50 protein-coding genes and 2 tRNA genes are annotated in these 54,924 nt (G+C 47.4%); 37 read left to right on the top strand and 15 right to left on the bottom strand.

What is annotated here, in order from left to right:
- The first annotated feature begins 546 nt into the window (after nt 1-546).
- Entirely contained in the window at nt 547-939 is a 393-nt protein-coding gene (locus F459_RS0118865; protein WP_154651741.1) for a hypothetical protein, read from the top strand.
- A 99-nt stretch (nt 940-1,038) separates the two neighbouring features.
- Here the strand turns inward: F459_RS0118865 and F459_RS0118870 are convergent, their stop codons facing one another.
- The 4 genes from F459_RS0118870 to F459_RS0118890 all read right to left on the bottom strand — a co-directional run bounded on the left by F459_RS0118870 (nt 1,039) and on the right by F459_RS0118890 (nt 4,349).
- On the bottom strand, nt 1,039-2,226 hold the full coding sequence (locus tag F459_RS0118870) for a tyrosine-type recombinase/integrase (protein ID WP_020614267.1): 1,188 nt from the start codon (nt 2,224-2,226) through the stop codon (nt 1,039-1,041).
- A gap of 136 nt (nt 2,227-2,362) precedes the next feature.
- Nucleotides 2,363-2,435: transfer RNA gene (locus F459_RS0118875), tRNA-Pro, on the bottom strand.
- A 77-nt stretch (nt 2,436-2,512) separates the two neighbouring features.
- Nucleotides 2,513-2,586: transfer RNA gene (locus F459_RS0118880), tRNA-Asp, on the bottom strand.
- A gap of 422 nt (nt 2,587-3,008) precedes the next feature.
- Nucleotides 3,009-4,349, bottom strand: a complete 1,341-nt coding sequence (locus F459_RS0118890) for an acetate kinase (RefSeq protein ID WP_020614269.1) — start codon at nt 4,347-4,349, stop codon at nt 3,009-3,011.
- A 116-nt stretch (nt 4,350-4,465) separates the two neighbouring features.
- Between F459_RS0118890 and F459_RS0118895 the strand changes: the two genes are divergently transcribed.
- Nucleotides 4,466-5,830: a hypothetical protein gene (locus tag F459_RS0118895; protein WP_245540229.1), complete on the top strand. Its 1,365-nt coding sequence runs from the start codon at nt 4,466-4,468 to the stop codon at nt 5,828-5,830.
- A gap of 25 nt (nt 5,831-5,855) precedes the next feature.
- On the opposite strand, the gene mgtE is transcribed toward F459_RS0118895, so the two are convergent.
- Both mgtE and murB read right to left on the bottom strand, forming a co-directional pair.
- Nucleotides 5,856-7,202 (bottom strand): magnesium transporter, encoded by a 1,347-nt coding sequence (gene mgtE / locus F459_RS0118900; RefSeq protein WP_020614271.1) that lies wholly within the window; start codon nt 7,200-7,202, stop codon nt 5,856-5,858.
- On the bottom strand, nt 7,199-8,158 hold the full coding sequence (murB, locus tag F459_RS0118905; RefSeq protein WP_026295113.1) for a UDP-N-acetylmuramate dehydrogenase: 960 nt from the start codon (nt 8,156-8,158) through the stop codon (nt 7,199-7,201). The genes mgtE and murB overlap by 4 nt, the downstream gene beginning before the upstream one ends.
- 56 nt (nt 8,159-8,214) lie before the next feature.
- Between murB and F459_RS0118910 the strand changes: the two genes are divergently transcribed.
- The 6 genes from F459_RS0118910 to F459_RS0118935 all read left to right on the top strand — a co-directional run bounded on the left by F459_RS0118910 (nt 8,215) and on the right by F459_RS0118935 (nt 14,252).
- Nucleotides 8,215-9,639 (top strand): cysteine--tRNA ligase, encoded by a 1,425-nt coding sequence (locus F459_RS0118910; RefSeq protein ID WP_020614274.1) that lies wholly within the window; start codon nt 8,215-8,217, stop codon nt 9,637-9,639.
- Nucleotides 9,640-9,667: 28 nt separating this feature from the next.
- Entirely contained in the window at nt 9,668-10,195 is a 528-nt protein-coding gene (locus F459_RS0118915) for an RNA polymerase sigma factor (RefSeq protein WP_013254737.1), read from the top strand.
- Entirely contained in the window at nt 10,185-10,778 is a 594-nt protein-coding gene (locus F459_RS0118920) for an anti-sigma factor family protein (protein WP_020614275.1), read from the top strand. Before F459_RS0118915 ends, F459_RS0118920 begins: the two co-directional genes overlap by 11 nt.
- Nucleotides 10,778-11,281 carry a hypothetical protein gene (locus F459_RS0118925; protein WP_020614276.1) on the top strand — a complete coding sequence of 168 codons (504 nt, stop codon included), beginning with the start codon at nt 10,778-10,780 and terminating at the stop codon, nt 11,279-11,281. The genes F459_RS0118920 and F459_RS0118925 overlap by 1 nt, the downstream gene beginning before the upstream one ends.
- Complete coding sequence (locus F459_RS0118930; RefSeq protein WP_020614277.1) at nt 11,278-12,939, top strand: transglutaminase domain-containing protein; 1,662 nt, start codon at nt 11,278-11,280, stop codon at nt 12,937-12,939. Before F459_RS0118925 ends, F459_RS0118930 begins: the two co-directional genes overlap by 4 nt.
- A gap of 77 nt (nt 12,940-13,016) precedes the next feature.
- Entirely contained in the window at nt 13,017-14,252 is a 1,236-nt protein-coding gene (locus F459_RS0118935) for a Crp/Fnr family transcriptional regulator (RefSeq protein WP_020614278.1), read from the top strand.
- A gap of 6 nt (nt 14,253-14,258) precedes the next feature.
- Here F459_RS0118935 and F459_RS0118940 read toward each other — a convergent pair whose 3' ends face one another.
- Nucleotides 14,259-14,996 (bottom strand): protein-L-isoaspartate O-methyltransferase family protein, encoded by a 738-nt coding sequence (locus F459_RS0118940; protein WP_020614279.1) that lies wholly within the window; start codon nt 14,994-14,996, stop codon nt 14,259-14,261.
- Between the two features lie 107 nt (nt 14,997-15,103).
- Between F459_RS0118940 and F459_RS0118945 the strand changes: the two genes are divergently transcribed.
- Together F459_RS0118945 and F459_RS0118955 are read left to right on the top strand one after the other, a co-directional pair.
- Nucleotides 15,104-17,749, top strand: coding sequence for a valine--tRNA ligase (locus tag F459_RS0118945; RefSeq protein ID WP_020614280.1), 2,646 nt, complete (start codon nt 15,104-15,106; stop codon nt 17,747-17,749).
- A gap of 215 nt (nt 17,750-17,964) precedes the next feature.
- The gene (locus F459_RS0118955; protein WP_020614282.1) at nt 17,965-19,482 is read left to right on the top strand and encodes a glycine hydroxymethyltransferase; all 1,518 of its coding nucleotides are present in this window, start codon (nt 17,965-17,967) and stop codon (nt 19,480-19,482) included.
- A gap of 73 nt (nt 19,483-19,555) precedes the next feature.
- Here F459_RS0118955 and F459_RS0118960 read toward each other — a convergent pair whose 3' ends face one another.
- Together F459_RS0118960 and lon are read right to left on the bottom strand one after the other, a co-directional pair.
- Nucleotides 19,556-20,770, bottom strand: coding sequence for a peptidase U32 family protein (locus F459_RS0118960; RefSeq protein WP_033302104.1), 1,215 nt, complete (start codon nt 20,768-20,770; stop codon nt 19,556-19,558).
- 8 nt (nt 20,771-20,778) lie between these two features.
- Nucleotides 20,779-23,121, bottom strand: coding sequence for an endopeptidase La (gene lon / locus F459_RS0118965; RefSeq protein WP_020614284.1), 2,343 nt, complete (start codon nt 23,119-23,121; stop codon nt 20,779-20,781).
- 153 nt (nt 23,122-23,274) lie between these two features.
- Here lon and recO point away from each other — a divergent pair, with 153 nt between their 5' ends.
- The 15 genes from recO to F459_RS0119040 all read left to right on the top strand — a co-directional run bounded on the left by recO (nt 23,275) and on the right by F459_RS0119040 (nt 36,910).
- Nucleotides 23,275-24,018 carry a DNA repair protein RecO gene (recO, locus tag F459_RS0118970; RefSeq protein WP_245540230.1) on the top strand — a complete coding sequence of 248 codons (744 nt, stop codon included), beginning with the start codon at nt 23,275-23,277 and terminating at the stop codon, nt 24,016-24,018.
- Entirely contained in the window at nt 24,015-24,590 is a 576-nt protein-coding gene (gene thpR / locus F459_RS0118975) for an RNA 2',3'-cyclic phosphodiesterase (protein ID WP_020614286.1), read from the top strand. The genes recO and thpR overlap by 4 nt, the downstream gene beginning before the upstream one ends.
- A complete protein-coding gene (recJ, locus tag F459_RS0118980) occupies nt 24,571-26,691 on the top strand; it encodes a single-stranded-DNA-specific exonuclease RecJ (protein ID WP_020614287.1) in 2,121 nt (706 codons plus the stop codon). Before thpR ends, recJ begins: the two co-directional genes overlap by 20 nt.
- A complete protein-coding gene (locus F459_RS0118985; protein ID WP_020614288.1) occupies nt 26,688-27,611 on the top strand; it encodes a M23 family metallopeptidase in 924 nt (307 codons plus the stop codon). The genes recJ and F459_RS0118985 overlap by 4 nt, the downstream gene beginning before the upstream one ends.
- Before the next feature lie 31 nt (nt 27,612-27,642).
- Nucleotides 27,643-27,852 carry a 30S ribosomal protein S21 gene (gene rpsU / locus F459_RS0118990; RefSeq protein WP_026295115.1) on the top strand — a complete coding sequence of 70 codons (210 nt, stop codon included), beginning with the start codon at nt 27,643-27,645 and terminating at the stop codon, nt 27,850-27,852.
- A gap of 183 nt (nt 27,853-28,035) precedes the next feature.
- Entirely contained in the window at nt 28,036-28,923 is an 888-nt protein-coding gene (locus F459_RS0118995) for an NAD(P)-dependent oxidoreductase (protein WP_020614289.1), read from the top strand.
- Nucleotides 28,920-30,005, top strand: coding sequence for a 3-phosphoserine/phosphohydroxythreonine transaminase (gene serC / locus F459_RS0119000; protein ID WP_020614290.1), 1,086 nt, complete (start codon nt 28,920-28,922; stop codon nt 30,003-30,005). Before F459_RS0118995 ends, serC begins: the two co-directional genes overlap by 4 nt.
- A 6-nt stretch (nt 30,006-30,011) precedes the next feature.
- A complete protein-coding gene (locus F459_RS0119005; protein ID WP_020614291.1) occupies nt 30,012-30,461 on the top strand; it encodes an Lrp/AsnC family transcriptional regulator in 450 nt (149 codons plus the stop codon).
- Between the two features lie 11 nt (nt 30,462-30,472).
- A complete protein-coding gene (gene gcvT / locus F459_RS0119010; protein WP_020614292.1) occupies nt 30,473-31,600 on the top strand; it encodes a glycine cleavage system aminomethyltransferase GcvT in 1,128 nt (375 codons plus the stop codon).
- A 22-nt stretch (nt 31,601-31,622) separates the two neighbouring features.
- Nucleotides 31,623-32,006 (top strand): glycine cleavage system protein GcvH, encoded by a 384-nt coding sequence (gene gcvH / locus F459_RS0119015; protein ID WP_020614293.1) that lies wholly within the window; start codon nt 31,623-31,625, stop codon nt 32,004-32,006.
- Nucleotides 32,007-32,013: 7 nt separating this feature from the next.
- Nucleotides 32,014-33,357, top strand: a complete 1,344-nt coding sequence (gene gcvPA / locus F459_RS0119020) for an aminomethyl-transferring glycine dehydrogenase subunit GcvPA (RefSeq protein ID WP_020614294.1) — start codon at nt 32,014-32,016, stop codon at nt 33,355-33,357.
- Complete coding sequence (gene gcvPB / locus F459_RS0119025) at nt 33,357-34,817, top strand: aminomethyl-transferring glycine dehydrogenase subunit GcvPB (RefSeq protein WP_020614295.1); 1,461 nt, start codon at nt 33,357-33,359, stop codon at nt 34,815-34,817. The genes gcvPA and gcvPB overlap by 1 nt, the downstream gene beginning before the upstream one ends.
- Before the next feature lie 138 nt (nt 34,818-34,955).
- Nucleotides 34,956-35,939: a dihydroorotate dehydrogenase-like protein gene (locus F459_RS0119030; RefSeq protein WP_020614296.1), complete on the top strand. Its 984-nt coding sequence runs from the start codon at nt 34,956-34,958 to the stop codon at nt 35,937-35,939.
- A gap of 13 nt (nt 35,940-35,952) precedes the next feature.
- Complete coding sequence (locus F459_RS0119035) at nt 35,953-36,522, top strand: LOG family protein (RefSeq protein ID WP_020614297.1); 570 nt, start codon at nt 35,953-35,955, stop codon at nt 36,520-36,522.
- 55 nt (nt 36,523-36,577) lie between these two features.
- On the top strand, nt 36,578-36,910 hold the full coding sequence (locus tag F459_RS0119040) for a hypothetical protein (RefSeq protein WP_013254713.1): 333 nt from the start codon (nt 36,578-36,580) through the stop codon (nt 36,908-36,910).
- Here F459_RS0119040 and F459_RS0119045 read toward each other — a convergent pair.
- Genes F459_RS0119045 through F459_RS0119055 form a run of 3 tightly spaced genes read right to left on the bottom strand, consistent with a single transcriptional unit; the run spans nt 36,894 to nt 39,399 of the window.
- Entirely contained in the window at nt 36,894-37,733 is an 840-nt protein-coding gene (locus F459_RS0119045) for a hypothetical protein (RefSeq protein ID WP_020614298.1), read from the bottom strand. The two genes, F459_RS0119040 and F459_RS0119045, sit on opposite strands and share 17 nt — an antisense overlap.
- Before the next feature lie 6 nt (nt 37,734-37,739).
- Nucleotides 37,740-38,720, bottom strand: a complete 981-nt coding sequence (locus tag F459_RS0119050) for a Gfo/Idh/MocA family protein (RefSeq protein ID WP_245540231.1) — start codon at nt 38,718-38,720, stop codon at nt 37,740-37,742.
- A gap of 4 nt (nt 38,721-38,724) precedes the next feature.
- Nucleotides 38,725-39,399 (bottom strand): DUF434 domain-containing protein, encoded by a 675-nt coding sequence (locus tag F459_RS0119055; RefSeq protein ID WP_020614300.1) that lies wholly within the window; start codon nt 39,397-39,399, stop codon nt 38,725-38,727.
- A gap of 76 nt (nt 39,400-39,475) precedes the next feature.
- Between F459_RS0119055 and F459_RS0119060 the strand changes: the two genes are divergently transcribed.
- From F459_RS0119060 to F459_RS0119090, 7 genes are all read left to right on the top strand, one after another.
- Nucleotides 39,476-40,078, top strand: coding sequence for a DNA-J related domain-containing protein (locus F459_RS0119060; RefSeq protein ID WP_020614301.1), 603 nt, complete (start codon nt 39,476-39,478; stop codon nt 40,076-40,078).
- Between the two features lie 115 nt (nt 40,079-40,193).
- Nucleotides 40,194-41,318, top strand: coding sequence for an ROK family transcriptional regulator (locus F459_RS0119065; protein WP_245540232.1), 1,125 nt, complete (start codon nt 40,194-40,196; stop codon nt 41,316-41,318).
- 54 nt (nt 41,319-41,372) lie between these two features.
- Entirely contained in the window at nt 41,373-42,692 is a 1,320-nt protein-coding gene (locus F459_RS0119070) for an ABC transporter substrate-binding protein (protein ID WP_020614303.1), read from the top strand.
- 60 nt (nt 42,693-42,752) lie between these two features.
- Entirely contained in the window at nt 42,753-43,640 is an 888-nt protein-coding gene (locus F459_RS0119075; protein WP_020614304.1) for a carbohydrate ABC transporter permease, read from the top strand.
- A 12-nt stretch (nt 43,641-43,652) separates the two neighbouring features.
- On the top strand, nt 43,653-44,483 hold the full coding sequence (locus F459_RS0119080; protein WP_020614305.1) for a carbohydrate ABC transporter permease: 831 nt from the start codon (nt 43,653-43,655) through the stop codon (nt 44,481-44,483).
- A gap of 12 nt (nt 44,484-44,495) precedes the next feature.
- Nucleotides 44,496-46,061, top strand: coding sequence for a beta-N-acetylhexosaminidase (locus tag F459_RS0119085; RefSeq protein WP_020614306.1), 1,566 nt, complete (start codon nt 44,496-44,498; stop codon nt 46,059-46,061).
- Between the two features lie 117 nt (nt 46,062-46,178).
- Nucleotides 46,179-48,059 (top strand): methyl-accepting chemotaxis protein, encoded by a 1,881-nt coding sequence (locus tag F459_RS0119090; protein ID WP_020614307.1) that lies wholly within the window; start codon nt 46,179-46,181, stop codon nt 48,057-48,059.
- A gap of 151 nt (nt 48,060-48,210) precedes the next feature.
- On the opposite strand, the gene F459_RS0119095 is transcribed toward F459_RS0119090, so the two are convergent.
- A complete protein-coding gene (locus F459_RS0119095; protein ID WP_020614308.1) occupies nt 48,211-49,050 on the bottom strand; it encodes a CPBP family intramembrane glutamic endopeptidase in 840 nt (279 codons plus the stop codon).
- Nucleotides 49,051-49,120: 70 nt separating this feature from the next.
- A complete protein-coding gene (locus F459_RS0119100) occupies nt 49,121-49,993 on the bottom strand; it encodes a bifunctional helix-turn-helix transcriptional regulator/GNAT family N-acetyltransferase (RefSeq protein WP_026295117.1) in 873 nt (290 codons plus the stop codon).
- 176 nt (nt 49,994-50,169) lie between these two features.
- On the opposite strand from F459_RS0119100, the gene F459_RS0119105 reads away from it, so the two are divergent.
- Nucleotides 50,170-50,985 (top strand): aminoglycoside N(3)-acetyltransferase, encoded by an 816-nt coding sequence (locus F459_RS0119105; RefSeq protein ID WP_020614310.1) that lies wholly within the window; start codon nt 50,170-50,172, stop codon nt 50,983-50,985.
- Nucleotides 50,986-51,135: 150 nt separating this feature from the next.
- Nucleotides 51,136-52,740 carry a sensor histidine kinase gene (locus F459_RS0119110; RefSeq protein ID WP_245540233.1) on the top strand — a complete coding sequence of 535 codons (1,605 nt, stop codon included), beginning with the start codon at nt 51,136-51,138 and terminating at the stop codon, nt 52,738-52,740.
- A gap of 42 nt (nt 52,741-52,782) precedes the next feature.
- Here the strand turns inward: F459_RS0119110 and F459_RS0119115 are convergent, their stop codons facing one another.
- A complete protein-coding gene (locus F459_RS0119115) occupies nt 52,783-53,202 on the bottom strand; it encodes a response regulator (protein WP_020614312.1) in 420 nt (139 codons plus the stop codon).
- 114 nt (nt 53,203-53,316) lie between these two features.
- Here F459_RS0119115 and F459_RS23730 point away from each other — a divergent pair, with 114 nt between their 5' ends.
- From F459_RS23730 to F459_RS23055, 3 genes are all read left to right on the top strand, one after another.
- Entirely contained in the window at nt 53,317-53,526 is a 210-nt protein-coding gene (locus tag F459_RS23730; protein WP_245540234.1) for an ATP-binding protein, read from the top strand.
- A gap of 107 nt (nt 53,527-53,633) precedes the next feature.
- Complete coding sequence (locus tag F459_RS24300) at nt 53,634-53,771, top strand: hypothetical protein (RefSeq protein ID WP_020614313.1); 138 nt, start codon at nt 53,634-53,636, stop codon at nt 53,769-53,771.
- Between the two features lie 9 nt (nt 53,772-53,780).
- Nucleotides 53,781-54,539: a DMT family transporter gene (locus F459_RS23055; protein ID WP_211214026.1), complete on the top strand. Its 759-nt coding sequence runs from the start codon at nt 53,781-53,783 to the stop codon at nt 54,537-54,539.
- Nucleotides 54,540-54,924: the final 385 nt, after the last annotated feature.

The raw sequence follows: 54,924 nt of genomic DNA on the forward strand, positions 1-54,924 counted from the left end.
TTGCTCGGATAGTTCCGTTTTTTACGTGGTCGTGAGGGCTCCGTCAGATAGTAGTGAACCATGCGTTCACTTTTTCCGAGGGATTCAGCGATTTCTCTGATCTTCTTGCCCTGTCGTTTCAACATCTGTGCTTCATGCATCAGTAACTCCAGCATTGTAGGGCGTACTCCTTGTTTTTATGATTGTTTGGCTACAACCATTACAAGGCGGTACCGCCCTTTTTTTCAAGCCGGAGTCTGCAATTTCATTCCGGTGTTTTCCTGCAATTTACCTCCGGTGGCGACAGTTATCTAAGAAAATAAAAATCACGTTTCATTCAAGTATATATACATGCTATATTTTGTCTTGCTTTCATATATTAAGCAAAACACTATGAATCGATTTCAACATAGCGACACATAAAGGAGTTGTTCGATGCAATTTAAGAAAAACTTTAAGATAGATTCTCGTATCACATGTAGAAATATAAAGCAACGAACTGGATATATTGCTGGAATATGCTTATTGCTTATCTTACTTAGCAGCTGTTCCCCTATAATGCAATCGATGGTTGATGTAGTTCTTAATCCTTACCACACAGTAGTTATTGAGTTTTTGGGTGATTCAATAGTTATTGCAGAATATGCGATAAAGACAATTGATGATCAAGAGGAAGAAAAGAATAAAAGGAACAGTATCCTCAATGATAATACCAATTTTATGTTTCGAGAAGACAAAATAAAATACGCTCACCAAATTTTTTATAACTATAAGGAAGAAAGAAGTATGCCCTATAGATTATATTTATCTATGCAAAGTGGCGATATCGCGTATCTAAAAATTACCCAAAGTGGAGAGGGGGAAATGACAATAAACGTGTACGATGATGGTGATCTCACTCAAACATATACGAACGATAATAAAGCCCATATACCGATGTACTTACATTATTCATTTTAGCTATTCAAATGATTAAATAGCGATGGCGTACATGTTACGTACGCCACCGTCTTGGGAAAAGCTATTGTCGTAATCACGGCCTATAAAGGGGGATACTACTCACCACTTCCAGAACTGCTCAACCTTCTCCTTGTCGCCTCCATACGCAACAAGCCGCTCCTGCCAATACGGCCGGGAGTAGTGGAGTGTCATCTGCCTCGACTCATGCCCCATGAACTGCAATAGCCGTTCCTCTGAAAGCAAAGTCTCCATTCTCGTGTTGTAGGTGTACCTGAGAGAGTGCACCTTCAGCTTCCGCCCCTCCTGCTTGATCCCTACGCGCTCCATCCCGAGCTTGAGCCGATCAAGAAGCAGATTGCGGCCAACCGGCTTATCAACGTACTTGAACAGAATCCCGGAGGGTGGGGCAACCTCAAGCCACCATGAGAGGGCCTGGACCGCTCTTTCCGGCAGCAGCACAGCCCGCCACTTCGGATTATCGTCTTTCCCTTTCTTCGGAAGCGTTACATTATTGTTGCTGTCCAGAGCCTTGCTGACCACGATACCAGATTGATTGATGAATACCTGATCCATACAAAGCGCACGTATCTCCCCGGAGCGTAAGCCCCCGGAAACCGTCGTAAGCAGCATCACAGCGAACATGAGCCCGTAGTACTCAATCTCTTCGTAGTAGTCGTTTTCAGGATCACTGTACAAGGCAATAAGGTCTTCGCGCTTCTCCGGGAATAGAGCGAACAGCTCATCATCCCGGAAGGTGTCATATCGCCTTGAATTCCGTGCAAACCTCTCTATCGTGGGGATCCGTCGGATCTGATTAGACCGTTTTGCCTCCCGGAAAATGAGGTTCCAACAATCAATGATGCTGTTCCGTGTGGAGTTTGAAAAAGGCTTCTCCATGAGCCAATCTTCGATGTCAGCGCCTTCTATCTGGTTAAGTGGTGTATTTCCCCAGTCTTTGACAATGTGGTTCCTGACGAAGCCTGAGTAAGCTCTGAGGGTGCCTTCTTTCATCCCCGAGCCCTTGGCTTCACGTCGGAGAAGGTAAGGGGAGCCCGCCTCAAACATCCCCTCTGCAACAGCACGAACGGTGTCGGCTTTGCCGCTTGGGATAGGGAGATTGTTGATATATTCCTGAGCATGTTTCCTGACGGATTCGGCCCGTCCTGCGGGCTTCTGAAGCTGTCGGCCGGTATCGGGATCGTACCACCAATACCACCAGTAGAAGTACTCTCTGCCTGCTTTGTTTTGATATTTTCGCTTGAAAAGATGGTAGAAATCAGTTGCCATGAAAAGCCTCCCGTGATTCACGTCAAAACGCTGGTATTAACGTTTAATGACGTTTTATTAACGTTTGGCTAAAAACAGGCATTTCTTAGCTACCAATAAAAACGCCTAACTCATTACATGATAACAAGTTAGGCAATCGGGCTGGGCGGATTTGAACCGCCGACTTCTTGGTCCCGAACCAAGCGCGCTAGCCCCTGCGCTACAGCCCGTATTCCGGTAATTGTTTTTCACGCAGCACTGATGTCCACGAATAAGAAAAGCCGGCTACGTGGAAAAACAATCATTACGGGAGCGACGGGGATTGAACCCGCGATCTCCGGCTTGACAGGCCGGCGCGATAACCAACTTCGCCACGCCCCCTAAACAAGTGGGGCAACTATACTCAAATGCGATCATTGTGTCAACAGGAAGGAGTCATCGATGACGCCTTGCTATGAATATGCTGTTGCAGATCAAAAGCAGTATGATAAGTACCAGTGGAGCAATAAACCATACCATTGGACTTATAGCTGATCGGCTTGTCAAAAAAATAGCGGTTGGCCCATCGGAGCCGCCAATAATCCCAATAGCAGAAGAACCTGCATATTTTGTCGGAATTCCAGCAACAGCGGAGACTATATATGACAGTGCCCGGGGAATGATCAAAATGTACGACACGAGTATGACTATAGCAATCATATTACCAATGAACAAAATACGTTTTCGCATACAGTACCTTTTACCCAATATATGACAACAAGAAAGCCCGGCTGAAATTTTTATTTGCAGCCGGGGATGATGGTTCAGCCTTGCGGGATTGCCTTAATGGCTTCAAGTTCCGGATGCTTCAGGACATCCTGTTTAAAGCGTCGGGCTCTGTCTTTGTTTTCATAAGCAGGCTCTTCAAAGGAGTAGTGATAATTAGTATGGACATCGTAGCTGCCGTTCATCAGCGCATAGGTATCTTCGGTCATAACCAGCTCTTCATCGGTAGGAATGACGAAAATCTTAACGGAAGAATCCTCAGCGCTTATGCAGGTTTCGGCATTTCGAGTGACACTTGCCGTATTCTTTTCAGGATCAAGCTTGATGCCGAGACCCTCAAGACCTTCCACAGCCATGGCCCTGTAAAGAGGGTTCATCTCCCCGACGCCGGCGGTAAAAACCAGTGCGTCAATCTTGCCAAGGGCGGCTATGTACGAACCGATATACTTCTTCATACGGTAGGTTTCCATCTCCAGCGCCAAGGTACAGCGTTCATCTCCTTTCAGATGGCCGGCATAGACATCACGGCGGTCAATGAATTTCTCTGTTACACCGAGAACACCGCTTTTTTTATTGATGATGGTATCCATCTCTTTGGGAGAGATATGTGCCTGCTCCATCATATACGGCAGAATTGCAGGATCGATATCTCCGCAGCGAGTCCCCATAACCAAACCCTCAAGAGGAGTCAAGCCCATGCTGGTGTCATAACAGCACCCCTCTCTTACGGCACACATGGAGGCACCATTTCCAATGTGGGCGATAACAAGATTTGTTTCCGACGGCTTTTTTCCGAGAAGTACGGCGGCCCGTTTCGAAGTATAGACATATGAGGTCCCATGAAAGCCGTAACGTCGCACATTGTACTTTTTGTACCATTCATAAGGCAGCGCATACATAAAGGCCTTCGACGGCATGGTTTGATGCCAGGCTGTATCCATGACGGCACAATGGGGAACAGAAGGCAGGACCTGCATGGCGGCTCTGATTCCCTGAATATTTGCCGGGTTATGCAAGGGGCCCAGAGGAATGAGTGTCTCAAACTGCTTAAGGGCTGTCTCATCCACGATGACGGACTTTTTGATTAGTTCGCCCCCATGGAGGACCCTGTGTCCGACTGCCTTAATGTCCTGGACATCAGATACGCATCCCTTTTCCTTATCGAGGATAATGCTGATAACCCATTCGATGGCTTCCTTATGGTTTGAGCAATGTTTTTCGGCCGTATACTCCTCTTTCCCCTGGACCTTATGTTCCAGATTCGACATATCCTGTCCGATTCGCTCTACTAAACCAACACCTAGAACCTCTTTATTTTCCCAATCATAGACCTGATACTTTGCGGACGAACTCCCGCAGTTGAGTGTTAGAATAACCACACTTTCCTCCAGTGCTTGTTACAAGAATTGATTTGTCGTTATTATTTTCACATGTAAAAAAGAAAATTGCAATAATTGGCAAAATTACTCAGGTCAGTTTTCTTGTAATAGTATGTGTGGAAAAAAAAGTATCTTGTATCAGTCTCCTGCTTTTCGCGGCGATGTCGGGGCTGCCGCTGAGGGGAGAGACATCGCAGGTAGTACGTCTTAACGATAAGGGGGTTCTTGTTCGGAACGACTTCTCATCAAGCTTGATGAGGGGCGGAGTTCTATTGTCGAAACCAGAGGATAAACAAAGTGACATAAATTTTGACTGGTGGTTCGTAAGTCCGCTGCTTTTTATCGGCAGAATGAAACCAGCTGGTACCCTGTCGCTACTTCGTGCTCCCTTGGCTCAAGGCGCGGATTCCGATCACTTTTCCGAACCATATTCGTTGATCCAAAACAGCTCCCTTTCCCCTGGAGGCCATTATGGTGCGATCCTTTTCCCGTTCCAAGCCGTTTCGCTTCTCTATTTTAATGATGAAAAGCGTATCACCCTCGGCTTGGAGCAACGAATCAAAGTAAACGCTCCCGGTAATGCGCAGATCCTATTCCATCCGCAGTGTTTCCTGCTTCGATCTTTAGCATCAGAATCTGCTTTGGGACAAGCCTCTTGGTTTGTTGAACCTGTACCGTTTCCCGGAAGCTTTTGGCAGATAGCCGGAACGGAGATGGTAAGCAGCTGGCAAGGCTCCAGTTCATCATCCACCTCAATCGAATTGGGAATGGAACTGTGGAACGCTTCTACACCTACATCGGATAGAGGATGGTACGGCAGAGGGCGCAGCAGGATACGGGCGAAGTCATGGAGTTGCTCCTCTTTTTTCGGCTGCAGATCATCCCGATTTATCGATGCAAAAGGAGATCTACTACCTGCATTTTCGGTTTTTGCAGTGGATGCAACGCTTGGTAAGGAACGAATACTTAGCCTCGAAGGCCGATTCCGTCGTAAACAGGCCCGTTCCCCTATCCAGGGAGGAGAAGTCGTTCCCATGAAAATCGAACGTGCGATAGGACTCAAAAAGCAATGGGAGGCCATCACAACTTCCTGCTCCCTTACCGAAAACGTCAGTGTCGATTCCTTTGGCTCATGGAAACAGAATACCGAACTCAAGACTTCTATCGACAGCGAAGAGATCGCATTGGATCGCTTTATATTTTCATGTGATAGTGAACTCTCCGCCACCTGGATACGGGAAACAAAAGAGCAACGAATAGTAAAAAACGAAGAAGGGCAGGCGACGTTTGAAATGGAAGTATCCCGGAATGATGTCTCACTTTCCACACAATTGCGGCAGGATTATTCGAGCATCGATGGTTTCGATGCCCTTCTTTGGCGCTTTACCATCATGCTCCCCCTTGCGGGAGGCACAGCATCGTTCAGATTCGACGGCGGCGAAAAAAAGTCGTGGAGACTCGAATGGCGCTACAGTCTGTAAAATTCACCTTCCGATTACGTTTTTCTTACAGGCTCAAAAGTCTTCTGGCCGTTTCGAAATAGATGGTGATACCGGCCACATCAATGAGTGTCGCCATTAAGGGGGCCGACATCACCGTCGGGTCAAAGCCCATGCGGTGGATCAGCAAGGGGGCAAGGGTTCCAATCAAATTCGAGATAAAGACCACCAACGCGAGGGAAATGCCGACGACGAAGGCTGCATAAATATCGATCCCGGGGGGAAGAAAGTAGCTTCGCAGCAGGATAACCAAGCCGGTAATGCCGCCCATAAAGAGGCCGACAAGAAGTTCCCGAAAAAGAATCTTCCCGATATCTCTAAACACTATTTCCCCAGTGGCCAAACCTCGAATCATAAGAGTCGCGCTTTGACTTCCCGAATTACCTCCTGTCTGGGTAATGACCGGCATAAACATAAAAAGAAAGGCCGCACCGAGGAAGATCGATTCATAATGATGAAGAACGTTGGTCGTTACGGTCCCCAGAAGGAGCAGGATGATCAGCCATGGCACGCGTTTCTTCACCAAACGCCATATGCTGCTGTTCATGTAGGCATCGGCCTCACCTGACATGGCGCCCATTCGGTAAACATCCTCAGTCTGTTCTTCCCTGATGACGTCCATCACGTCATCGAATGTAATGACACCGAGAAGGATGTTTTCCTGGTCGACAACGGGGATTGAAACGAGATCATGGGTCTCCAGCGTACGGGCAACCTCCTCCTGGTCCGTAGAGTCGAGGACCGAGATGACTCGCTGATTCATGATTTCCGAAACCTTGGTTTCGTCCGAGGCCGAAAGAATATCCTTTACCGATACAACACCATCAAGGCGCTGTAATTCATCAAGAACATAGATATCAAAAAGGAGTTCGACCTTGGCGCTGTTTGCCCGAATAAAGGCCAAGGCATGCCCTACATTGATGTCGGATCGTACGGCTAGATACCTGGGGGTCATCAAACCGGCCGCATCGTCCTCATCGAAACGCAGCAAAAAGAGAGTCTCCCTCTTAGACTCGTCATCAAGGTTCTCCCAAACGGTCCTGCGCACTTCCTTGCTAACCGACTGAACAATATCGACAAGATCGTCCGGCTCCATTGCTTGGAAAAGACTACGTTTTCCCTGAGCGGAAAGTTTGCCGATGATTTTTTCCTGATCTTCAATCTCCAGTTCCGTAATAAGATCTAGTTTTACCTCGGGAGATAGATGGAGAAAAATATCCGTTGCCTCATCATCGGAGAGAGATCTCCAAACATCCAAAAGCTGGTCAAAGGAAAAATCGCTAAAAAGCTCCTTTACCTGCTGGTTGTCCATCATGGGGCGATATTCCCGGTAGTATGCAATGGGATCTGTCATGTGTCACTCCAATCTCCGATAAAGCGGATTTCCGGTTCGAGATCAATACCAAGTTCGCTCTTAGCCGTGGTGCGGCACATTTCGGTCAAGGTATAGATATCCATAGCGGTTGCGGCTCCGAGGTTGACAATAATATTCGCATGAAAATCGGAGACCGCCGCATCTCCGACTTTTTTCCCCCGAAGACCTAATGTGTCCAAAAGCCGCCCTGTAGGCGCCCCAAAGGCATGATCGTTTTTAAATACCGAACCGGCAGACGGAAACCGGTAATGCCCCTTTTGCCTGCGATCCGCCCGGTATTCCTCCATTCTGCGATAAATCGTAAGATCGTTCTCTGAGTAGAGTTTGAAACGTGCAGAAAGAATAACGTAATCATTTTTTTTCTGAAAAGGGCTTCGTTTATAGCCGAAATCCTCCTGTTCGATCTGGTATTCGCAGATCGTCGGAATGGAAGAAAGGTCGAGGTACCGAACAGAGCAGAGAATATCGGAAATCGAGGAGCCATAGCATCGCGCATTCATCCAGACCGCTCCTCCCACGCTTCCCGGCATACCGGCAAGGAATTCCGCACCGGAAAGTCCCGCCTCCGCAGCCTTTTCGGCAAAAAGATCTACCGGCATCCCGCTTCCTGTGTGTATGCCGCCGGTCTCAACCCTATATTCTCTCAGCCCGGTAAGGTCGATAACGATTCCCCGGATTCCCTTATCCGATACTACAATATTCGCTCCGCCGCCAAGGAAAAAGAGAGGAAAACCCTGACTGCCGACAAGGTCCTGTTCCCGCAATACCGTTGCGATCTGAAGGAGCGACGTCTCGTCCGTCGGTTTGAGATAAAGATCTGCGGCCCCTCCCACCTTGAAGGTGGTATGTTTCGACATCTTCTCGTCAAGAGAGACTATGCCGTGAAAGCTGCTGTTGTTGATCTTTTTCAGGATATTCCGTACATTAGTTTTCACGTAGACATCATATCTCGGAATGCGGGTTTTACGCTACCGGGAAGGGGGAACCAAGGGTGAAGATCTTACTTTACAACACCATGGGAAGAGAGGTTCAGGAATTCAAACCGATCGAAGATGGGCTTGTAAAGATGTATACCTGTGGCCCCACGGTGTATAACTTTGCGCATATCGGGAATCTACGCACCTATGTATTTGAGGATGTTCTCCGCCGTGTGTTCGAATATGCAGGCTTTAAGGTCGAACATGTCATGAACATCACCGATGTGGGCCATCTTACCGACGACGCCGATGAGGGCGAAGATAAGATGGAGAAGAGTTCCCGTGAAAGCGGGAAAAGCGTCTGGGAAATCGCAAAGTATTATACCGATGCCTTTTTTCGCGATACCGATCGGCTCAATATCATCAGACCGACGATTGCGCCGCGGGCCACCGAACATATCGATGATATGATCGCCCTTATCAAACGACTTGAAGAGGGAGGCCACACCTATCAGGCCGGGGGCAATGTCTACTTCAGCATCGACACATTTCCCGATTACGGTCGTTTGGCACTTCTCGACCGGCAGGATTTACAGGCGGGTGCACGGATTGAGGTTGATTCCAATAAACGAAATCCCCATGATTTTGTCTTATGGTTCACCAATTCCAAATTTGAAAACCATGCGATGTTGTGGGACAGTCCCTGGGGGAAAGGCTATCCCGGCTGGCACATCGAATGCAGCGCAATGAGTATCCGCTATCTTGGAGAGCAGTTCGATATCCATTGCGGAGGTGTCGACCATATACCCGTTCATCACACAAATGAAATTGCCCAGGCAGAGGCCGCAACGGGCAAGCAATGGGTGCAATACTGGGTCCATGGTGAATTTCTCCTTATGAACAAGGGAAAGATGGCAAAGTCAGCCGGCAACTTTCTTACCCTGCAATCCCTGGTCGATAAGGGCTATCATCCCCTTGATTACCGCTATTTTTGCCTTGGAGGCCATTATCGAAGCCAATTACAGTTCTCTTTTGAGAGTCTCGATGCTGCAAAAAGTGCACGAGAGCGCCTTGTTTCAAGAATTGCCGCATTAAGAGAGGGGCTTGGCGATCGCTGGAAGGAGGCGATAGTACTGCCTCCCTCTGCTGCCGGGTCGAAGATCCTCGAACGCTTTGAGGCTGCCGTTGGGCAGGATATGAACATGCCTAAGGCCCTTGCTGAATTATGGCAGCTCCTTAAGTCCGAACTTCAACCGGGAGAGAAACTCTCCGTTGTGTCGGCCATGGATCGGGTCCTCGGCCTGAATCTTCTTGCCCTTCCGCAGTACGCTATCGACAGCTCGAAAGACGGAGAAATAGAAGAGCTTATCAAGCAGCGAAACGCAGCGCGCAGCCGGAAAGATTTTCGCCTCGCCGATGAAATACGTGATAAGCTTTCTGCCAGGGGAATCAGCATAAAAGATACCCCAAACGGCACGAAATGGAGCCGAACGCTGTAACGGCAGGGCCGGCAGAGTTGTTTAACCTATGAGCGTACCGGAAAAGGGCGGGGATTCGTTCAGAAAATTCTATACGAAATCTTTTTCGACCCTGCTGAAAGTTGCGTATCATATCACGCTCGATATGGATGCGGCGGAGGATATTTGTCAGGAAGCCTTTATTCGATTTTATAACAGACCATTCTCGTTTCCCTCTGAAGATCAGGCTCTGTACTGGTTGATCCGAGTGGTAAAGAATCTTTCCTTCAACTATCGGAAGAGAAAGGTTACCGAGTATCGGGCCATGGATAAAATCAAACAGGAGCCGGAGAGAATAGAGGCTTCAGGCGAGGATCTGCTCATTGAAAAGGAAACGGTACGAATCGTACAAGAAGCACTGGAACAGCTGCCGGAAAAATACCGGTCAGTGTTGATTTTGAAGGAGTATGCGGGTCTGAATTACCAGGAAATCGGAAGGGTCCTGAGGATAAGTGAAGGAAATGTAAAGGTTCGGGTACATCGTGCCCGTTTACAGCTGGAGACACTGATTCAGGGGGAAGATGTTGATGTGCGTTGATGATCAGATTCTATCTTCTTATGTTGATGGTGAGCTTGACGCCCATTGGAAAGAGAAGGTCGAGGCTCATATAGCACAGTGTGAGCAGTGCCGTTTACGAGTCTCTCGCTTTCAAAAGCTTTCGGCCGATCTCTCAGCCGCCGAACTTCGCCCCGAGGCAATCGATGGGGTAGAGAGGAGGGTTGCCGCTCGTTTGGACCATCTCCTGTTGCCCGGTTCCGAGCGAGGATTCTGGAACAGGCGCTTTTCCATTCCCGCACCGGTGGCCATGGCGGCCTTATTTTGTTTAGTTTTTCTTTCTGGATTTGTTTTTATTCGAGGGATTATGCCCTCGGGGACCGGAGAAACGGGCATGCCAATTGCCGATGAAAAGGCCTATTCTCAGGGACTTGAAACATTGACATCGTCGTCTGCACCCTCCATGTCGGAGAACCCAAATGTACAGCAGATTTTCGATCTGCTTGAAAACAGCGGCGGGTCTATTGAAGTCAGGATAGAACTTCCTCGGAAATCGAATTTTACCGTTCATGGAGAACCTCAGTTGCTGAGGGCTGCTGATTATCGAGGGGGCGAATCAAGGTGATGGTTGCCAGGGTAACGACTCTGAACCTTGTCATTTTCTCGATGTTATCGTTCCTTGTACCAGGTTTTGCCCAGGAAAATCAGGCTCCCGGTCCTGAGGGCCCGGGGGAGTTGCTCCATTATCTCCAGGAAAATGCCCTTTCCGTTTATATTGCCGCCAGCGTCAGCGAACCAAACAACAAGAATGTGTGGCATACCGAAAGTAAAAAGGTTACCATCAGCGGTCGGGCGGTACAGGTGAAACTGACCGGGGAAAATGTTATTATCTTTGCCGATATTATCCCTTATATGAACGAAGACAGGACCATTTTACTCGTGGCAAAGGGAGAGGTTTGGGCCCAGTCAGAGGCATTATCCGGGGTGAGATATTACAGCACAATGAAGAGCCTGCCCGTCAGACCCGGAGAACCGGTTATTTTTTTCCCGTTGGGCAGAGCCATGGATCAAAAACAGAATATATACACCATACAATTGGAGATTAGCGTAGTACCTTATACACCATGAACTTCAAAAAAAACGCACACCACTTGATTTTTCATTCCGCATTACTTCCCGTTGTAGTTTTGCTGGCTTTGATAGCCCTTTTCCTTCAGGTCTATCTACATAGCTCCGTAAAACCGATAATAGAGAGCATCGAACCCGCTGCAGCCCTTCCCGGGGCCCTGCTGACCATTTCCGGATCCCATTTCGGGAACTTCGACCGGGACAGCGAGGTGATCATTGCGGGAATACGTCCCACTCGTTCTGCCTACAAAAGCTGGAGTGTAAATCAGATCACTCTGATCGTTCCGGAAGATGTAGGTTCGGGACGAGTTTTTGTAAAGAATAATAAGGGTGCTAGTAATGGTTTGCTTTTTACCAACAAGAGCCATATTCCCCTTGTCCTTGAGGGGCCGGTGGAACCAGGAGTTCCCTATATCGATTCCATTTCACCGGAAACCGGACCGGTGGGAACTGAAATTACCATCCGCGGCATGAATTTCGGTTTTGAAAGGCAGGAAGGCGAGGTCCTTTTTCAGTTTTTTAGCGGTGCCGAAAATGAGAAGCGGGAAGAGGAACGTACCGATACCACTATTGCCTGCTCTTCCATCGATTTTGATTATCTTTCCTGGAATGATCAGGAACTTCGGGTCAGGGTACCAGATGGGGCATCCCCCGGTGGGGTTGTGGTAACAACGGACCGAGGGGAGAGCAATAGCGTTTACTTTGAGGTAACTAATCCCGTAGGAACAAAGCGATATCCCAGGATGAAGGGATATCAGGTTGCTTACGGGGTTGAAATTAGCCAGGTCAGATCATCTGGTCAGGCTTCCATGGAGATCTGGGTCCCCGCCATCAGTAAATCCTGTGCCCAACGGGGAATCGAAGGGATCCATGAACCGGAACCGTTGTGGAGGGACTATCGGGGGGTGATGCGCTATCACCTTTCCGATTTTGATCCCTGGACCACGTACCGACTTGAACAGACCTATTGGTTCGATCGCTACAGCATCGAAACCGATATACATGAGCGATCGGTGGCAAAATACGATAGAGAAAGTTCGCTGTTTCGTCGGTACACCGCTTCAAATGTCATAATACCCGCAGATGATGAGTTTTTTACCTCGGCGGCATCCAGACAGGCAAGAAGGGCGGCTTCGCCCTGGGCAGCGGCCCGAGCCCTGTATGACTATCTTCTGGAAAAGCTTACGTACTCTCGTGCCCCCGCCAAAAATGTACGCGATGCATTTGAACAGGGGAGAGGCGATTCCTACGACTACGCCATGGCCTATGTGACCCTTTGTCGTGCCGCCGGAATTCCGGCAAGACCTGTCGCAGGTTTTATTGTTTATGGGGATAAAAAAAGCCGTCGCCATTATTGGGCCGAATTTTATCTTGAGAAGTTTGGCTGGGTTCCTGTCGATCCTGCTCTTGGGGACGGCATGCAGAGCGGAGAGGTCGTCTTGATAGATAATCCTCGTGACTATTACTTCGGGAACCTGGATAATCAGCATATCGATCTTTCGAGGGGTATCATCGAACTACGTCCTGCAGATCCTCAGGCACGAGTCGTTCGCTATGAACGTAACTATTCTCTACAATCCATACATGAAGAGTACAGCAGAAGTATTGAAAGTTACCGTGCGGTGTGGAAAGATATGGAAGTAGTGGGTTGGTGGTAGCGAAAGGTGCTCCCGTCATTGACAAATGAACGTTCGCAATCCTATACTTGACTCTAACCAGATGAACCGGGAAGTGTATGAATAATCCGTTACAGCTTTCGTTGGTTAATTTTAAGAAAGACTCTTATATCATTGTCGAAGGCAAACAGAAGGCCGACTATTTCTATATCATCAGGTCCGGAACCGTTCGGATCAGTAAAGAGATTGAGGTTGTCGAGGAGGAAGGGGGGAATCTTCTTCATCCGGGAGATTTCTTCGGGGTTGTTTCGACAATGTCCAGCCATAGCCACATAGAGACGGCACGTGCTTTAAGCGATGTTATGCTCATTCAGGTACATCGCGATCAGTATGGCCTTCTCATTGAGCGAAATACTCCGGTGGCGATGAAAATCATCCAGCAATTCAGCAAAAAGATGCGCTATCTCGACGAAGCACTTGCACGCCTTACGCTCAAAGGAAACAGCGGTCTTGACAACGAAAAGCACCTTTTTGAGGTTGCCGAGTACTATGCAAAACAAAGTAGTTATAATCAGGCCTATTATGCCTATCATCAATACATAAAGTACTGTCCGACCGGAGAGAACATACGGGTTGCAAAGGAGCGGATGGCGAAAATTCATCCCTACGCAAAGGCTGTATATCTCGACGGAAGTACCGACGAGTTCAACCGGACATATCCAAAAGAGACGATGATCTTTTCGGAGGGGCAGCCGGGGAAAGAGCTCTATATTATCCAGAAGGGAAGCGTAAAGATAACCAAGATCGTCAACAACAATGAGGTGATGCTTGCTCTCTTGAAGCCGGGAGATATTTTCGGTGAGATGAGCCTCTTGGAAAATAAACCCCGAAGTGCTTCAGCCATCGCCCACGAAGAGGCGGTTCTTCTTGCCGTTAACAAGGCCAACTTCAAACGCATGGTTGCCAGTCAGCCTCAGTTGATTACCCGCCTGACGCAACTTCTTTCCGAACGGATTTGGTTTATCTACAAACAGCTTGCCAATACCCAGATTTCCGATCCCATGGGGCGGATGTACGACGCCCTTTCGATCCAGCTGGAAAAACTTCGGATCCCGATCAGCAATAAGGCATATACCTTTGATTTTGGTCCCAAAGAACTTGTCAACATGGTCGGTCTCAGCAAGGGAGAAGGCAATCAAATTGTAAAACAACTTTTCAGCAACCAGCGACTGAAAATCATCGATAATAAGATTCACATTACCGACATCGAAGAGATCGAAAAACAGGCAAAGTACTATCGTAAGATGGAAATAATCGCCAGGGCAAGAAAGCGCGGGAGCGTGCTCAACCGCTAAGAGCGCTTATAAAAGCGCCCATGGATTTTCCAGCGTCTCAAAAATGGTTTGCGGCACATGCTCGATAGAGAAGTCTGTCTCCTCTTTTTTGTAGATAATGCAATTCTGCATGCCGTCGTTGTCGTTAAGGGGAAAGGCCGCCGCCCCCTTTGGAGCAAGAAGAGACGACATCTGTTCAGGGATATGATCAACCCCGGCATGAACAAAAAGGGCATCGAATTTTCCCTTCTCACGGTTAAGACGATTTTGTACGGCTTCGTCGTTCCAGCTTCCCTCAATAACGGTAACGGGAAGTTCCAGTTCATTCAGAATTGCACGATAACGTGCCGCACCTTTGCTTTCTTCGATCAACAGCACATCGGCACCCAGCGTCGCTGCAACGGCGGCCGTATATCCACCTCCTCTTCCTATGATCAGAAGTCTCGTCCCCTTGCCGATTTCCAAATGATCCAAAATCACAGCAACAAAAGAGGGGGCCGGAGTGATCCCTGCATCTGAATCAGGAAGGGGGCGATCTTCATCGATAAAAGCGGCAAGGGTTTCGGGGAAAAAGCGACCTCTTGGAACCGCAGCAACGGCGCGAGCCATTGCCTCACTGATAAAATGATTTTCCCTGACAGATTCAACAAGGGAGTGCGTTTCCTCCTGCTGTTGGGCCCTCAGCCCGCTTGTGACAAACAATGAAGCTACCAATAGTGCAAAAACGAAAAAGACAGGAAAGCTGGTCCGACGAAGTTCACTCATGAAGACAAGTATATATCAGTCTCAGACTCCGTGACAAACCATGTTGCCCATAGACGGTGATTCTGCTACTATTTTTGGCAATCTGTTCGCCGATAAGGAGAGGTATGATGAAAGCGATTGAGCTTGCAAAGGCGTATGACCCGAAGGAGTTTGAAGAACGAATTTATCAACACTGGATGGACGAAGGGGCGTTTAAGCCTTCTGATGGAAATGGAAAACCCTTTGTCATTGTCATACCTCCTCCCAATGTTACCGGTGTCCTCCATATGGGACACGGTTTGAATAATTCACTTCAGGATATTCTGATCCGTTACTATCGCATGACCGGTAGACCGACCCTCTGGCTTCCGGGAACCGATCATGCAGGTATCGCCACCCAAAATGTCGTGGAAAAAAGGCTGCGGGCAAAGGGAACCAGCCGTAGAGAATTGGGGCGGGAAAAGTTTCTTGAGGAGACCTGGAAGGTAAAAGAGGAACACCATGCAGTCATTATCCGCCAGCTCAAGAAAATTGGGGCTTCCTGCGATTGGAGTAGAGAGCGCTTTACCCTGGATGAGGGGCTGAGTAAGGCTGTCAGGGAGGTGTTCGTTAGCCTCTATGAACGGGGCCTGATCTATCGAGGAAACTATCTTGTAAACTGGTGTCCCAGTTGTGGAACAGCTCTCTCCGACGATGAGGTCGATCACAAAGAGGTTGCGGGAAGGCTCTACCGCTACTATTACCCCCTTGCCGATGGCAGTGGTAAACTGGAGATCGCAACAACTCGTCCCGAAACCATGTTTGGTGATACCGCTGTGGCTGTTCATCCCGAAGACGATCGTTACCGCAGTATAGTCGGTAAAATGGTGAAGCTTCCTCTTACGAACCGAGAGATTCCTGTCATTGCCGATGCCTATGTCGATCGGGAGTTCGGCAGTGGTGCGGTAAAGATCACACCGGCCCATGATCCAAACGACTGGGAAATTGCGGGACGACACAACCTTGAGAAAATCAACATTCTTACACCGGACGGGCTTCTGTCGGACGCCGTTCCCGAGCCTTTTCGCGGTATGGACGTGAGCACCGCAAGAAAGGCGGTCATCGAGGCACTGAAGGCCGAGGGCGTTTATATCGGAGACAAGGAGCACCTCCATCAGGTCGGCCATTGCTATCGTTGCGATACCGTCATCGAGCCCTATATGAGCGAGCAGTGGTTCGTACGCATGAAGAGCCTTGCGGATAAGGCACTGGCAGCTTGGGAAAAGGATGAGGTTCGCTTTTATCCGAAAAAATGGGAGAATACCTATACAAGCTGGCTGAAAAACATTCGGGACTGGTGTATAAGCCGCCAGCTTTGGTGGGGACATCGTATTCCCGTTTGGTACTGTAACGACTGCGGCCAGATGATGGTCTGCCGCGAAGATCCTTCGAGCTGCAGTGCCTGTGGTTCTTCTTCGCTTCGACAGGATCCGGATGTACTGGATACCTGGTTTTCCAGTTGGCTTTGGCCTTTCTCAACCCTCGGATGGCCGGAAAAAAGCGAGGATCTGAAACGATTTTTTCCAACCAGCAGCCTTGTTACAGGCTATGACATCATCTTTTTCTGGGTCGCAAGGATGATCATGTCCAGTCTTGAGTTTCTCGGTGAGGTGCCTTTCCGCGACATCTATATAACGGGCCTTGTGAGGGATAAACAGGGACGAAAGATGTCCAAGAGCCTTGGTAACGGCATGGACCCCTTGGAGATCATCGATGAGTTCGGTGCCGACGCCATGAAATTCACGCTTGCCTTCCTTGCCGCTCAGGGACAGGATATTCTTCTTGCCAAAGATGATTTTAAATTCGGATCGAAGTTCGCAAATAAAATATGGAACGCCACTCGTTTTCTCCTGATGAACCTGGAAGGACGGGAACTTTTAGATCCTGAAAGTGTTGAACGAAAGCCTCTTGATCGTTGGATTTTCCACCGATTAAATGAGGCCTCAGCCGCCGTGGCAAAGGCCATGGAGAGTTACCGATTTAACGATGCTGCCAATGCCGTATACGAATTTTTCTGGAGCGATTTTTGCGACTGGTATATAGAGGCCAGTAAACTCAGCCTTTACAGTGATGACGATGATGAAAAGAACCGGGCAGTGACGCTTCTCATGCAGGTGCTGGAAGAGTCGATGCGTCTTGCCCATCCCTTTCTCAGTTTTATCACCGAGGAAATCTATCAGAAACTGCCGGGGACAAAAGGCGATGTCATTACCGCCGCCTATCCCGTCTGGAGAGAATCGCGCAGGGATGAAAAAACGGCGCGCTGTTTTTCGGCCCTCCAGGAGCTTATTCGTTTTACCAGGACCGTCCGCAGCGAATTTACCGTTTCTCCGGAAAAAAAGGTCGATGTCCATGTTCGCACGGATAAAGATTTTTTCGCCACCGATTTTTTTACCCAGCATGAAGAATTGGTCCGCCGTCTGACCGGTGCGGGAGAGCTCGTTTTTTCCGACGCCCGGCCCAAAAGCGGTGGTACCATCCCCGCTGCAGGGGTTGGTTTTGAGGTGTTTGTCGATCTTCGTGGTGCTATCGATGTAGAAAAAGAGCTGGGTAAACTTGAAAAAGAGCTTGCAAAGCTCGAAGGCTTGGAATCTTCGACCCAAAAGAAGCTTGCCAATGAAAAATTCCTTGCCAATGCGCCTGCCGATGTTGTCGAAAAAGAAAGGATGAAGCTTCAGGAGTTTTCCGACCGTACGAAAAAGATCAGAAGTTATCTTCACGATCTGCGAGGATAGCATAAAAAGCCGTCGGACAGGGACCGACGGCTTTTTTAATCGCATATGATAATCATTTTTGCTTTTGACAGCTCGTACAGACTAAGGGACTTGAACAGAAAAATTCTTTTCGATATACTGTTTATGAAAAGCGAATTGTTCGCTGTTTTTTTTTACATATACATTGTTTTACTGACAAAAGATTGCGCAAATCCAAATTTCACAAGGAGCTTCTGATGGGAAACAAAGCACTGAGTGCATATCTCAAAGGCCGTGATCCGGAAACCATTGACGCCGGATTTCTTGCATATGTCGCTTCGTTGGAAAAAGTCTGGGAGGTATCCCCCCAGACCGCCGCTTCAATCGTACAGGAACTGGCCGATCAACGGAGTAATCTTAAGCTGATTGCCAGCGAAAATTACTCAAGCCTATCCACCCAGCTGGCAATGGGAAATCTCTTGACCGATAAATATGCCGAAGGCTTTGCATACCATCGTTTTTATGCAGGATGCGACAATGTGGATGCCATCGAAAGCTACACTGTCGAAGAAGCCAAGAAACTTTTCGGAGCCGAACATGCCTATGTCCAACCACATAGTGGAGCCGACGCCAACTTAATCGCTTACTGGGCCATACTAACAACAAAAATTCAGGCCCCGATTCTCGAAGATATGGGAGAGACCAATCCTGCACATCTTTCTCGGGAAGATTGGGATAGGATAAGAGTCGAGCTTGGTAATCAGAGGTTGCTTGGTCTCGATTACTATTCCGGCGGCCATCTTACCCATGGTTATCGTTTCAATGTCTCCGCGCAGATGTTTGATGCCTATAGCTACAGTGTCGATAGGGAAACCGGCTTACTTGACTACGATGAAATCGAGAAAATGGCGGAAAAAGTAAAACCGTTGATTCTGCTGGCCGGCTACAGCGCCTATCCGAGGCTGATTAATTTTCGCCATATGCGTGAGATTGCCGATAAGGTAGGGGCGGTCCTCATGGTTGATATGGCCCATTTTGCAGGGCTTGTCGCCGGTAAGGTGATGACAGGAGACTACAACCCTGTTGCTTTCGCCGACGTGGTCACCAGCACCACCCATAAAACCCTACGGGGGCCCCGTGGTGGTTTGATTCTCTCCAAGGCAGAATATGCGGAAAACGTGGACAAGGGATGTCCCCTTGTCATCGGCGGCCCCTTGCCCCATGTTATTGCCGCAAAGGCTGTTGCCTTTACCGAGGCCAATCGGCCTGAATTTCAGAACTATGCAAAACAGGTTGTGGAGAATTCAAAGGCTCTTGCAGAAGCTTGCCTTTCGGAAGGAATGAAGGTTGCTACCGGAGGGACCGACAACCATCTGCTTCTCCTCGATGTGACCGGTTTCGGCATCAACGGACGGCAGGCTGAAAGTGTTCTCCGGGAATGCGGAATTACCCTGAACCGTAATGCGCTTCCTTTCGATCCTAACGGCCCTTGGTATACCAGCGGTCTTAGGATAGGGACCCCGGCGGTAACGACCCTTGGAATGGGGGAACCCGAGATGAAGGAGATTGCCTCGATTATCAAAGATGTGCTTTCTGCAGCCAGGCCACAGATTATCGAAAGCGGTAAAAACGCAGGCAAAGCTTCAAAGGCGAAATACAGCATCGAAGAAGAGGTTGTGGAAAACGCAAAGAAAAGGGTGCATACGCTTCTCGAGCGCTATCCCGTTTACCCGGAGATTGATCTGACCTTTCTCGCTTCGGAGTTTTTGTCCTAATGCATCCGGCTTTCCGGTGCTTTGGAATAAACGCAATCCAAGAGTCAGTGCCCGCCGTCGGTGGGCACTGCACTTATAGTTTTCCCCGCACGATATAACCGGGTTCAACCTCTACCGAGGGACAGATTCGGTATGAATTCCCATGATCCGCAAAAGCAAGCTCGTTGCCTTCATCATCATAAAGAAGAAACGCCCCATCTTCTATAAAGGGAATCTCAGGACCGACGAATTCGATTGTCATTCCCACCTCGACATGGTTTTTGGGATTGAAAAGAAAGTGTCCGGGTTCAAGTTCCTCTCCAACGGTACCCAGAAAGAGATATTCCCGCTGATAGCTTTCCATACACGGGGTTTCGATATCCTTTTTGGAAAAGAAAAAGCCGGTAGAATACTCCCGGTGACTCACCCGGAAGAGTTCGTCGCGAAAGGCCGCAAGGCTTTTATCATCTACGGAACCAGGCTTTTCCAATGAGTCTATGGCCTTTCTATAGGCTCTGGTCACCACCGCAGTATAATAGAGACTCTTCATTCTTCCCTCTATCTTGAGGCTGTCGATGCCCGCATCGCGAAGCTCTGCCACATAATCGATCATACAAAGGTCCTTGGAACTAAGAACGGTGGTGTATCCCCCGTCGGGGTCTTCGACGATTGGAAGATATTCCCCCGGCCGTTGCGACTCTTCCAGGACCCGCCAGTTCCACCTGCAGGAATGGGCACAGGAGCCCTCGTTGCCGCTTCGATCTGCAAGGTAGGCAGAAAGAAAACACCTGCCGGAGTAGGCCAGGCACATGGCCCCGTGGACAAAGCACTCCAGTTCCATTTCCGGAACCGCCGCTTTTATATCGGCAATCTCCTCAAGCCGAACCTCACGCCCCAGAATAATCCTGGAAAAACCGAGCTCCCGGTATGTCTTTACGGCTTCCGCATTCAAACAGCTTGCCTGGGTTGAAAGATGAAGCTCGGTTTCGGGAAATCGGCTTCTGAGCAGCCGCGCCGCGCCAAGATCGCTGACAATAAAAGCGTCGAAAGGAAAGGTTCCGATTTCATCGAGGCTCTCTTCGAGTCGTGCTATCTCTTTCTGGTGAAAAAGGGCATTGACGGCGCAGTAAAGTTTTCTGTCCCCTTTGATCTCGCCGGCTTTTTGTAACGCTTCGGCAGAAAAATTATCGGCCTTCTGCCGAAGCGAGAATTTGTCAAGACCGACATAGACCGCATCTGCCCCGTAGCGATAGGCATAATGGAGTTTTTCCAGGTTACCTGCCGGGGCAAGAAGCTCTATCGGTTTCATGCTGCTTCTCACAGTGCCAACTCGATCACTTCTTCCATTGTTTCCACAGGGTGAAAGCTTATTCCCTTTTTCACATGGTCGGGAATCTCTTTCAGATCCCGTTCGTTTGCCTTGGGAATGATGATCTGCTTAATCTTGTTGCGTCTGGCGGCAATGGTCTTTTCCTTCAAACCTCCGATGGGAAGTACCTTACCGACAAGGCTCAATTCTCCGGTCATGGCAAGGTTCTTTTTTATCTGCTTACCGGTGGCAAGGCTGAGAAGGGTTATGGCCATGGTGATGCCGGCAGAAGGCCCATCTTTTGGTGTAGCACCTTCGGGAATATGGAGATGGATAATGTTCTTCTCAAAAAAAGAGGCATCGACACCATATTTTTCCGCGACGTGCCGAACATGGGTATAGGCGATATTTGCTGATTCCTGCATTACATTTCCCATTTGCCCGGTAAGGCGAAATCCCTCTTTGCCGGGATTGTTTACAGCCTCGATGATAAGGGTATCTCCACCAAAATTGGTCCAGGCAAGTCCTATGGCCATGCCGGCTCTGGTCACCTTCTTTACGTCATCTTCCCGGAAAATCGGAGGGCCTAAATACTCTTCAAGGTCTTCGGGTTTTACCGAAATCGGCAGTGCATGCTCTTCCAGGACAACCTTTTTAGCGATCTTCCGATGGACGCGGTCAAGGGCCTTTTCAAAATTACGCATTCCCGCTTCCCTGGCATACTGATCGGCAATTGCCGACAGGGTACTTTTGCTGTAACGAATCTGGCTTTTTTTCAGGCCGGAACGATCGAGGCTCTTGGGAATAAGGTACTGCCTTGCTATTGCCATCTTTTCTTCGTTGATGTAACCGGAAAGATGGATGACCTCCATACGATCCAAAAGCGGCCGTGGAATGGTATCCAGAGAATTTGCCGTTGCGATAAAAAAGATGTTGCTGATGTCAAAAGGAAGGTCCAGGTAGTGATCCCTGAAATTTACATTCTGTTCCGGATCAAGCACCTCAAGAAGGGCGGAAGAGGGGTCTCCCTGATAGCTGGCCCCTAACTTATCAATCTCATCGATCATAAAAACCGGATTGTCGGTTTTCACAATCTTTAATCCCTGAATGATTTTACCAGGCATGGCGCCGACATAGGTCCTTCTATGCCCTTTTATTTCGGCCTCATCCCTCATACCGCCAACGGAAAAGCGGAAGAATTTCTTTCCGAGGGCATCGGCAATCGATTTTCCGACCGAGGTTTTACCGACACCGGGGGCGCCGACAAGGCAGATAATCGATCCCTTGCTGTCCTTTTTCAGTTTCCTGACGGCAAGAAACTCGAGAATCCTGTTTTTGACATCTTCCAGACCGTAATGATCCCGGTCTAGGATCTTTTTTGCCTCACCGAGGTCAAGTTCCTCGCCGACCTCATGTTTCCAGGGAAGGTTGACGATGGTATCGAGGTAGTTTCTGGTCACAATAAACTCACTGGAGTTGGGGTCCATCATGCTGAACTTTTCAAGCTCCTGTTCTACCTGTTCCTTCACCTCTCCCTCAAAATCAAGGGCATCTATTGCCTCTTTGAAGCGATTATATTCGCTGCTTTTCGAATCGGTAGGAATTCCCAGTTCCTGCTTGATAGCCTTCAATTCCTCTTTGAGAAAATACTCCCGCTGACTCTTCTCGATTTTTTCATTGATCTGCTTCTGTATCTTCTTCTGGATACGCAGCAGCTCCTGTTCCTTCTTGATGAACATAAGGACCTGTTCCATCCGTTCACGTACATTCAAGGTTTCCAGGATCTTCTGCTGTTCCTGCCGATCGATATTGAGAATACTGGTGATAAAATCCGCAATCTTTCCGGGATGGTCGATATTGACCATATTCAGGCGCATCTCCTCTGAAAAGAGGGGATTGTTTTCCGAAAGCTGCTTCATCTCACTGATAAGAGAACGGGTTAGGGCTTTTACCTCAATGCCGCTATCGTCTTCATCATCAAGATAATCGACGGCACCGTTTAAAGGGGTCTCATTATTAAGAAATTTCTTGATTCGAAATCGCTTTAAGGTCGATATAAAAATATTGATACCGCCGTCGGGAAGATTAATTTTTTTTACAATTTTTGCGACGGTACCGACTCGGTAGAGATCGTCGCCCATTAATTGTCGTTCTTCCGATTCATCGCGAACCAAGACCAACCCGATCATACTGTCTGAACTAAGAGCCTCTTCAACAACGTGGATCTCTTCGACCGCCTGAATCATCAGCGGAGTAAAAATTCCGGGAAAAATAGGCTTGCCTTGGAGAGGAATGATATGAAGCCTGCTCGGAAGTATCTGATCTGCGGGAATAATCTGCTTGTCTGACATGCTGTCCCCCTTATTGCTTGCTCACTCGCTACATTCGTATACTACCGGTTACGACACCGCAGTCGGCGTCCGGGCAGTAAAAATGTAATCATAAAAAAGAGCTATAGCAAGTAAAGTCTGTACATGAAGCTTTCGATCCCGTATGATAAGTCGATGAGTCGAACCTTTCAGACCGACGCCATTGTACTGAGGACGTTCCGATTTGGAGATATCCATAAAGGAGTCACCTTTCTCTCTTCCGAAAATGGTTTGGTGGATGCAGTTGCCTATGGCGCCTACAAGGGAAAGGGAAAGCTTGGCGGAAGCACCGATCCCTTTACCTGGGGGCATTTCTACTGTTACAGGGATCCTGTCAGAGGTCGGACAAAAATTAACGATATCGAGAGCTATTCGATCTTTGAAGCAATTCGCGGCGATCTTTCACGGTTTTATATTGCCTGTTATTGGGCCGAGCTTATTCTGGCAAGTTTTGGAGCGGGAGGAGAGAGTTCATTGCTGTTTCCCCTCTTGCTTGAGGCCTTAACTCGGCTCGATACCATGCAAAGTAAGGATCGATGGCACGTCTTCATTCAGTTTGGCTGGAGATTTCTTGGACTCCTCGGTGTGAGAAGTGATGTGGAAGAGTGTGCATCCTGCGGACATGTTGCGACGGAAGGCGAAGGGGTCTTTCTCGATACCCTTGCCAGAGGGTTTTTATGCGACCATTGTAAGGGATCCTCCGATCTGCCTCTTGGACCGGGTGGAGTGCGGTATCTCCGTTTTACGGAGGCGCTTTCCTTTGAGAAAGCGGTAAGGGTCGATACCGATCTCCCTACGGAGCATCAGTTGACAACGATCCTCCGTAGGGTTTTAGGAGAGGCACTTGATCAACCTCTCAAAACTGCGGAGTTGCTGTGAGACTCTTTTTTGCACTTCCGCTTGCCGAACATGCGCGGGAAGAAATCATGCGGGGGCTTATTCCGTTACGTCGGCAATATCCGACTTTCAAATGGATAGCATCGCAAAATCTCCACATAACCTTGGTGTTTGTTGGAGAATGCGGCGATGATGAAGCGTATTCCTTACGGGAGCGTTTTTTTCGCATAGATCACGCCGCACATCCCTTTTCTATAACTTGGAGAGGAATAGGGACATTTCCGGGCGGAGGTTCCCCGCGAGTACTCCATCTTCCCGTACAGGAGGGGAGCGATGAGGTTCGTCGTCTGCATGGGGTGATCAACCATACCCTTTGGAAGGAAAAGCGCGGAGGACGGTTTTTTCCCCATATTACGGTGGCAAGGGTCAAGGGAAAAGGCGGCGAAAGAAGTATAGAGAGAGAAAGCTTGTTTAGACTGGGCGCCTCGATAAAAGGCGGCAGTGTTGTCGATCGTATCGTCCTCTATCGCTCACAACTCCGTTCGGAGGGGGCATGCTACAGTAATTTTGGTTCATTATCCTTGGGGAGGCAGGATGATTTGGAAGAAAAGTGATATTGATCCCGAAGTGGTTCGTGATCTTTCCCGGCGATACGGAATTGATCTTTTGATTGCTTCAATTATGGCCAGGAGAGGGGTTCTTTCACCTGATGATGTAAAGTTTCACATTGAGGAAGAACTTTCTTTTACGCATAATCCCTTTCTTTTCGATGAGATGACAGAGGTGGTTGATCGTCTTTTTATCGCCCTCGACGAAGGTGAAAAATTGAGGATATTTGGAGACAGAGATGTCGACGGTATTACCAGCACCGTTCTTATGAAGCAGCAGCTTGAGGGGATGGGCCTGGAGGTTTCATGGTCTTTACCAAAGGGAGATGATCCCTACGGTCTGACCATGGAGATTATTGATCTCATGGAACGTAATGAAGAAACTCTGCTTATTACCGTCGACTGTGGTATCTCCAACTATCGTGAAATCGCATATGCAAGGGAAAAGGGGATAGATACCCTGATAATCGACCATCACAACCCTTCGGAAGAGTTACCCTGCGCCCTTGCCATTATCAACCCCAAAATAGCCGATTGCGGTTATCCCTTTTCAGGGCTCGCGGCCGTCGGCGTGGTCTCCAAGGTTATCTGGGCTCTCGAATTCGCCAAGACCGATTTTTATAAAGAAGAAATTGTCCTGCTCAATGTTCGACCAGGTAACGAAACGGTCATTTTCGAAGCGGTAAAACTGGAAAATCTGGTTGAACAGGATAGGATTGTGGAAAACTTGGTACCCAACATAGTCCGCTTCGATCAAACCAGGCTGGCGGATTTTCTGGTTGGCAAGCAGATTTTGGTCTACGACGAACAGAGTCAGATCGCCCTGATGAAGAAACTTTTCGGTCCGAATGTCGATATCGGGGTTGTCGATGTTGCTCCCGAAATATGGAAAAGTTTCCCAAAAACAAAGGGTGAAAGTCTTCTTCGACTACGGGAAAGGAGCAGAAGCAACCGCTACGAAGGGGAAAAGAAGGGAGAAATAGATACCTTTCTCTCCATTTTTAACGCCTGGATAATGAAGCGGTATGAATATCTTTCCGGGGCCTATGAATCGATTTTGGACCTTGTTGCGCTTGGGACCCTTGCCGATATGATGCCTCTTGAAGATGAAAATAGGATTCTCGTTAAGCGGGGAATGAAACTCCTTTCGGAAGCCCGGAGGGGAGGGGTTCAGGAGCTCCTGGTGCGCCAGAATCTTCTTGGCAAGCGTCTTTCCACTACCGATGTAGGTTGGCAGATCAGCCCGATCATTAATGCCACGGGAAGACTAGGTGTTCCGGAAAAAGCGGCGGATCTTCTGCTGGAGACCGATGCCATGAAACGGGCGGCCCTTGCCGATGAGGTGGTATCTCTCAACCGGAAGAGAAAGAAGCTTGGAGAAACTGCTTGGAAAACAGTCGTTCCCTTGGCAAAAAAGAGTCTTACCCAGTATGGCGAACGCTTTATTCTCGTGGAAGACAAGAGCTTCCACCGAGGTATCACCGGTATCCTTGCTTCACGACTTGTGCAAAGCTTTGGCGTCCCCTCAGCGGTTATCGCCCACCTTGATACCCACCTTGTCGGTTCCATCAGAAGTGTGAAGGGAATAAATGCCAAAACCTTTCTCGAATCCTTTTCTGATCTTCTTCTCGATTTCGGCGGACATGATCTTGCCGCGGGCTTCAGCCTTACATTTGAAAACTTTCCCTCATTTCTGCAACGCTTCACCGAGATGGTGGAAAGGATGGAGGTTCCTCAAAACGAAGAAGAAGCCATTCAAATTGATGCGGAACTTCCTCCTTCGTACATGAAACCGGAACTTTGTGACATTGTCGAACGATTCGAACCCTATGGAGAAAAGAGTCCCCCCCTTGTTTTCATGGCAAAACGGGTCAGACTCGCCGAGATTTCTCTTATAGGAAAGCCGGATCCTATTCATCTAAAACTTCTGGTTGATTCCGGAAGTTTCAAGTGGCCTGCCGTATTTTGGCGTTCCGCCGATCGCGTCGGTGTCGACTTCCAGCAGGGAGACCAGGTTGATATTCTATTCCGTTTAGGCCGGAATTATTTTCAGAACAGGGAACAACCGCAGCTTACCATTCTCGATGTGAGACAAGCAGCCATATGAAACGCTACATGATGATTTTCAACCTCTTTTTGTTACCGATCATGATGATGGCTGCAGAGCAAACGCTTTGGGTCGATGCACCGGAAAAAGCTGTCGCCGGGACCCTCGTAAGCCTAAGCATCTACACCCAAAGCGAAAATGGGCTTACCGTTGCTCTTTGTGACATGGCAGGCAAGCAGATCATCTCGTCCAATACCTTCCCAGCCAAGCATGTGCAAAAAGAAGGGATGGAGGAAGAAATTGCATTACTGGGCCTTCCTTCCACCCTTCAAAGCGGTAGTTTTCTCCTCATGCTTTATTCCGGGAAAACTCTTCTTTGGCAGCAAGAACTCTCAGTTAAGATGGGAAGCTTTCTGAAAGAGGATATACCACTAAACCAGAAGATGAGCGATTTACGAAGCGATGATGATCCTCAAAAAGTAGAAGAGGCAATAGCCATCCATGCGATTTATAACACCTTTCATCGGAGACCTTTTGACGAGACACTTAGATTGCAACTGCCGGTAACGGGGGGGCGCTTTTCCGCCTGGTACGGAGATCGAAGGAGATATTGCTACTCCGACGGCACCAGTGCCCTGTCGATACATTCTGGGGTTGATATTGCGGCTCCTGTGGGAACGCCGGTATCCGCAGGAGGCGAGGGTACTGTTGTTTTTACAGGCCCCCGAATCGTTACCGGCAATACGGTGGTTATTGAATATGGCCCGGGCGTATACGGCGCCTTTTTCCACTTGGACAGAATCGATATCGAGGAGGGGAGCAAGGTCGATGCCGATACCCACATCGGAGTCGTGGGAATGACGGGTCTTGCCACAGGTCCCCATCTCCACTGGGAAATTAGGGTCGCAGGCATCCCCATTGATCCTCTCGGCCTGCTGGCTACTCCTCTTGACATGGCTTCTTCATCGCCGATACAATAATAAGAGTTTTGGAAAGAAGGGGGTGATTCACATAGCCTTTGTTCGAGTAGACGATAGCGAACCTCTGGAAAAAGCAATCAAACGTTTCAAACGAATGGTGGAAAAAGAGGGTATTATTCGGGAGTGGAAGAAGCGGGAGTACTACGAGAAACCTTCTACCATCAATAACCGCAAGAAAAAAGCTCTGGAGCGGAAACAAATGAAGAAGCTTCGGAAAATTCAGTCAATGAAGAACTATTGATTGGCAGACGGTCGGATCGTACTGATTCGACCGTTTTTTTATGATCACTGAATAGTATAATAATTAGCCACCCCTTAAATTAGGAAAAATAATTACCGAAAACATAAAATAAGTAATATTTATTTGACATTAACCTAAAAATAAGATAGTCTTTTTCCGTATAAATAGCGACAGGAGGCATCCATGCTGATATTAATCTCCGATGCTTTTGACGCGGCCCTCCCTGAAAAACTTTCAAGTTTTGGAGAGGTTACCGACGACAAAAGTCGGCTTGCGGAAGCGGACATCGTGCTTGTCAGAAGCAAAACGAAATGTACCGCCGAATGGATCGATCAAGCAAAAAATCTAAAGCTCATTATCCGAGGTGGCGTAGGAATCGATAACATCGATAAAACCTACGCGGAAAGCAAGGGAATTATTGTCCGCAATACCCCCAAAGCCAGTTCCATTGCTGTTGCGGAACTTGCCTTTGCTCTCATGATCCAGATTCCCAACAGGATTATTGAGGCACATAACGGTATGCGAGAAGGGAAATGGCTGAAAAAAGAGCTGAAAAGGACAGAGCTTTTTGGTAAGACCCTTTGTCTCGTCGGTATCGGCAACATTGCTACCGAGGTTGCAAAACGCGCTGCAGCCTTCGGCATGAAGGTAGTTGCCTACGACAAGTTTGTCTCTTCCAGCCCCCATGCAGAGATGAAATCCTCTTTGGAAGAAGCTGTACGGGATGCCGATTACATCTCTCTTCATCTTCCTTTGACCCCCGAAACCGAAGGAATGCTGAACAGCAAAATCTTTGCGGTCTGTGGCAAGAATCCCGTGGTTATCAACACAGGACGAGGTCCCTGTGTTAAGGCCGACGACATGGTGAAGGCCCTGGAGGACGGTAAGGTAAGAGCCTATGCCACCGATGTCTATCCTTCGGATCCGCCTGCAGATGATTATCCGATACTGAAGGCGCCGAATGTAGTCCTTACGCCTCACATTGGGGCCAGCAGCAAAGAAAATCTCCTGCGAATTGGGGATGAGGCATATGCAACGATCAAGGAACTTATTGATGGAGGAAAACTGTGAGCCGAAAACTTAATTTTTATGCCGGACCTTCCGTGTTGCCAATGGAAGTGCTCGAAGAGATGCAGGCAAATATCGTCGACTATCAAGGTAATGGTTTCTCACTGATCGAAGCCTCCCATCGTGGGAAGGTCTACGACAAGATCCACAACGAAGCCATTGCTTTAATAAAAGAACTTATGGGGATTTCCGACGACTATAGCGTCATCTTTCTTGGAGGCGGTGCAACTCTTCAATTCAGTATGGTTCCGATGAACTTCCTCGTCGACGGTAAGGTTGGTGATTATACCCTGACCGGTACCTGGGCGAAAAAGGCCTATACCGATGCGGAAAAGATAGGGAAGGTACATGCCGTTTTCGACGGGAAAGATAAGAACTATACAACGCTTCCCGAGGCCTCCTCTGTTAAGCCTTCCGCGAATTCCGCCTATCTTCATCTCACCAGTAATGAGACCATCGGGGGACTTGAGTGGAAACAGTGGCCAGAAACCGGAGATGTACCACTGATCGCCGATATGTCCAGTGATATTCTCAGCCGCCCTGTACCTGTTGATAAATTCGCCATGATCTACGCGGGAGCCCAGAAAAACCTCGGGCCGGCCGGAGCTACCATTGCAATCATCCGCAATGACATGCTTGAGCGATGTGGCGATCATCTTACTGCATATCTCAACTACACGCCCCACACCAAGAGCAACGCTCTCTACAATACCCCCCCCGTCTTCAGTATCTGGGGAATCAAGCTTGTGCTTGAGTGGATAAAAAAGTCAGGCGGTGCAGAAGCAATGGCAAAGCGGGCCGAAAAGAAATCGGCACTGCTTTACGATACCATGGCCGAAAGCAATGGCTTCTACCGCTGCCCAGTGGACGAGCGGTATCGCTCGACAATGAATGTGGTTTTCAGACTGCCGAACGAAGAGCTTGAAGCAAAATTTCTGAAAGAGAGTGATGAGGCTGGAATGCTTGGCCTCAAGGGACATAGAAGTGTGGGGGGGTGCCGTGCATCAATCTACAATAGCCTTCCCGAAGATGCGGTTTCCACCCTCGTACAATTTATGAAGGAGTTTCAGCGCAAAAACGGCTGAGTTGTCATGAAGATCGACGAAACGAACATAGCAATCATCAAGCATCTTCGCGACGGCCGAAAGAGTTTTTCAGCTATAGCCGATGAGCTTTCCATTACGGAAAATACGGTTCGTTCCAGGGTCAATAAGTTGATTGAGGAAGGAATTCTGGAGATTTCGGGTCTTGTGGACCCGGAATCTCTGCCCGGTCATCGACTGATCATTTGCGGAGTGAAGCTTTCGACCACCGAGTTGGTTAGAAAAGGAAAAGAATTCAGCAATCTAAGAGGATCGGTATCCGTCAGTGTTGTCACCGGTCGTTACGATCTTATTGTCCAGGTCTTGCTGGATGAAAACGAAGGGTTTGGACTGCTTGAGTTTTTCACCGAGGAGTTGTCCAAAGTAGATGAAATTCAAGAGGTCGAAACCTTTGTCGTCTATCAGGGGTACAACCTTCGGGTTCCCTATATTATCTAGGAGGTTATACGATGTTGAAACGAACGCCCCTCTACGACGTCTATAAACAGTACGACGGAGTAAAATTGATAGACTTCGGGGGATGGGAACTTCCTGTTCAGTTTGAAACCGGTATCATAGCCGAACATATGGCCGTACGAAAGAATGCAGGTCTCTTTGATGTATCACACATGGGAGAAATCATGGTGGAGGGCCCTCGGGCCGTCGAATTTGTCGATTATCTTGTTACCAATGATATTTCGAAGATGAACGACGGGAAATGCCTTTATGCTCTCATGTGCCGGCCTGACGGAGGAGTCGTGGACGACCTCATGATCTACCGTCTTTCCGCCGAGAAAATTCTCATCGTCGCGAATGCCGCCAATGTAGAAAAAGACTTTGTCTGGATCAGCTCGGCGAATCCCTGGATGCAGCGTGAAAGCGATAAGCCTAAGGTGAGTAACCAGTCCGATCGCTATGCCCAAATTGCGTTTCAAGGACCGAAGGCCAATGATTATTTCACGGAATTGTTTGGTCCGGTCGTGGATGAGATTACCTTTTTCCGTTTTCGAACCGATATTCCTGTCGCCGGTAAGTCCTGTATTATAAGCCGGACTGGCTACACCGGTGAGGATGGCTTCGAGATCTACTGTAATGCTGACGATGCAGCGGATATTTGGACCTTTATTTTGGATAAAACAAAGGAACGGGGTGTTCTTCCCTGTGGACTTGGGGCCAGGGATACCCTGCGATTCGAGGCAAAACTTCCGTTGTACGGCCATGAACTCTCCGATACTATCTCTCCGCTTGAAGCGAATCTTTCTTTCTTCGTAAAATTCGATAAGCATTCAGATTTTTGCGGAAAGTCCGCTTTGCTGAAACAGAAGGAAAAGGGAATTCCCCGCAGTCTGAGAGGCTGTGAAATGGTCGATAAAGGAGTCCCCAGAGAGGGATACAAGGTTTTCCTCGGCGATCGTGAGATCGGTTATGTAACAAGCGGGACCAAAAGTCCCATGCTCGACTCTTTCCTCGGCCTTGTACTCATCGAACGGGGAATCGGCCTTGAGATAGGCGATGAAATCGAAATTGAAATCGGCAAGAAAAAGAAGCGTGCTAGACTGGCCAAAACACCATTTTATAAGAATACTGGTAAGAAATAATAGAGCCAAAGGAGGTATGGCAATGAGCGTAGACAAATCACTGAAATATACTGAAAATCATGAATGGGTGAAGGTAAAGGGCGAGGTTGCTTATGTGGGAATCAGCGATCATGCCCAGGAAGAACTCGGTGATATCGTATTTGTGGAACTCCCCGAGCTTGATGACGAGGTTTCGAAAGGTGACGAAGTCGTCAACATCGAATCGGTAAAGGCTGCAGCCCCTGTATATGCTCCGGTGTCCGGCAAGATAACAGAGGTCAATGATGCACTTGAGGATGCTCCTGAAACCATTAACGAAGCCCCCTACGATACCTTCATTTTCGCCCTTGAGCTGAGCGACGCTTCTGAGCTCGACGATCTCATGGACGCCGCCGCATACGAGGCATTCCTCAAAGAGGAGGAATAAACTCAAAATGATCCAACATCCTTATCTTCCCCAGACCGAGGATGAGATCAAATCGATGCTCGAAACCATCGGGGTCTCGAGCATCGATGATCTCTTTTCTGATATTGCACCTTCAGTTTTACTCCAGAAAGAGCTTAATCTCCCCAAAACAAAAACAGAATGGGAAGTCTACCAGGAGCTTTCTCATCTGGCAGAAAAAAACCGGTCAGCGATATCCTTTCTCGGTTGTGGTTCGTACGACCATATTCTTCCTTCCGTTGTCGGGCGGATCATGGGCCTTCCCATGTTCTATACCAGCTATACTCCCTATCAAGCCGAAATCAGCCAGGGTGTCCTGCAGGCAATTTTCGAGTTCCAGTCGATGATCTGTTCGATTACCGGCATGGATGTCGCAAATGCCTCACTTTACGATGGCGCCACGGCAGCGGTCGAAGCGGCGGCTATGGCGGTCAATTCCTCCAGAAACAGCGATACCATTCTGGTATCCGAAACGGTACATCCCTCTACCAAGGCTGTCCTTCGAACCTATTTTGGTGATCTTGGCATAAATATCGTCGAAGTGCCGGCAGAAAAGGGGCAAAGCAATTTTGCCGCGATCAGGGATGCGCTGAAGTCCGAAGTGGCAGCGGTTCTGGTTCAGACACCGAACATTTTCGGCTATCTGGAGGATCTCACAGGCCTTGCCGATGCGGTACACGATAATAAGAGCAAGCTTATCGTCTCTTCGAATCCCATGAGCCTCGGTATTGCACGTTCCCAAGCAGAATGGAATGCGGACATAGCCGTTGGTGATACCCAGCCTTTCGGTCTTCCCTCCTATTTCGGAGGCCCTTCCGTCGGCTATATAGCAACACGGGAAAAGCTTATGCGAAAACTGCCGGGTAGAATCGTCGGACAGACGACGGACGCGGAGGGAAAGAGGGCCTTTGTTCTGACCCTTCAGGCTCGGGAACAGCATATAAAACGGGAACGGGCGACAAGTAATATTTGTTCGAACCAGGCCCTCGCTGCCCTCGGAACAACCATCTACCTGTCGCTTATCGGCAAGCAGGGCCTTAAAGAGGCTGGGAATCTCTGTCTGCAAAAGGCTCATTACCTGCACGATCGACTTGTAAAAGAGCTTGGAGCCGAAGCCCTCTCCGCCGAGCCCTTTTTCAACGAATTTACCTTGAATATTGGCAGTAAAACGGACGATCTGATCAAGGCTCTTCGATCGGGAGGAATCTACGGAGGTGTCCGGGTTGAAAATCTTGATGAACGGTATCAGGGGCTTGTGACCATTGCCGTCACCGAGAAGCGGACAAAGCAAGAAATGGACCGCTATGTTGATATTGCCCGGGAGGTGTTGTAATGGACGGGGAAACACAGTTGATTTTTGAACGATCGGTAGCCGGGCGGCGTGGCTTCCTCTTTCCCGAAAACGATATGGAAACAAAGCCTATCGATAATCTCATACCAGAGAACTATCGACGCAATAGTGAGACATGCCTGCCGGAAGTGAGTGAAGTGGATGTCGTTCGACATTTCACCGAACTGGCATCCCGTAGTTTTGGTGTTGATGCAGGGTTCTATCCCCTGGGAAGCTGTACCATGAAGTACAATCCCAAGGTAAATGAGGATATTGCCGCTCTTTCCGGATTTACCTCCTTACATCCCCTCCAGCCGAGCGAAGATGTACAAGGTATCCTCGAACTCATGTACAAGCTTACCAAAGGCTTGTGCGAGCTTACCGGAATGCAATGGGGCACGCTCCAGCCCTTCGCTGGTGCACATGGGGAGTTTACCGGAATGAAACTCTTCAAGGCCTATTTTAAAAGCAGGGGAGAGCACGACCGGCGAAAAATTCTTGTTCCGACCAGCGCTCATGGAACGAATCCCGCATCCGCCCATATATCCGGCTTTGAGGTCCAGGAGATCGAAGCTGATCACCGAGGTCTTGTTTCCATCGAAGACCTGAAAAAGCACCTTGATGAAAACCTTGCGGGAATCATGCTGACGAATCCCAATACCCTTGGGCTTTTCGAAAAAGATATCGAAACCATTGCAACGTTGGTCCATGATGCCGGCGGCCTGCTTTACTACGACGGTGCGAACCTGAACGCCATCATGGGGAAGGTGCGCCCCGGGGATATGGGCTTCGATGTTATCCATATGAATCTCCATAAAACCTTTTCCACCCCCCATGGCGGCGGAGGGCCGGGAGCTGGACCGGTTCTGGTCTCAAAGCGCCTAGTAAAGTTTTTGCCGGTTCCAGATGTGGAGAAACAGGGAGAGGCCTACGATTTCTGTTTTGCTCATCCCGAGTCGATAGGAAGAATCAGCGGCTTCTACGGCAACATCGGGGTCTTGACACGGGCCTACGCTTTTCTGCTTGCCATGGGTTCGGATGGGCTTACCGCTGCCAGCGAGATGGCTGTTCTTAATGCCAATTATCTCCGCTCACGTCTGAAAACGAGTTTTTCCATTCCCTTCGAGGGGATCTGCAAGCACGAATTCGTCCTAAGCGCCAAGAACATAAAGGAAGAGTTCGGTATTTCCGCCCTGGATGTTGCCAAGGCCCTTCTCGATGCGGGAATTCATCCCCCAACAATCTACTTTCCCCTCATCGTTCCTGAAGCACTGATGATTGAGCCGACGGAAAGCGAATCAAAAGAGACCTTGGATCGCTTCGTTGAGGTCATGGAGTCGATAGCCAAACAGGCGGCTGTCGATCCTCAAAAGCTCCATGATGCTCCTCACCAGACACCGGTACGGAGAGTCGATGAAGTACAGGCGGCAAAACATCCTATTGTAGCCTGGCGGCCGGAATAATCCGGTCGCTGTCTTCATGTATAGTAGTATCATCTTGTCCTCCTTACAAAAAGAGTCGCTTGCTCAAAGAGGGCTGAGTGTATACAATGATCGACGCGTCAAATACGTTAAAAAACATGAGTGAGCGAGGAGGAATACATGGCTGATCTTTCGACCACCTATATGAATATCCCGATGAAAAATCCCATAATGGTTTCCAGTTCTCCCTTGACCGCCAATCTGCGTGGGTTGGAGAAATGCGAGGCAGCAGGTGCAGGGGCTGTTGTGCTGAAGAGTCTCTTTGAAGAACAGATCTCCCATGATGCTTCAAGGATGATTGGTGGTCTCGATTTTGATGCCCACGCCGATGCATATGATTTCTTGCGAGATAGCAGCAGAGACTATTACTTAAATGAATACCTCGATTTGGTGGAAAAAGCGAAAGAGAAGCTTTCCATACCGGTTATTGCCAGTGTCAACTGTGTTTCCGCCGGAAACTGGACGGAATATGCCCAGCGTTTTGAGGCAGTCGGAGCCGATGCCCTTGAACTTAATATCTTTATCATCCCCTCCGATGCGGGAACCGACGGTAGCGAAATTGAGAAGGAATATTTCTCGATTCTTAAAAAGGTGAAAAAACAGGTTTCGATTCCTCTTTCGGTCAAGCTCGGTCCCCATTTCAGCGGCATGGCAAAGACTATCTCAGAACTTTCCAAGGAAGGAGCATCCGGTATAACCCTCTTTAATCGATTCTACCGCCCCGATCTTGACATCGAGAAGCTGAAGCTTTCTGCGGGCCCTGTTTTGAGCGTTCCCGAAGAGATGGGTATGGTACTTCAATGGATCGCCCTCATGAGTGGTGAGGTCGAAAGCGATCTTTCGGCCTCTACGGGAATCTACGATGGAGCCGCAGCTGTCAAACAGCTTTTGGCCGGTGCAAAAACCGTCCAGCTCTGTTCCTCGCTGATCAAAAACGGAACCGGAACTATTACGGAAATTCTCGATTTTCTTAGCGACTGGATGGAGCGTAAGGGATTTGGGACCATTGCCGATTTCAACGGTATGCTTTGTCAGGAACGAAGTAATCGTCCGGAAGCCTACGAGCGGAGTCAATATATAAAAGCGCTGGTGGGCATCGCTTGAATCCTACAGACAGATGAATGGCTTGCGGCGTGTTGCAGTCTTCTCCGGCTCCAGCGGAGGAAATAGGCCTATCTATATGCAGTGGGCTGAAAAGCTGGGGTATGCCGTCGCCGAACGGGGACTGGCCCTTGTCTATGGGGGAAGCAGTGTTGGACTGATGGGCCAGGTTGCAAGGGCCGCTCTCTCACGTTCTGCCGAGGTTATCGGTGTAATTCCCGAAGCAATACACCGTCATGTTGCCCCTCAGCCGGGGGTTCGCCTCGAAGTGGTGGCGGATATGCATGTTCGTAAGGCAAGGATGTATGCCCTTGCCGATGCTTTTATCGCTCTTCCCGGGGGGATTGGTACCTGGGAGGAGATTCTTGAGGTATTTACCTGGCTGCAACTGGGCTATCATCAAAAACCGGTAGCGCTTTTGAATATCTGCGGCTTTTATGACCCGCTTTTGGCAATGCTCGACCATGCGGTAAGCGAAGGGTTTCTGAAAGAAGCACATCGTAGGCAACTTATTGTTTCCCAAAGTTGTAATGAAGTTTTTTCTCTTCTTGAAGATTTCCGCCCCTCCGAGGTGCAAAAATGGTGATGAAAAATTTGCTTTTTTAGGGAAAATTCATACCATCAATTGCAGCGGAGGAGTTATGGACAATATGCGTGAGACGGGTGTCTTGAAGGTCTTGGCCGATTTTAATATTTCGGAACAACACATTGTAATCAACCCGAACGATGGTTTTGATATTGGCCTCATGATGACGGAAGCACCTGTTAGTCTCTTTCTCGGCGATTCGATCGATATGCTCCATAATGGATCGGCAGTAGCAATTGAAGGAATCGTAGTCCAAAAAAATGAGTGTAGGCTCGGTACCGTTGAGTTGAGTAGCAGATCTCTCGAACGTATCGGCTCGCCAGGCTCTGTCAGGCTGCATCTTCTGCCCTCGAGTCCACGGCCCAGACTTCTCATTTCCCCGGCATGAAAAGAGAGAAGCGGGGCTTTCTCCTTTGTCTTCTTGCCGTTTCGATAAAAACCCGTTTTGCCAAATCTTTATCATCCGCTTCCCGCAGAAACCCGTGAAACAGCAAAAAAATGTCGGCACAAGTTCGGCCAGGAAAGGCCTTACAGATATCTTTCTCCCGCATAAGTCGAATTGCCGGAAGGAAGAGTTCCTCATACCACCTCTCTGCACTCAACCCCGATTCCGCAATGGCCCTGTACAGTTTTTCATAACCCAATAGAAATGTCGTCTCAAAAATGTCGTTGTTTTGTGTTGAAAACCCGGTTTCTTTGGAAAAACTCTTTTGCTGTACCACTCTGATACGCTCTTCGATTTCCTTCAGGTTGTTCGCACCTTCCAGCGAACCGGGAAAATCCACGGAGTAGACCTCTGCTTCAACCGATGGGATGCCCTCGGCCACAGCCACCGACACACGGTGGTTACCGTCTCTGACGAAATAATATCCACCGATTTCGTACAATTGAACGGGAGGCAGGGGCCGATACTCCTCCATTGCCTGATGAATTCGAATCCATCTCGATTTCAAGCTCGTGGATTTCGGACGAAATCTGCGGGAAAACTGGTAGGCCCGGCCCTCCGAACCGATAATCTTTTTAACAGGGACCATCATTCTCCCGATGGCTCGTTGGGAGGAAAAGCCGAGCATCGATGTTACTGGATCCATGGGAATCAGGTGACTTGTTCCAAAACGAAACAGATCGATAAGTTGGCCGAAAAAGCCCTTTCGCAGCGCTTTTTCAAATTCCCGAACAGAGATAATATTTGTAAGAAGTCTATGTTCCATGCCCTTTCAAATCCTGTATATGGCCCGCAAAACAGCCCATCCGTCTTCGGCAGAGGAGGGTGATGGCATTCCGTTTTGGTCCACCATGGCTGCGGCAGTAGCTGCCATAGTGGAAAAATAGCCGGTCTTTCGAAAACGGGGAGTGATGTCGGGCATCAAAGAGTGAAAACCGGAGTAAAACGGGCTCTCCACGCTTTTAAAAAAGCGAAGGAGCCCGTTTCCAATCTCAATCTTCCCCCTTTCAAAATTGAGGTCAAGACGAAATACAAGATGGTCTCGTTCTCCACCGATATCGAGAGAGACAGCGACAGCGCCTGCACACCCACATAGCTGAAGCGTACCTTTGTTGCTTTTAGGATTGCCCAACCGTCGTTTTGGTATGAAATGGGCATCACAGAGGAAATTAACGGCATCGATCATGTGGGTTCCGTCGTGGATAAGCACGGCCTTGTGTGGCGCACTCCGACCGAAATAGAGCGTGCCGTGTATGGAAAGCAAGTTTCCATATAGCTTCTGATCGATTGCATCTTTTACTACACGGTAGTCGGCGGAAAATCTCCTCTCGTGATTTACAATGATTCTACTTTTCGATCGTCGCGCCAACGAACGAATTGTTGAGGCCTGATGTAATGTCCATGCGATGGGCTTTTCACAAACAACAACGGGAACACCTGCCGAAAGAGCAAGCCGGACAAGTGCCAGATGGGTATCAGGCGGAGTCGCAATGGTAAGAAGATCAGGCCGGAGTTTCTCCAGCATGGCTTCGGCATCTGAAAAAAGTAACGGAGCAGGATCAAGCTCTTTCCACTGTCTGGAGAATAGCTCTCGCGCCTCACGATTTGTATCGCAAGCACCTGCCAAACAGACCCCCTTCGTTGCAACGATGGCACCTGCATGGGTACACGGCTTTTCTCTTTGCTCATCCATCTCAAGGCTGCTACCGATTCGGCCAAGGCCGACCAGCGCCCATTGTTTTGTCTCTTTCATGGCTTCATCCATTAAGCAACGCTCTGATATCCGGAAACGTCGATTTATACCGGCAGCCCAAAAGCCACATAGCAAGATCAAAGGTAGGTGACACGGCTTTCATAACAAGCGCCGAATCAGAACTTGCTATGCCATCCCCCACAAAGTCCCGAACGATTGGGTCTGCAGAGGGAAAAAAATCAACCGTTGCCTGCACTCCGGAAATCGAAAGCGCATTTCGTAATGCTTGTGCCAAGTTTCCGCTACCAGAGACAGGCCTGTCAAGACATATCAACAGATACTCCGGATCAAGTTCGGCGATCCCCTGAATAAAGAGGGAGATAGAGTGTTCCATATATGTAGTGCTTCGACTCCTGCCGAAAGCAGCCCCGGCATCACGAAGCAAACCGTCGCTGGCGATAAACAGGGGAAGCCCTCGATGATAATTTACCAGGGTAAGCAAGACATTATGGCCGTCTACGGCAAGTCGCGAACGCTTCTCAACAGAGTACACAAGCTTTGAAGCTATCAAATTCGATACGGAACGGCTCAATACCCCCCGAAAGAGAATCATCCGCTCTGCTTTCGCCAATCTATAACGATCTCCAACCAGTTTTAAAGTAGCTTTCGTAGGATATCCCTTATCCAAAAGCCCTCGGTAATCGACGACCGCATCGGCAAAGGCTTTGCTAAACTCCATAACGAATATCATAGCTCGTATCACAATCCAGCTCAATGCGCTTGAGCTTTATCCTCGGCTGTACTACCATTGACACATGGCGGAAGAAGATATGATTCTTGAAAAGATCCGTGTCGTTTTATTCCGCTTTCCCGACGGTATCGACGAATTCCATCTGATGCAGGAACTGGGCTGGGAAGAACTGAGAAATAAGCTGGTTCCGGGTCTCTTCTGCAGTGAAGATCCCGATCGCATTCTTTTTTGCTCGCATTTCCTGCTTTTTCATCTTCTCTACCGGCTGAAAGAACGATTACGCAGTACAAAAAGCGGTTCTCTTACCGTTTTCTGTCTCGAAATTCGGCTTGTCCCTCAGCTATGCCGAACCACAGAGAACCAAGGGGCCCTTGAGAAAGCCGATCCGATGGAAGCCTATTATCTCAATCTTCAAAACATGGAAACGGTCAGCGGCAGCGACGTTCGGAATATGCTGGAGGATTTTTTCAGGCGTTTTGCATCCTGGGAAAACAGAGATGTGGATTTAAAAATACTCGGACTTGACCACGGGGCCGGTAAGCAGGAAATCAAAGAGCAATATCATCGTCTAGTCATGAAACACCATCCCGACCGCGGCGGAAATGCGCAAAAATTCAGAGAAGTAGCCGAGGCAATGGAGCGTTTGGAAGTATCTTCCGAGTTATAATGCTTGACAGATAAGCAGATAGGTCATATACTTTTACGAGGTTGGTACAAAAACGAACTAACTGGATATAGCCATGGGACAGCCCAAAAGAACAAGGATTATAAATACCTCTCGTGTGATTCGTACATTATGGATACACGGTGGCCTGAGTCGTGCGGCTCTCGCTCAGCGTTTGGGATTAACGAAATCCAGCATAAGCATCATTATTGACGAGCTTTTAAAAAACAAGGTCATCTGCGAAGGTCCCGAAATAGATCCTGGTCCTAAGGGTGGAAGGAAAGCCACAAAGTTATTCCTTAACAGTGACTGGCTTTATGTCGTAGGAATGGAAATCCGTTGTGATTCGGTGCTCCTGCTTGCTATCGACATAGAAGGAAGGGTCCTTTTTTCTCGTACTGTGAAACAAAAATTCTCTGCAAAAAATTTTAGTTCGGATATACTTGCGCTCATAAAAGGCCTTAAACAGGAAGAAACACGACTTAACAGAACATTATTGGGGGTCGGTCTTGGATTTTCCGGTATTATTGATGCAAGCAAGCAAATCATAGAACACTCCGTTTCCCTGGACTTTCATGCCCCTTTTGATTTCAACGGGGAGGTTGCCTCTCACTGTGACATACCCATCATCATTGAAAATGATGCAAACTGTGGGGCCTGGGGAGAAGTGGTCTTCCGTAGAAAACACCAGTTAAAAAATTTCTTATTTCTTCTCATCGAATTCTGGAAATACTGCTCTTCTGAAGGTGATCTGCCACAGCCAACAATCGGATTAGGTTTTGGTTTCAACGGAAAGATATACCGAGGAACCTATAGCTCGGCTGGTGAATTTAAAAGCCTGCTGAATGATGATCCCGACAGCTCGGCCCAGATATGCTGGAAAAGAGGCTCGGACGTTATTCCTTTAACGAAAGATAAAATCGCATTGCAAAAGTATATTCGGGAGCTTTGCCGCAACGTAGCCTTCTTAGTGAACACCCTTGATATTGGAAACCTCTTTATTGGCGGTGATATTGAAGAGTTTAAATCTTTTATTTCCACCATGCTGAATGAAGAGCTTCGGGCCAATACTCTTACCTCGGCATCTCCCCGTTGTGAAATCCAATTCTCGGCCTTAGGGCATCAGGCTGTGGCCTTTGGCGCAGCCGGGCTTATCCTCGATAGGGTGTTTATGAATCTGGAAGCCCTGGATGATCCCTTTGGCCGACCAAAGATACAACCGCTTTACTTTATGGAGGAATAGCAATCTCTATCCCGGATAGAGAAGAACGGGATAAAAATAAAAAGGAGGAAGGTCATGAAAAAGAGAGAGATAGTACGACTATTCGTACTATGCAGCTTTTGTGTTAGCACAGCTCTTCTCGTGGGGTGTAATAAAAAAGGAGAGGAGGCAACTACACAAGAATCGGGTACAATTACCTTGTCGGCTTATCATTATCTTGATCAAACCGATAAAACCACGGCCCCCAATTTCCAGGCACTGGTCGAGGCGTTTAATAAAAAGTATCCGAATATCAAAATAAATTTTGAATTCGGATATGGTGAAGCCTATCACACAAAGCTACAAACCCTTGCAGCCTCAGGTCAGTTACCGGATATGATGGTTGTCTATCCGGGAAAACGAACCGCCTATATCACTTCAGAAGGTCATGTTCAGGACCTTCGGCCCCGATTCTCCGGCCATGAAAGTGAATTTGCCTCAATTGCCTTGAAATCGCAAGGACCCAACGGGGAAATGTGGGAGATTCCCGAGGACATCAGCGTTACTTCAATCATGTATACAAACAATAAGCTGTTGAAAGAATTGGGACTCACCTTTCCAAAAACTTTGGATGAACTGATTGCCCAGGGAGAAACTATCAGGCAGGCAGGGCTGATTCCCATTTCAATGGCAAATAAGGATGCCTGGCCTATGCAGTCCTGTCTTGCAAGTATGCTTGCGGAACGGACAGGCGGAATGGAATGGTTCGACAAGGCTGTAAAAGGCGACGGAGCCGGGTTCGATGATGATGTTTTTGTTCGCGCTTTGGAGATTATTAATTTCTTACATGAAAAAGAGATGTTTTCGCCCGGCATAAACCAGCTTGCCTACATGCAAGGGTTAGACGATTTTGTGAATGAGCGAGCCGTTTACTTCATCGACGGCGGATGGATGGTCAATAATATGGTCGGGGAACTTTCCGATGAACAGAAAGAATACATGTCTCTGGAGTCTTTCCCCGATATTCCGAATCAGAAAGGGGAAAGCGGTTCGGCATCTGGAGTCGCTGGCACCGGATTCGGTATGAACTCGGACTTAAGCGGCGAAAAGGCCGAGGCGGCATGGAAGTGGATTTGGTTTTATTCCGGACCCGAGGGTTCCGCCATCAGACAGAGATTTGGAAGACTTCCAGCCTATAACCTGAAGGCTCCTGATGATGTCGACCCCATGATAAAAAAACTCATCAACTATGTCGGTTCAATTCCTATGGGATATGTTCTTGATTCCGTCGTAGGTGCCGAGGGAATCGGTATATTTAATAATGATCTTCAGGAAATGATGTTTGGATTGACCACACCAAAGGATGTTGCAAGCAAACTTGAGGAATGGGTAAACGAAAACGACAGATCCAACTAACGCAATACATGCAGGTCGGGGGATTCTTCCCGGCCTGTGTTTTATCCAGGAACGATTATAATGAACCAGAAAAAAACAAAAATCATAAGCTATTGGATCCTGGCCGGACCACCGCTCATTCTTTTTTTATCCGTTATTCTCTTTCCAATCCTTTTTTCGCTTATTATCAGTCTCAGTAACTGGAGTGGCTCCGGTAGCCTTCAGTGGGTCGGGTTAAAAAATTATATTGAAATCATCCACGATAGAATTTTCTTTCACGGTTTACGGAATAATCTCTTAATCGTTGCAATATCTGTCTTAGGACAAATCCCTCTTGGATTTGTCCTTGCCTATATTCTTTATCGAAAAATAGTACAGCGGGAAAAATTCTTTGAGACGATGATTTTCCTTCCTATTACTATTTCTCCTGTTGTTATAGCTATTTTGTGGAATCAGATTTTTTCGACGTCCGGTCTCTATACGAGTATTATACGAAAAATCAGCAATAATCCCCGTTATGTTGTCTCAATTTTTGAGAACCAGAGCCTTGCGATCATTCCCATCCTCTTTGTTATTCTTTGGATGTACACCGGCATGTATATGGTAATGTATCTTGCAAACCTCCAAAAAATTTCCCCCTCAATCCTGGAAGCGGCCGAAATTGATGGTGCAAGTGAAAGCCAAATTCTTCTTCATATTATTTTTCCTTTCATGCAAGGTGTCATTATGACCACTACAATATTTGCAATAACAGGCAGCCTAAAATCTTTCGACCTCATCTATGCCATGACGGGAGGCGGCCCTGCCCATTTTACCGAAGTAATTGCAATTTATATGTATACAAACACCTTTAAATACTACAAGTACGGTTTCGGTAGTGCAGTCTCGATCATCATCGTATTGCTGAGTGTCGGGCTGATTTTTCTTTTACAGATACTCTCCCGACGCCTTGACAGAAAATACTCGTGAGGAAATGAAGTGATGTTGCAGTCGAAAAATCTTTGGAAAATTTTTTCCTATTTTGTGATGATTCTCTTTTCGATACTAACCATCGGTCCTCTTTTGTGGCTTCTGTACAGTTCTTTCAAACCCCATGCGGCGATCGTTCGAAGCCCTCTTGCTTTTCCCTCCGGATTCTATGTTGAAAACTATATACGGTCATGGCGACTGGGAAAATTGGGAATTTATTTTTTAAACAGTATAATCTATGCGACAGTTCCCACAATCATAACCGTTTTTTTCGCCATGTCCTCCGGTTATGCTTTTTCAAAATTCCATTTTCGTTCTTCGCATGTACTGTACGGCATATATCTCACAGGACTCCTGGTAACTGTCCACTCTGTCATTGTGCCGCTATTTATCCTTGAGACCAGGATTGGAATCGATAATACACGTCTGGGCGTAATCATTCCTTATATTGCCTTTGCGCTTCCGTTTCAAATCTTTCTATCAACCAGCTATATAAAAGGTATCCCCGATTCTTTAGAAGAGGCCGCGCTCATCGACGGGGCATCCTATCTTGCAATTTTCATGAAAATCATTATTCCTGTCGCTACTCCGATCATAGCGACAATGACCATTTTTACATTCCTGAGTAATTGGAACGAATTCATATTGGTTCTGACTTTAACCAGCAGGGTGGCCATCCGCTCTCTGCCAGTCGGCATTAATAGCTTTGCCGGAGGGATGTCAAGAGATTACGGCCTACAGTTTGCAGCCCTGGTAGTGGGAACCGCCCCCATGATTGTCTTCTATCTCTTTTTTCATGAGCAGCTTGCGAAAGGATTTTCCGCAGGTGTTTCCAAGGAGTAGTACATTATCATCATGAAACATAGCCTATCACTCATACCACAAGTCAACGGAAACATAGCTGACGAAAAGACACGCTTCGCGCTTTCCTCAGATTCACTTATTCAGATAGAGCCGGGATTTGAATTCGCAGCGGAAGATCTGCTTCGCTTTCTCGAACGCCGTTACGATTTGAGGCTGACCATATCAAGCCATACAGCCCTTCCTATCTTTGAGCATACACAAGCTGGGATCATTAATTTCTGCCATGACAGTGGTATGTTTCACCCGGAAGGATACCAAATCACAATCGCAAACGGAATCTGCGATATTACCGCACAAACCGCGACAGGTGCTTTATACGCCGTTCAAACCATAAAACAACTGTTTCATTCCGCAGTACCGGAGCTTCCTGCAGTAAAAGTGTACGATGAACCCTTATACCGCTGGAGAGGCTTTATGCTCGACTCGGCTCGTCATTTTTGCTCCGTAAGCGAAATCGAACGGATTCTGGACATGATGTTGTATCTCAAAATGAACAAATTTCATTGGCACCTCACAGACGATCAGGGCTGGCGAATAGAGATAAACGACTATCCGCTATTATCACAGGTCGGCGGACTTTCTGCTCCTTCTCCTGGTTTTTACACTACCGAAGAACTTCATTACGTCGTCTCCTATGCCGAAGAACGAGGAATTACCGTTATACCTGAGGTCGACCTGCCCGGCCATTGTCTTTCGTTACTTGCCGCTTATCCAGAGTTGGGATGTAGTGGCGGTCCCTATGTCATTCCATCGGAGCCTGGCATTTTTTATGAACTCCTGTGCCTCGGTAACGATGACGCATTAAGCTTTTCAAAGCGACTCATCGATTATATCTGCGAGATTTTTCCAGGTCCATGGATTCATATCGGCGGTGATGAAATTCCGACGAGACGCTGGAAGGAGTGCCCCAAGTGCCAAAAGCGTATAAAGGAAGAACACCTGTCGAATAGCAGAGAACTCCATACATGGTTCGCCAATAGGATCCAGGAATATGCAGCGGCAAAAGGGAAAAATCTCATAACATGGAACGACGGCATCGATGAGAAGCTTTCCCGTGATATTATTTGTCAATTCTGGTTCCCATATCATAATGCATACGAAAAAGCGGTGGCAGAATCCAAACGGGGAAGAAAATTCATTATGTCTGACTATTTCTCTACCTATCTAGATCTGTCACAAGCAGTAGTACCGCTAAAAGCTACCTATGCGTATACAGGCCAGTTACATGCCGGCAAAGAGGCGGCGCAGGAGCATGCCATTCTTGGTATCGAGGCTCCCCTGTGGAGCGAACACATATCTGATAGAAGGAGTAGGGACAAGCAGCTCTTTCCAAGAATCCTTGCAGTGGCAGAATCCTGCTGGACGGATGCAGAGGCGAAAAACCTACACAATTTCATCAAACGGGTAGATCATCTCAAAGGTTTCTTCCAAACAGAGTTTTCCATTGACGGAAACATGTATCGGAGAGATCCGTTCGTGCTCATACGCTTCCTAAAAAAAGCTATACGTATTATTTCTATGCTTCGGCAAGCGGTTTCTCCAAACCGAGAAAAGTAACACACCATGAGTGGTATCGGAAAATAGCAACTATTGCTATTTTCCGCCACTTCAACAAATCCCCCTTCTTGTATATACTACGTCAACTTGACCATACAGAGAATATGGAGCCCGAACATGAAATTACGCTTGAAGCTTTCTCTGCCTATCATCGGTTTATCCTTTTTTCTTTACATCATATTATTTTTTCTCATGACGATGGGCCTTCATCAATACGAAAATTTCGCTCTGACAACAGCCCGGCAAGAATTACTTGACGGATATAAGAAAGAGTTAAAAAGTGCAACGGAAATTGCTGCTTCTCTTATTCAATCCATCTACGCCGATCAAGAACGATCCGATGAAGAGAAGCTGGAAGCGGCCAGAACGGCCGTGAGGCCTTTACGCTTTGGTACGGACGGTTATTTTTATGCATACCGGGCAGGAACAGGGGAAAATATCATCCACGGCTCGACACCTGCCAATGAAGGAAAATCGCTTTGGGACCTCCAATCGCCTGATAAAAAGCAGTATATCATCCGAGATTTGGACAAAGCGGCGAGAGACGGCGATCTGTTTGTGGATTTTTATTGGTCGAAACCTAACCACGACCCTCAGGAGGTTTTTCCAAAACTGGGGACAGCTCTTATGGTCCCAGGAACCACAATTTGGGTAGGGACCGGGGCTTATATCGACGAAATAGATTCTGCAGTGACAAAGTTGACCGCATATTATGCCAGTTTCGCAAAAAAAATGACCATCATTCTTTTAATTTTCCTTCTTGCGGCTCCCCTGGTAATGTTTCTTCTGATTTTCAGGCGAATACGTAACGTTGTGGGACCGATAACAAGGCTCAGCGACATTGCTCAACGTTCGGCAGGAACCGACTTTCGGGAGATCCCCGAGATAACTGCTCGACGGTTTCCAGATGAAGTTACGGTACTTGAAAGAAGTTTTTCCGAATTGTTCAGCCAATTCAGTAAGGTAATCCGAAATGTCCAGGTAGCAGTCGACCGGTCCAGGAGAAGAGGGACCGGAATGAACAGCTCCATTACAACGATCAATGACTCGCTGAAGGAAGCCCAAATATCCCTGGAAAATCTCTCGGCCTCGGAAAAACAGCTATCTGCAGAGGCGCAGGCAAACCAAAAGCTCAGTGATGATCTTGAACAATTCATTGCGGGAACGAATCACCTTGCACAGATGCAGTCGAAGGATGTAGGCGATGCTTCGGACTCGGTCCGGAGGATGAGTAGCGAGATAGAGGTTATTGCCCAAAGCGCAGGACGCTATACGATAACGGCGCAGGCCCTTGATAAGGCGGCAAAATCCGGAGAAAAAAGCATCGGTGAGGCAGTAAAGAGTCTTGAGCTTGCGGACACCGCGGCTGTAGCTATTAATGAAGCAGTTTCTATGATTGATACCATTGCCGAACGGACCAATATTTTGGCCATCAACGCCTCAATCGAAGCGGCCCATGCAGGAGAGGTTGGAAAGGGCTTTGCCGTCGTCGCCAATGAAATCAGAACCCTTGCAAAAGGATCAAGCGACAGTGCGGAAAGTGTGGCTTCCCGCCTTAATGATATTGCAAGCGCCATTGTATCCAGTAAAGAATCAACCAAGCACGCAAACGGTACCTTTATCGATATCATCGAACATTCGGAACAAGTTCTCAGCGGGATGGAATCGATTACCGCGATAACACACACGCTACAGACCATGGGGCAACAGGTTGATCAAGCCCTCACGGCCCTCATCGACAGTTCGGATAAGGTCCAAACCTCCTCTACCGAGGCCCATGAAAAGATCCTGAATGTCTCCCATTCTGCTTCCGATCTTGCCGAATTATCGATTAATCTGCGAAATACCATCACCAATATGGAACAATTCTTGAATTCCATTCGATCACAGGCAGAAGAGATCTTGGAAGAGGGGGAGCAGAATTCCAAAGAAATCGGCGTACTTTCGGATTCGGTTTCTCAGTTCAAAACCGCCGAAGAAACACCAAGCAATGTATAGCGGCAGAAAATGATTCTAACCGGCCTTATATCAGTTGGGACTATTCCACCTACAAAAGCGATCGGTAACCAAGACGAAAATTGCAGCTTTGGCCTTAATAGTTACAGGGATACTATTTGCAAAAATATAATATGAAAATCGTTACGATGCTTTACGTATCGCGCCGATGAAGTAATCCTGAGTTCAACAACGTTATTGTGATGACTATGATGTATCCTGCTGTTGCAAATAGGGAGGATTCGACTCCGAATTTTCCTCCCGTCAACAGCATTGAATGCGACTGCAGCCTGTATGAAATTATGGCTTGAGAATTATAAGCAGTATCAATATCCAGAATATGCCCGATTATGATGATGTTCCATATGCCGTGAACCGTTGCACTTGCGAAAATGGAGCCGCTATCGTAAACGATTAATGAAAACATAATTCCGACAAGCGAGCCCGATATTATCAAAAACAGAAAATCCATACATCCCAGTTTTCCATTAAAAACATGCAGGACCCCGAAGAGTACAGACGGGATAAGAATTGCGGCTTTCTTCCCCCATTTTCGCTCGACCGTACTCATGATCAGACCCCTGAATATCATCTCTTCACCGATTCCGGCTCCAAAACCAACCGTAAAGATGGAACTCAACAGGATGGTATATTTCTGAGTCATCGACATTGTATTTACTATAAAATCACCCTTTATACAGAGCAAAGCCAAGGTGACCAGGAAAGGAAGCAGAAAAGCACAGATAAGCCAACGCAGATAATGATGTGGTTTTCTGATATAACATTCCGCTAATGACACCTTCAGAATTTTCGCACTGTATATTCGTACGGACAGCCATGCAAGTGTTATGTAGATAAGCGTAAACAGCAATGAGGTTGCCCAGTCAGGTAGCGGAATTGTATATGCAAAGCCCGCTATCAGCTGTGCAAGAACAAGGATGATAATCCCGACCAGTATTGTCAGCAGGGTCAAAATGGTGCTTCTTTTTTGCATGCCGCTTCCTTTTGAAATTACTGCATGCTATTATACCCGCCCGAAACCTCTTCCTCTATAGGGTTTACATTCAAATATGCTTCTGAAACCAGTAATGAGCATAGCGCTCGTTATTAAATGCTACAACCTCCTCATAACCGCTACTTCTGTACATTGCCTGTGCTTCCGTCAACGCCTTGTTCGTCTCCAGCCGCAACAACGGTATATGCTTCTCGCGGGCTATGTGTTCCAAGTAGCTGAGTATCTTTCGGCCTGCTCCAAGACCTCTACATGTCTTTGACACCCACATGCGTTTAATTTCACCATGGTCGGGATAGCATTTGAGCGCACCACACCCTATGGCTTCGTCGTGAATTCGCGCAACAACAAAATATCCGTTTGGAGGCGTTAGCTCACTATCACTTGCCGAGATGCTATCGCCAGGGGCAAAACCATCTTCAAAACGATCGTTAAGTTCAGCAAAATAGCTTTCGATACATGAACGTGCGTCACGGCTTTCCGGCGGCACCACTTCCATGACAATCAATCCAGCAGTCAGCATTTTCTCAACAATCTCCATCCCTTCAATCAGCCTGCGACGCTGTTTTTCCGACAAGGGTTCCAATATAGAACCTGCAACTTCGTCCGAAAGTACATCGAGCACCTTCAATTCGCGTTCGCCATCTTTCGTTAGCGATACGGTCCGTACCCGTGCATCATTCAGAGAAGATCGCATTATTATCAAACCTTCAGCCTCTAACGTACGCAGTAGGCGACTCATATAGCCGGAATCGAGGCCGAGGCGGCTACGCACGTCTCTAACTTCCGCACCCGATATGCCAATTTCATACAGTAGACGGGAAGCACCGAGGGACCTGTGCCTTCCCAGAAACTGAGCATCAAGTACACCAATCCTTTGTGTAACAGTTCTGTTGAACTTCCTAACAATAGAAATATCATTCATATATCTGACTATAGTCAGCAATTTATCACATGTCAATACTCCTCTTTTTTACCCGGCTTACAGGACCTTCGTTCTTTATTCCAATGCACTTACCACTGATTTTTGTTTGTGATAACATAAACGAAGATGCAAAATGCAAAGTAGAACATCTGCTTCATTTGTAATTGGAGGATGATTTGTCTGAAAAAGACACCATAGACACGACAGCAAAAGGCCCCCATACAATTACGAGCCTGATATCTGATTTGAGAAAACTTGGGGTACAGAGCGGCATGACCGTTCTTGTTCATTCCTCTCTGAGTTCGATAGGGTGGGTATGCGGTGGCGCCGTAAGTGTCATTATTGCCTTGGAAAGGGTCTTGGGAAAAACAGGAACGCTGCTTATGCCTACCCATTCAGGCGACTTATCTGATCCGAAAAATTGGGGGAACCCCGCTGTCCCTGAGGCGTGGTGGGATACAATCAGGGCTGAGATGCCTGCATTCGATCCGGCTCTTACCCCTTCACGAGGTATGGGAATCATTCCCGAAACGTTCAGAAAACAAAAAGGGGTCATAAGAAGTTCCCATCCGAATGCGTCCTTTGCTGCCTGGGGAAAAAATAATACATACCTGATTCAGGATAATCATCTTGATTACCAAATGAATGAGAAAAGTCCCATAGGAAGGCTATACGAGTTGGATGGATATATCCTCTTGCTCGGCGTTGGTTACATGAATAACACATCTTTTCACCTGGCAGAGTATAAAGCCGACTACAGCGGAAAAGAAGAGGTTCTCGAATATGCTCCGGTTAACGAAAAAGGCAGGAGGGTATGGAAAGCTTATCATGATATCGCATTTGACTGCGATGACTTTGAATCGATAGGCCAGTCATATGAAAAGGAGAATTCCATCAAGGTCGGCTTGATAGGGTCGGCGAATTCAAGATTAATTCGACAAAAAGAATTAGTAGATTATTCGGTCAGATGGATGGAGCTGAACAGGAAATAGCCCCAAAGAAGGGAATTCCCTCAAACACTTTCCTATACTTATGGTATGAAGTGGCACATTGGCGTACTTACTGTCATATTCTTTTCCACGCTTTCGGTAGTCGCTGCTGTGCCTGTTCATGTCCTTGTGCTCCATTCCTACCATAGTGATTTGCCTTGGACAAAAGGGTTCGACGAAGGGCTTCATGATGCGCAAGCCCAATATCCGGAACTTCAATACTATACCGAATATCTTGATACCTCTAGAGTTGGCAGTTCATTGTCTCATCAACAATGGGCCGAATACCTTCGTACAAAATATCACTCTGTTGAAATCGATATCATTATCAGTGAATCCGGACCAGCCGCAAATCTCCTTCACGCCTATCCCGAACTGTTTGGACCGATCCCGCAGGTCATTTATTCCCCGGTACCTCACAAGACAGCGAACTATCAACTCTCCGTCACTCCGCAAATTGAGGCGGCCATAGTAGGGACCGCAAAGCTGGCCATTGCACAAAACCCAAAGGCCAAGAAAGCAATTATAATCGACGGCGGAAACCCGGCTACGGACTCGACAATCAAAATTCTGCATGAGGCCCTAAAAGGATACAATGTTGATGTCCAAACAGTAAGCAACTTCACGCTCCCTGAAATCCAAGAGTACTTATCCACTTGTAAACCGAACAGCATAGCCTTTTATACACTTATTCTTCGGGACCGTACCGGCAAGAAATTTGTTCCTCAGGAAGTTCTCGCCAAACTTGCCGAAAGAAGTGCTATCCCCATTTATACGTTTTGGGGAACACTTGCGGATAGCGGTAGCACCGGGAGCACGATGTTAGATGCACAGACTATCGCATATGAGGGCATGAAGGTTGCCGTTAACTATCTTAAGACAGGGGAATTCGGTAATAAGTATGGTACGACGCAAACCTATATAAACTGGAAACTCCTGAAACGTTACGGGATAAATCCCCGTACGATTCCCCGGAACGCAACTATCCTTAATAAGCCGGAGCCCTTTTTTATTAGGTACTACGTAGAAACGGTGACGGTTGTATCCATTTTATTCATATTGGGCTTCATTATTATGCTTATTCAGTTTCGACGTAATCTTGCAATCAACCGGCAACTTTGCATCAAGGCTGAAGAGATAGAAAACGCTCTCAAAGAAAAAGAGATTCTCTACAATGAAATGAATAACCGAATCAAGAATAATCTAACCATATTGTCAAGCATGATTATATTGCAAATCAATGAAATGAAGGATGAAGCAACGAAACAGCAACTTGAGAATGTGGTTGGCCGCCTTCAAACTTTGGCGCTGGTACATGAAGAATTAAGTAATAAGAAGCATCTCAAGGAAACGAATATCCATGGATCTCTGCAGGCGCTTATTTTACAAGTATTCAATGCTATGTCCTCAGGACCGGCTGAAAAGCGATTACTGATAGACATAGATGAGATCAAGATGGAGAATAGGGATGCTATTGCCTGCTGCCTCATCGTTCATGAACTTCTCACGAATGCAATCAAATATGCATTTCCTAATGGGGCATCCGGTACTATTCACGTCGTACTGAAAAAGCTATTAACCCAAGAGGTTGCATTATCTGTTTCTGATTCCGGTATTGGGATCCCATCATCATATAGCATAGAAACTGACGCAAAACTGGGGTTGAAAATAGTGAAGTTATTGGTGAAACAGTTAGGCGGCTCTCTTGAAATACGAAATGCAGATGGCGCCGTTTTTTTGATTAAATTCAGGATCTGAAGACAGAGCGTCTTTAAACCTTTTATAATATCGAAACGGAGATCATTTTTGGTTAAACGATTCTAAGGCTTTCTCAATTGCTTGGAATAATACGAAAATACCACTATTTTTTAGGATATAGCCATATCGCGTGATACCCCGGACGCGGGAAACATACTCCTTCTCTGAGTGACTTGTAAGGAATATAATGGGAACATCGCGTTGTTCTAAGATCTTTTTTGAGGCTTCGGTTCCGTCCATCCTATTTCTGCCGAGATCAATATCCATCAGGATCAGATCGATCTCGTTTTTGAGACCTTCTCTAATGGCATCTGTTCCATTTAAGACGGTTTTGACTCGAAACCCCTGTTTCTCAAGCATATGGGATTCTGCCATGGCTATTAAAGCTTCATCTTCGACCAATAGAATTTGAGTATCAACAGTATCATTTGACATCTCGTGTATACCTATGATCCTCACCATGATTTGCAGCCATTTTACTTATCATAAGTATAAGAAGTAGCTATTGAAAATAAAAGAGATATAGTGAAATAAAGATAAAAAGGGAGGTCATATCGTAGTTGATTGTAAGAGGAAATGCTCTCTCATCTTTGGATAAACCTGATTGGCAATGCAGTAAAGTATGCTCGTGATAGCGCTGATACATCATATGCATCACAGGAAAACGGACTTGGGCTCTCCATTGTTAAACAGGTTGTGGATCTTTATAACGGGAAGATATCGTTTGAAAGTAGTCCGGGATATGGCTCTACATTTACTGTATATTTGCCTGTCGGGAGCTCTTAACACATGAAGTAAAGATATTAGATAATTGCTTGTTAATTTTTCGGTTGTTAATTTCTATAGTTCCTCACTATACTCTGGGAACAACAAGGAAATCTCGGAGAAAGCATATGAAATCGAAAAACAGCTTTTTGATGACCTCAATTGATTGGCTCCTTCTTATTTCCCTTTCTATCCTATGGGGTGGTTCTTTTTTCATTAATCGAATCGCTGTCACAGAACTTCCTCCGTTCGTGATCGTCACGTAGCGTGTCAGTATCGGTTCCGTCTTCTTACTATTCTTCGTTCATGTAAAGAAGAAGAAACTCCCACGATCTATAGGTATCTGGTCTCAATTGATTTTTATGGGACTTGTAAACAACGTGATCCCCTTCAGCCTTATTGTCTGGGGCCAAACTTCAATTGCCAGCGGTCTCGCTTCTATCCTGAATGCAACGACTCCGCTTTTTACAATTCTGATCGCCCATCTGTTTACACCTGATGAAAAAATCACCATTCATAAAGCCATCGGTTTGATAGTCGGTTTCATCGGCGTATTCTTGGTGATCGGTCCTACTGTGTTGTCAATAGCCGATATAGCTCCGCAACTTGCAGTACTTACCGCGACGTGTTCATATGCTGTTGCTGGTGTTTTTGGACGCCGCTTCCATACATTAGGGTTGGATCCTCTTGTCACTGCAACTGGCCAAGTCATATCTTCGACGGCGATCCTTCTTCCGATCACTCTGCTAACAAATTACTCGTTTTTAAGACAGGCTACCACTTCACTACCAGTATTGGGATCATTAATTGGCCTCGGACTATTTTCTACCGCAATCGCATATACGATCTATTTCCTTTTACTATCTCGCGTGGGCGCCACCAATCTTCTCCTCGTAACTTTTCTTATTCCCATTACGGCGATGGTTTTGGGAGCAGCTTTTTTTAATGAACGTATCGTCACTCGGCAAGTAATTGGCATGCTAATCGTATTCACAGGAATCATCGCTTCAAATCGACGACGTTTTCGATTGTGAGTTGAAAATACTGGCCTGTCTGGCTGTCCAGATTTTAAAGCCAAGCCCATTTGTTTTAAAAAATAAGACTAAAACCTATTATGGGTAAGATGTTGCTTTCACAGATTCAATGATTGTAATGCCTGTAGAAGAGTGGATGTAAGCGTCAAAACTACAGGCCCTACAAAAATCCCGATATTCCTTGCACAATTTCCACAAGGAGAATTAAAGCATGGAAAGAGAAGATATCTGGGTAGAAAGATTCAGGGAATGTGAAAAGGCAAACAGAAACAGCCTTGTAAAGCTTCCGGAGGTTTTAAAACCATCTCAGCCCTTTTCGATCTCTATCGAATATCCTTCAGGACATAAAATCAACATTCCAGCAAACTACAACTCAGATACGCTT

The organism is Sediminispirochaeta bajacaliforniensis DSM 16054 (assembly GCF_000378205.1).
Classification (GTDB): Bacteria; Spirochaetota; Spirochaetia; order DSM-16054; family Sediminispirochaetaceae; genus Sediminispirochaeta; species Sediminispirochaeta bajacaliforniensis.

Excerpts from the sequence above, each read along its gene's own strand:
- F459_RS0118865 (WP_154651741.1), top strand. The coding sequence starts at position 547 with ATGGTTGATGTAGTTCTTAATCCTTACCACACAGTAGTTATTGAGTTT.
- F459_RS0118870 (WP_020614267.1), bottom strand. The coding sequence starts at position 2,226 with ATGGCAACTGATTTCTACCATCTTTTCAAGCGAAAATATCAAAACAAA.
- mgtE (WP_020614271.1), bottom strand. The coding sequence starts at position 7,202 with ATGACAGATCCCATTGCATACTACCGGGAATATCGCCCCATGATGGAC.
- F459_RS0118915 (WP_013254737.1), top strand. The coding sequence starts at position 9,668 with ATGAGCGTACCGGAAAAGGGCGGGGATTCGTTCAGAAAATTCTATACG.
- F459_RS0118920 (WP_020614275.1), top strand. The coding sequence starts at position 10,185 with ATGTGCGTTGATGATCAGATTCTATCTTCTTATGTTGATGGTGAGCTT.
- F459_RS0118925 (WP_020614276.1), top strand. The coding sequence starts at position 10,778 with ATGGTTGCCAGGGTAACGACTCTGAACCTTGTCATTTTCTCGATGTTA.
- F459_RS0118930 (WP_020614277.1), top strand. The coding sequence starts at position 11,278 with ATGAACTTCAAAAAAAACGCACACCACTTGATTTTTCATTCCGCATTA.
- F459_RS0118935 (WP_020614278.1), top strand. The coding sequence starts at position 13,017 with ATGAATAATCCGTTACAGCTTTCGTTGGTTAATTTTAAGAAAGACTCT.
- F459_RS0118940 (WP_020614279.1), bottom strand. The coding sequence starts at position 14,996 with ATGAGTGAACTTCGTCGGACCAGCTTTCCTGTCTTTTTCGTTTTTGCA.
- F459_RS0118945 (WP_020614280.1), top strand. The coding sequence starts at position 15,104 with ATGAAAGCGATTGAGCTTGCAAAGGCGTATGACCCGAAGGAGTTTGAA.
- F459_RS0118955 (WP_020614282.1), top strand. The coding sequence starts at position 17,965 with ATGGGAAACAAAGCACTGAGTGCATATCTCAAAGGCCGTGATCCGGAA.
- F459_RS0118960 (WP_033302104.1), bottom strand. The coding sequence starts at position 20,770 with ATGAAACCGATAGAGCTTCTTGCCCCGGCAGGTAACCTGGAAAAACTC.
- lon (WP_020614284.1), bottom strand. The coding sequence starts at position 23,121 with ATGTCAGACAAGCAGATTATTCCCGCAGATCAGATACTTCCGAGCAGG.
- recO (WP_245540230.1), top strand. The coding sequence starts at position 23,275 with ATGAGTCGAACCTTTCAGACCGACGCCATTGTACTGAGGACGTTCCGA.
- recJ (WP_020614287.1), top strand. The coding sequence starts at position 24,571 with ATGATTTGGAAGAAAAGTGATATTGATCCCGAAGTGGTTCGTGATCTT.
- F459_RS0118985 (WP_020614288.1), top strand. The coding sequence starts at position 26,688 with ATGAAACGCTACATGATGATTTTCAACCTCTTTTTGTTACCGATCATG.
- F459_RS0118995 (WP_020614289.1), top strand. The coding sequence starts at position 28,036 with ATGCTGATATTAATCTCCGATGCTTTTGACGCGGCCCTCCCTGAAAAA.
- F459_RS0119005 (WP_020614291.1), top strand. The coding sequence starts at position 30,012 with ATGAAGATCGACGAAACGAACATAGCAATCATCAAGCATCTTCGCGAC.
- gcvT (WP_020614292.1), top strand. The coding sequence starts at position 30,473 with ATGTTGAAACGAACGCCCCTCTACGACGTCTATAAACAGTACGACGGA.
- gcvH (WP_020614293.1), top strand. The coding sequence starts at position 31,623 with ATGAGCGTAGACAAATCACTGAAATATACTGAAAATCATGAATGGGTG.
- gcvPA (WP_020614294.1), top strand. The coding sequence starts at position 32,014 with ATGATCCAACATCCTTATCTTCCCCAGACCGAGGATGAGATCAAATCG.
- gcvPB (WP_020614295.1), top strand. The coding sequence starts at position 33,357 with ATGGACGGGGAAACACAGTTGATTTTTGAACGATCGGTAGCCGGGCGG.
- F459_RS0119030 (WP_020614296.1), top strand. The coding sequence starts at position 34,956 with ATGGCTGATCTTTCGACCACCTATATGAATATCCCGATGAAAAATCCC.
- F459_RS0119035 (WP_020614297.1), top strand. The coding sequence starts at position 35,953 with ATGAATGGCTTGCGGCGTGTTGCAGTCTTCTCCGGCTCCAGCGGAGGA.
- F459_RS0119040 (WP_013254713.1), top strand. The coding sequence starts at position 36,578 with ATGGACAATATGCGTGAGACGGGTGTCTTGAAGGTCTTGGCCGATTTT.
- F459_RS0119045 (WP_020614298.1), bottom strand. The coding sequence starts at position 37,733 with ATGGAACATAGACTTCTTACAAATATTATCTCTGTTCGGGAATTTGAA.
- F459_RS0119050 (WP_245540231.1), bottom strand. The coding sequence starts at position 38,720 with ATGAAAGAGACAAAACAATGGGCGCTGGTCGGCCTTGGCCGAATCGGT.
- F459_RS0119055 (WP_020614300.1), bottom strand. The coding sequence starts at position 39,399 with ATGGAGTTTAGCAAAGCCTTTGCCGATGCGGTCGTCGATTACCGAGGG.
- F459_RS0119060 (WP_020614301.1), top strand. The coding sequence starts at position 39,476 with ATGGCGGAAGAAGATATGATTCTTGAAAAGATCCGTGTCGTTTTATTC.
- F459_RS0119070 (WP_020614303.1), top strand. The coding sequence starts at position 41,373 with ATGAAAAAGAGAGAGATAGTACGACTATTCGTACTATGCAGCTTTTGT.
- F459_RS0119075 (WP_020614304.1), top strand. The coding sequence starts at position 42,753 with ATGAACCAGAAAAAAACAAAAATCATAAGCTATTGGATCCTGGCCGGA.
- F459_RS0119080 (WP_020614305.1), top strand. The coding sequence starts at position 43,653 with ATGTTGCAGTCGAAAAATCTTTGGAAAATTTTTTCCTATTTTGTGATG.
- F459_RS0119085 (WP_020614306.1), top strand. The coding sequence starts at position 44,496 with ATGAAACATAGCCTATCACTCATACCACAAGTCAACGGAAACATAGCT.
- F459_RS0119090 (WP_020614307.1), top strand. The coding sequence starts at position 46,179 with ATGAAATTACGCTTGAAGCTTTCTCTGCCTATCATCGGTTTATCCTTT.
- F459_RS0119095 (WP_020614308.1), bottom strand. The coding sequence starts at position 49,050 with ATGCAAAAAAGAAGCACCATTTTGACCCTGCTGACAATACTGGTCGGG.
- F459_RS0119100 (WP_026295117.1), bottom strand. The coding sequence starts at position 49,993 with ATGAATGATATTTCTATTGTTAGGAAGTTCAACAGAACTGTTACACAA.
- F459_RS0119115 (WP_020614312.1), bottom strand. The coding sequence starts at position 53,202 with ATGGTGAGGATCATAGGTATACACGAGATGTCAAATGATACTGTTGAT.
- F459_RS23730 (WP_245540234.1), top strand. The coding sequence starts at position 53,317 with ATGCTCTCTCATCTTTGGATAAACCTGATTGGCAATGCAGTAAAGTAT.
- F459_RS24300 (WP_020614313.1), top strand. The coding sequence starts at position 53,634 with ATGAAATCGAAAAACAGCTTTTTGATGACCTCAATTGATTGGCTCCTT.